At 65.2% G+C, this 56,366-nt stretch carries 50 protein-coding genes and 1 other RNA gene (2 of these 51 only partly in view); 21 read left to right on the top strand and 30 right to left on the bottom strand.

The genetic code is table 11. The features are described from left to right. The 3 genes in view from moaA to moeA are tightly spaced (at most 40 nt apart) and all read left to right on the top strand, a layout consistent with a single transcriptional unit that may run on beyond the window. A protein-coding gene (gene moaA, locus AB7F11_RS15470) for a GTP 3',8-cyclase MoaA (protein ID WP_428289533.1) crosses the window boundary here: on the top strand, positions 1–797 show its 3' portion. The gene continues 319 nt to the left of window position 1, outside the view; only the last 797 of its 1,116 coding nucleotides appear in the window; its start codon lies beyond the left edge, outside the window; it ends in the stop codon at positions 795–797. A 40-nt stretch (positions 798–837) separates the two neighbouring features. After that, complete coding sequence (gene mobA / locus AB7F11_RS15465) at positions 838–1,461, top strand: molybdenum cofactor guanylyltransferase MobA (RefSeq protein WP_428289534.1); 624 nt, start codon at positions 838–840, stop codon at positions 1,459–1,461. 22 nt (positions 1,462–1,483) lie between these two features. After that, positions 1,484–2,761, top strand: coding sequence for a molybdopterin molybdotransferase MoeA (gene moeA, locus AB7F11_RS15460; protein ID WP_428300099.1), 1,278 nt, complete (start codon positions 1,484–1,486; stop codon positions 2,759–2,761). 506 nt (positions 2,762–3,267) lie between these two features. On the opposite strand, the gene AB7F11_RS15455 is transcribed toward moeA, so the two are convergent. The 4 genes from AB7F11_RS15455 to AB7F11_RS15440 form a co-directional block, all read right to left on the bottom strand. After that, positions 3,268–6,351 carry an efflux RND transporter permease subunit gene (locus AB7F11_RS15455; RefSeq protein WP_428289536.1) on the bottom strand — a complete coding sequence of 1,028 codons (3,084 nt, stop codon included), beginning with the start codon at positions 6,349–6,351 and terminating at the stop codon, positions 3,268–3,270. A gap of 24 nt (positions 6,352–6,375) precedes the next feature. Beyond that, positions 6,376–7,536 (bottom strand): efflux RND transporter periplasmic adaptor subunit, encoded by a 1,161-nt coding sequence (locus tag AB7F11_RS15450; protein ID WP_428289537.1) that lies wholly within the window; start codon positions 7,534–7,536, stop codon positions 6,376–6,378. Positions 7,537–7,670: 134 nt separating this feature from the next. Further along, entirely contained in the window at positions 7,671–8,105 is a 435-nt protein-coding gene (gene rnhA, locus AB7F11_RS15445) for a ribonuclease HI (protein ID WP_428289538.1), read from the bottom strand. 61 nt (positions 8,106–8,166) lie between these two features. Next, positions 8,167–8,970: a class I SAM-dependent methyltransferase gene (locus AB7F11_RS15440; RefSeq protein WP_428289539.1), complete on the bottom strand. Its 804-nt coding sequence runs from the start codon at positions 8,968–8,970 to the stop codon at positions 8,167–8,169. A gap of 102 nt (positions 8,971–9,072) precedes the next feature. Here AB7F11_RS15440 and gloB point away from each other — a divergent pair, with 102 nt between their 5' ends. The 3 genes from gloB (at position 9,073) to AB7F11_RS15425 (ending at position 11,978) form a co-directional block, all read left to right on the top strand. Continuing rightward, entirely contained in the window at positions 9,073–9,843 is a 771-nt protein-coding gene (gloB, locus tag AB7F11_RS15435; RefSeq protein ID WP_428289540.1) for a hydroxyacylglutathione hydrolase, read from the top strand. Then, on the top strand, positions 9,843–11,441 hold the full coding sequence (locus AB7F11_RS15430) for a transglycosylase SLT domain-containing protein (protein ID WP_428289541.1): 1,599 nt from the start codon (positions 9,843–9,845) through the stop codon (positions 11,439–11,441). The genes gloB and AB7F11_RS15430 overlap by 1 nt, the downstream gene beginning before the upstream one ends. A 159-nt stretch (positions 11,442–11,600) precedes the next feature. Continuing rightward, complete coding sequence (locus AB7F11_RS15425) at positions 11,601–11,978, top strand: DUF4148 domain-containing protein (RefSeq protein WP_428300098.1); 378 nt, start codon at positions 11,601–11,603, stop codon at positions 11,976–11,978. A 2-nt stretch (positions 11,979–11,980) separates the two neighbouring features. Here the strand turns inward: AB7F11_RS15425 and AB7F11_RS15420 are convergent, their stop codons facing one another. From AB7F11_RS15420 to dnaX, 5 genes are all read right to left on the bottom strand, one after another. Next, complete coding sequence (locus AB7F11_RS15420) at positions 11,981–13,036, bottom strand: ABC transporter substrate-binding protein (RefSeq protein ID WP_428289543.1); 1,056 nt, start codon at positions 13,034–13,036, stop codon at positions 11,981–11,983. A gap of 155 nt (positions 13,037–13,191) precedes the next feature. Next, positions 13,192–13,596, bottom strand: a complete 405-nt coding sequence (locus AB7F11_RS15415) for an MAPEG family protein (protein ID WP_428289544.1) — start codon at positions 13,594–13,596, stop codon at positions 13,192–13,194. Between the two features lie 36 nt (positions 13,597–13,632). Next, positions 13,633–14,226 (bottom strand): recombination mediator RecR, encoded by a 594-nt coding sequence (gene recR, locus AB7F11_RS15410; protein WP_428289545.1) that lies wholly within the window; start codon positions 14,224–14,226, stop codon positions 13,633–13,635. A 32-nt stretch (positions 14,227–14,258) separates the two neighbouring features. Next, on the bottom strand, positions 14,259–14,591 hold the full coding sequence (locus AB7F11_RS15405) for a YbaB/EbfC family nucleoid-associated protein (RefSeq protein WP_428289546.1): 333 nt from the start codon (positions 14,589–14,591) through the stop codon (positions 14,259–14,261). Between the two features lie 38 nt (positions 14,592–14,629). Next, positions 14,630–16,501 (bottom strand): DNA polymerase III subunit gamma/tau, encoded by a 1,872-nt coding sequence (gene dnaX, locus AB7F11_RS15400; RefSeq protein ID WP_428289547.1) that lies wholly within the window; start codon positions 16,499–16,501, stop codon positions 14,630–14,632. Positions 16,502–16,563: 62 nt separating this feature from the next. Between dnaX and AB7F11_RS15395 the strand changes: the two genes are divergently transcribed. From AB7F11_RS15395 to AB7F11_RS15385, 3 genes are all read left to right on the top strand, one after another. Beyond that, positions 16,564–17,691 (top strand): AIR synthase-related protein, encoded by a 1,128-nt coding sequence (locus AB7F11_RS15395; protein ID WP_428289548.1) that lies wholly within the window; start codon positions 16,564–16,566, stop codon positions 17,689–17,691. 36 nt (positions 17,692–17,727) lie between these two features. Then, positions 17,728–17,824: signal recognition particle sRNA small type (ffs, locus tag AB7F11_RS15390), an RNA gene on the top strand. A gap of 277 nt (positions 17,825–18,101) precedes the next feature. Next, the gene (locus tag AB7F11_RS15385) at positions 18,102–18,455 is read left to right on the top strand and encodes a DOPA 4,5-dioxygenase family protein (RefSeq protein ID WP_428289549.1); all 354 of its coding nucleotides are present in this window, start codon (positions 18,102–18,104) and stop codon (positions 18,453–18,455) included. Here the strand turns inward: AB7F11_RS15385 and AB7F11_RS15380 are convergent. From AB7F11_RS15380 to AB7F11_RS15370, 3 genes are read right to left on the bottom strand one after another with little or no spacing between them, the layout of a single operon-like run. Then, positions 18,422–19,702 (bottom strand): TIGR03862 family flavoprotein, encoded by a 1,281-nt coding sequence (locus tag AB7F11_RS15380; RefSeq protein WP_428289550.1) that lies wholly within the window; start codon positions 19,700–19,702, stop codon positions 18,422–18,424. The genes AB7F11_RS15385 and AB7F11_RS15380 overlap by 34 nt on opposite strands. Positions 19,703–19,710: 8 nt before the next feature. Continuing rightward, positions 19,711–23,043 (bottom strand): UvrD-helicase domain-containing protein, encoded by a 3,333-nt coding sequence (locus tag AB7F11_RS15375; RefSeq protein ID WP_428289551.1) that lies wholly within the window; start codon positions 23,041–23,043, stop codon positions 19,711–19,713. Continuing rightward, positions 23,040–25,667: a PD-(D/E)XK nuclease family protein gene (locus AB7F11_RS15370; protein WP_428289552.1), complete on the bottom strand. Its 2,628-nt coding sequence runs from the start codon at positions 25,665–25,667 to the stop codon at positions 23,040–23,042. Before AB7F11_RS15370 ends, AB7F11_RS15375 begins: the two co-directional genes overlap by 4 nt. 122 nt (positions 25,668–25,789) lie before the next feature. Between AB7F11_RS15370 and trxA the strand changes: the two genes are divergently transcribed. From trxA to AB7F11_RS15350, 4 genes are all read left to right on the top strand, one after another. Then, positions 25,790–26,122 carry a thioredoxin TrxA gene (gene trxA, locus AB7F11_RS15365; RefSeq protein ID WP_086123884.1) on the top strand — a complete coding sequence of 111 codons (333 nt, stop codon included), beginning with the start codon at positions 25,790–25,792 and terminating at the stop codon, positions 26,120–26,122. 189 nt (positions 26,123–26,311) lie between these two features. Then, on the top strand, positions 26,312–27,574 hold the full coding sequence (rho, locus tag AB7F11_RS15360; RefSeq protein ID WP_428289553.1) for a transcription termination factor Rho: 1,263 nt from the start codon (positions 26,312–26,314) through the stop codon (positions 27,572–27,574). 190 nt (positions 27,575–27,764) lie between these two features. Further along, positions 27,765–28,025: a type B 50S ribosomal protein L31 gene (locus AB7F11_RS15355; RefSeq protein ID WP_428289554.1), complete on the top strand. Its 261-nt coding sequence runs from the start codon at positions 27,765–27,767 to the stop codon at positions 28,023–28,025. A gap of 97 nt (positions 28,026–28,122) precedes the next feature. Then, a complete protein-coding gene (locus AB7F11_RS15350) occupies positions 28,123–29,856 on the top strand; it encodes a hypothetical protein (protein ID WP_428289555.1) in 1,734 nt (577 codons plus the stop codon). Between the two features lie 9 nt (positions 29,857–29,865). Here AB7F11_RS15350 and phoR read toward each other — a convergent pair whose 3' ends face one another. From phoR to pstS, 7 genes are all read right to left on the bottom strand, one after another. Then, on the bottom strand, positions 29,866–31,185 hold the full coding sequence (gene phoR / locus AB7F11_RS15345; protein ID WP_428289556.1) for a phosphate regulon sensor histidine kinase PhoR: 1,320 nt from the start codon (positions 31,183–31,185) through the stop codon (positions 29,866–29,868). Then, positions 31,182–31,913 carry a phosphate regulon transcriptional regulator PhoB gene (gene phoB, locus AB7F11_RS15340; RefSeq protein WP_428289557.1) on the bottom strand — a complete coding sequence of 244 codons (732 nt, stop codon included), beginning with the start codon at positions 31,911–31,913 and terminating at the stop codon, positions 31,182–31,184. Before phoB ends, phoR begins: the two co-directional genes overlap by 4 nt. 106 nt (positions 31,914–32,019) lie before the next feature. Continuing rightward, the gene (gene phoU / locus AB7F11_RS15335; protein WP_428289558.1) at positions 32,020–32,721 is read right to left on the bottom strand and encodes a phosphate signaling complex protein PhoU; all 702 of its coding nucleotides are present in this window, start codon (positions 32,719–32,721) and stop codon (positions 32,020–32,022) included. Between the two features lie 26 nt (positions 32,722–32,747). Beyond that, positions 32,748–33,548 carry a phosphate ABC transporter ATP-binding protein PstB gene (pstB, locus tag AB7F11_RS15330; RefSeq protein WP_428289592.1) on the bottom strand — a complete coding sequence of 267 codons (801 nt, stop codon included), beginning with the start codon at positions 33,546–33,548 and terminating at the stop codon, positions 32,748–32,750. Between the two features lie 43 nt (positions 33,549–33,591). Further along, entirely contained in the window at positions 33,592–34,446 is an 855-nt protein-coding gene (pstA, locus tag AB7F11_RS15325; protein ID WP_428289559.1) for a phosphate ABC transporter permease PstA, read from the bottom strand. 11 nt (positions 34,447–34,457) lie between these two features. Then, positions 34,458–35,438 carry a phosphate ABC transporter permease subunit PstC gene (gene pstC / locus AB7F11_RS15320; RefSeq protein ID WP_428300786.1) on the bottom strand — a complete coding sequence of 327 codons (981 nt, stop codon included), beginning with the start codon at positions 35,436–35,438 and terminating at the stop codon, positions 34,458–34,460. Positions 35,439–35,535: 97 nt separating this feature from the next. Beyond that, positions 35,536–36,567: a phosphate ABC transporter substrate-binding protein PstS gene (pstS, locus tag AB7F11_RS15315; RefSeq protein ID WP_428289561.1), complete on the bottom strand. Its 1,032-nt coding sequence runs from the start codon at positions 36,565–36,567 to the stop codon at positions 35,536–35,538. Positions 36,568–36,771: 204 nt separating this feature from the next. On the opposite strand from pstS, the gene ppx reads away from it, so the two are divergent. Both ppx and AB7F11_RS15305 read left to right on the top strand, forming a co-directional pair. Next, complete coding sequence (gene ppx / locus AB7F11_RS15310) at positions 36,772–38,256, top strand: exopolyphosphatase (RefSeq protein ID WP_428289562.1); 1,485 nt, start codon at positions 36,772–36,774, stop codon at positions 38,254–38,256. Between the two features lie 100 nt (positions 38,257–38,356). Beyond that, the gene (locus AB7F11_RS15305; RefSeq protein WP_428289563.1) at positions 38,357–38,791 is read left to right on the top strand and encodes a hypothetical protein; all 435 of its coding nucleotides are present in this window, start codon (positions 38,357–38,359) and stop codon (positions 38,789–38,791) included. Between the two features lie 6 nt (positions 38,792–38,797). Here the strand turns inward: AB7F11_RS15305 and AB7F11_RS15300 are convergent, their stop codons facing one another. The 5 genes from AB7F11_RS15300 to AB7F11_RS15280 are packed head-to-tail and all read right to left on the bottom strand — an operon-like array spanning position 38,798 to position 44,241. Continuing rightward, complete coding sequence (locus AB7F11_RS15300; RefSeq protein ID WP_428289564.1) at positions 38,798–39,280, bottom strand: SixA phosphatase family protein; 483 nt, start codon at positions 39,278–39,280, stop codon at positions 38,798–38,800. A gap of 2 nt (positions 39,281–39,282) precedes the next feature. Then, on the bottom strand, positions 39,283–41,364 hold the full coding sequence (gene ppk1, locus AB7F11_RS15295) for a polyphosphate kinase 1 (protein ID WP_428289565.1): 2,082 nt from the start codon (positions 41,362–41,364) through the stop codon (positions 39,283–39,285). Continuing rightward, positions 41,361–42,440: a glycosyltransferase family 4 protein gene (locus AB7F11_RS15290; RefSeq protein ID WP_428289566.1), complete on the bottom strand. Its 1,080-nt coding sequence runs from the start codon at positions 42,438–42,440 to the stop codon at positions 41,361–41,363. The genes ppk1 and AB7F11_RS15290 overlap by 4 nt, the downstream gene beginning before the upstream one ends. 24 nt (positions 42,441–42,464) lie before the next feature. Next, entirely contained in the window at positions 42,465–43,400 is a 936-nt protein-coding gene (locus AB7F11_RS15285) for a UDP-2,3-diacylglucosamine diphosphatase (RefSeq protein ID WP_428289567.1), read from the bottom strand. 1 nt (position 43,401) lies between these two features. Next, positions 43,402–44,241 (bottom strand): GNAT family N-acetyltransferase, encoded by an 840-nt coding sequence (locus tag AB7F11_RS15280; RefSeq protein WP_428289568.1) that lies wholly within the window; start codon positions 44,239–44,241, stop codon positions 43,402–43,404. A 164-nt stretch (positions 44,242–44,405) separates the two neighbouring features. Between AB7F11_RS15280 and AB7F11_RS15275 the strand changes: the two genes are divergently transcribed. Both AB7F11_RS15275 and AB7F11_RS15270 read left to right on the top strand, forming a co-directional pair. After that, on the top strand, positions 44,406–44,954 hold the full coding sequence (locus tag AB7F11_RS15275; RefSeq protein ID WP_428289569.1) for a DOMON-like domain-containing protein: 549 nt from the start codon (positions 44,406–44,408) through the stop codon (positions 44,952–44,954). Positions 44,955–44,964: 10 nt separating this feature from the next. Beyond that, the gene (locus AB7F11_RS15270) at positions 44,965–46,167 is read left to right on the top strand and encodes an exo-beta-N-acetylmuramidase NamZ family protein (RefSeq protein WP_428289570.1); all 1,203 of its coding nucleotides are present in this window, start codon (positions 44,965–44,967) and stop codon (positions 46,165–46,167) included. A 4-nt stretch (positions 46,168–46,171) separates the two neighbouring features. Here the strand turns inward: AB7F11_RS15270 and AB7F11_RS15265 are convergent, their stop codons facing one another. From AB7F11_RS15265 to AB7F11_RS15245, 5 genes are all read right to left on the bottom strand, one after another. After that, on the bottom strand, positions 46,172–46,663 hold the full coding sequence (locus AB7F11_RS15265; RefSeq protein ID WP_428300097.1) for a GNAT family N-acetyltransferase: 492 nt from the start codon (positions 46,661–46,663) through the stop codon (positions 46,172–46,174). Next, positions 46,660–48,003: a phosphoglucosamine mutase gene (glmM, locus tag AB7F11_RS15260; protein WP_428289572.1), complete on the bottom strand. Its 1,344-nt coding sequence runs from the start codon at positions 48,001–48,003 to the stop codon at positions 46,660–46,662. Before glmM ends, AB7F11_RS15265 begins: the two co-directional genes overlap by 4 nt. 62 nt (positions 48,004–48,065) lie before the next feature. After that, a complete protein-coding gene (gene folP / locus AB7F11_RS15255; protein WP_428289573.1) occupies positions 48,066–48,896 on the bottom strand; it encodes a dihydropteroate synthase in 831 nt (276 codons plus the stop codon). Positions 48,897–48,969: 73 nt separating this feature from the next. Further along, positions 48,970–50,886, bottom strand: a complete 1,917-nt coding sequence (gene ftsH / locus AB7F11_RS15250) for an ATP-dependent zinc metalloprotease FtsH (protein WP_428289574.1) — start codon at positions 50,884–50,886, stop codon at positions 48,970–48,972. 162 nt (positions 50,887–51,048) lie between these two features. Continuing rightward, positions 51,049–51,720, bottom strand: a complete 672-nt coding sequence (locus AB7F11_RS15245; RefSeq protein ID WP_428289575.1) for an RlmE family RNA methyltransferase — start codon at positions 51,718–51,720, stop codon at positions 51,049–51,051. 44 nt (positions 51,721–51,764) lie between these two features. Here AB7F11_RS15245 and AB7F11_RS15240 point away from each other — a divergent pair, with 44 nt between their 5' ends. The 3 genes from AB7F11_RS15240 (at position 51,765) to AB7F11_RS15230 (ending at position 55,119) form a co-directional block, all read left to right on the top strand. Then, entirely contained in the window at positions 51,765–52,235 is a 471-nt protein-coding gene (locus tag AB7F11_RS15240) for a YhbY family RNA-binding protein (protein WP_428289576.1), read from the top strand. Positions 52,236–52,319: 84 nt separating this feature from the next. Then, positions 52,320–54,401, top strand: coding sequence for a M3 family metallopeptidase (locus AB7F11_RS15235; protein ID WP_428289577.1), 2,082 nt, complete (start codon positions 52,320–52,322; stop codon positions 54,399–54,401). Between the two features lie 31 nt (positions 54,402–54,432). Continuing rightward, a complete protein-coding gene (locus AB7F11_RS15230) occupies positions 54,433–55,119 on the top strand; it encodes a glutathione S-transferase N-terminal domain-containing protein (RefSeq protein WP_428289578.1) in 687 nt (228 codons plus the stop codon). A gap of 23 nt (positions 55,120–55,142) precedes the next feature. Here the strand turns inward: AB7F11_RS15230 and rpiA are convergent, their stop codons facing one another. Continuing rightward, the gene (gene rpiA / locus AB7F11_RS15225) at positions 55,143–55,814 is read right to left on the bottom strand and encodes a ribose-5-phosphate isomerase RpiA (RefSeq protein ID WP_428289579.1); all 672 of its coding nucleotides are present in this window, start codon (positions 55,812–55,814) and stop codon (positions 55,143–55,145) included. A gap of 37 nt (positions 55,815–55,851) precedes the next feature. Here rpiA and AB7F11_RS15220 point away from each other — a divergent pair, with 37 nt between their 5' ends. After that, a protein-coding gene (locus AB7F11_RS15220) for a quinone-dependent dihydroorotate dehydrogenase (protein ID WP_428289580.1) crosses the window boundary here: on the top strand, positions 55,852–56,366 show its 5' end (the start). It continues 571 nt past the right edge of the window; 515 of the gene's 1,086 nt are visible here — the first part of the coding sequence; the start codon lies at positions 55,852–55,854; its stop codon lies off the right edge, out of view.

Raw genomic sequence — 56,366 nt, 5'->3', positions numbered from 1 at the left:
AGAACCTCGAGATCCTGATCGGGCAGCTCGCTGCGCTGCGCACGGTGGAAGGCCAGCCGCTGGACATCACGCTCACCACCAACGGCTCGCTGCTCGCGCGCAAGGCCGCTGCGCTCAAGGCCGCCGGCCTGCAGCGCGTCACCGTGAGCCTGGACGGGCTGGACGACACCATCTTTCGGGCCATGAACGACGTGGACTTTCCCGTGGCCGACGTGCTGCAGGGCATCGAGGCTGCGCGGGCAGCCGGGCTGGGACCGATCAAAGTCAACATGGTGGTCAAGCGCGGCACCAATGACCACGAAATCCTGCCCATGGCGCGCCACTTCCAGGGCAGCGGCATCGTGCTGCGCTTCATCGAATACATGGACGTAGGCGCCACCAACGGCTGGCGCATGGATGAGGTGCTGCCCAGCCGCGAAGTGATCCAGCGCATTCACCGGGAGCTCCCCCTGGTGCAACTGGAGCCGTCGGCACCGGGCGAAACCGCCGAGCGCTGGGGCTATGCGGACGGCAGCGGCGAGATCGGCGTGATCAGCAGCGTCACCCAGGCCTTCTGCCGGGACTGCAACCGCGCCCGCCTCTCCACCGAAGGACAGCTCTACCTGTGCCTGTTTGCCAGCCAGGGACACGATCTGCGCCACCTGATTCGAGGCGGCGCCACCGACGAGCAACTCGCCAGCGCGATGGCCGCCATCTGGCAGGGGCGCAGCGACCGGTATTCCGAACTGCGAGCGAGCCTGCCTCAAGACAACGCCACCGGCAAACGCCGCGTCGAGATGAGCTACATCGGCGGATGACAATCACCCTCCCAGGCTCCAGCTCGCCTGGCTCCTCACCATGATTCATTCAAACGACATCACCGGCATCGTGCTCGCAGGCGGGCGCGGCTCGCGCATGGGCGGGGTCGACAAGGGCCTGCAGAACTTCAACGGCACCCCCCTGGCGCTGCACACCTTGCTGCGCCTGCAGATGCAGCAGGGCCGGCTGTTGAGCGAGCAGATGATCAACGCCAACCGCAACCTGGCCGCCTATGAGGCCTTTGGCGTGCCGGTCTGGCCCGACACGCTGACCGACTACGCCGGTCCGCTGGCTGGATTCATGACCGGCCTGGAGCGCTGCGAATCGCCCTACCTGCTCACCGTGCCCTGCGACACGCCTCTGTTCCCGCTGGACCTGGCCGAACGGCTCGCGCAAGCCTTTGTCGATGAGCACACCGAGATCGCCATGGCCGCTGCCCTTGAAGAAGACGGCCAGTTGCGTCCTCAGCCGGTGTTCTGTCTGATGCGCCGAGAGCTGCTCGAAAGCCTGGTGGCCTTTACCCAGGAGGGCGGCCGCAAGATCGACCAATGGACCGCCCGGCATCGCACCGTGGTGGTGGCCTTTGACCAACCTGGCGACGATCCGCGCGCGTTCTACAACACCAACACCCTGGCCGAGCTGCACGCGCTGGAAAAGGGCTGAGACTTTCCTCCCAGTTGTCCCCATGAAATCCATCGAGCAGATCGCCGCCGAATTGCAGGGCTACGACCCCAAGGCGCTGAGCGCGGCTGGCGTCAACACTTTTCTCTCCCGACTGGTCGAACCTGTCACGCAGACAGAAGACGTGGGCGTATTCGATGCCTTGGGCCGCGTACTGGCAGAAGACGTGATCTCGCCCGTCAGCGTGCCGCCGCACGACAACTCGGCCATGGACGGATATGCCCTGGACAGCCGGCTACTCCGGAACAGCGGGCCGCTTCGCCTGCACGTTGCCGGCACCGCCTTTGCTGGCAAAGCCTGGAACGCAGAGGTGGGAGACAGCGGCTGCGTGAAGATCATGACCGGCGCGATCATGCCGGCAGGACTCGACACGGTGGTGCCACTGGAGTTCGTGCGCATCGACGGCGAGCACATCGAATTGCCTCCCGGCGTGGTGAGTGCCGGCGACAACCGCCGCCTGCTCGGCGAAGACCTGATGGCTGGACAGCCTGCGTTGCGCCGGGGGCAAACGCTGGGGCCCGCCGCGCTTGGCCTGATCGCCAGCGTGGGCCTGGCCACGGTGCGTGTGTTTCGCCGTGTGCGCGTGGCCTACTTCTCCACCGGTGACGAGATTCTGAGCCTGGGCGAGGCGCCGCGCGAAGGCGCGGTTTACGACAGCAACCGTTACACCGTATTCGGCCTGCTGACCCGCATGGGCGTCGAGGTGATCGACATGGGCGTGGTGGGCGACCAGCCGGACCTGCTGGAAGCCGCATTCCGCAACGCCGCATCTCAAGCCGACGCCATCATCACCAGCGGCGGAGTCAGCATGGGCGAGGCCGACCACACCAAGGCCATGATGAAACAGCTGGGCGACGTGGCGTTCTGGCGCATCGCGATGCGACCCGGGAGGCCGATGGCGGTGGGACGCATCCAGGAAGGCAGCAGATCCTCGCTGCTCTTCGGACTGCCCGGAAATCCGGTGGCCGTCATGGTCACTTTCCTCGCGTTTGTGCGCCCTGCCCTCCACAAGCTCATGGGCGGCACGCCCGCCGAGCCTGTGCTGCTCCAGGCCCGCAGCGCAGAAGCCCTGCGCAAGAAGCCCGGCCGCACCGAGTACCAGCGAGGCATCGTTGCGCGCGAGGCCGATGGCCAATTGAGCGTTCGCATCACCGGCAACCAGGGTTCCGGCGTGTTGAGCTCCATGGTTCAGGCGAACGGCCTGATCGTGCTGCACCATGAGCAGGGCAACGTGGCTGTGGGTGACACGGTCGACGTGATGATGTTCGACGGCGTGGTTTAAAGGCCCCCACGCTCCGCCGCTGCGCGGGTCGCTGCCCCCCGAGGGGGCTGGGCCTGCCTTGGGAGCGGCCCGGCGGCTGGCCCCTGGCCCCCACGCTCCGCCGCTGCGCGGGTCGCTGCCCCCCCAAGGGGGCTGGGCCTGCCTTGGGGCGGCCCGGCGGCTGGCCCCGGCCCCCACGCTCCGCCGCTGCGCGGGTCGCTGCCCCCCGAGGGGGCTGGGCCTGCCTTGGGGCGGCCCGGCGGCTGGCCCCTGGCCCCCACGCTCCGCCGCTGCGCGGGTCGCGGCCCCCCCGAGAGGGCTGGGCCTGCCTTGGGGCGGCCCGGCGGCTGGCCCGCTCTCGTTGCCCCCACGCTCCGCCGCTGCGCGGGTCGCTGCCCCCCGAGGGGGCTGGGCCTGCCTTGGGGCGGCCCGGCGGCTGGCCCCGGCCCCCACGCTCCGCCGCTGCGCGGGTCGCTGCCCCCCCGAGGGGGCTGATCCGGCTTGGGGCGGCCCGGCGCCGGAACACTCTACTTGGCGGGGATGGCGCCAGCAGGCTCTTCCAGCACTGGTTTCTCCGAGGGCTTGCGTGTCTTGCGGCGCGACAGCAGCGTGTACATGGTCGGTACCACGAAGATGGTGAGCAACGTCCCCACCGACATGCCACCGACGATCACCCAGCCGATCTGCTGACGACTTTCAGCACCCGCGCCAGTGGCCAGAGCCAGCGGCAAGGCGCCGAGCACCATGGCGCCCGTGGTCATCATGATGGGGCGCAGACGCAAGCCTGCGGCCCGTTTGACAGCCTCGAACTTCTCCAGGCCCTGCTCTCGAAGCTGATTGGAAAACTCCACGATCAGGATGCCGTGTTTCGTGATCAGGCCGACCAGCGTGATCAGTCCGATCTGGCTGAACACGTTGAGCGTGCCTCCCGTCAGCTTGAGCGCGAGCAAGGCGCCCAGCATCGACAGTGGCACCGAGAGCATGATGATCAGCGGATCGACGAAGCTTTCGAACTGGGCAGAGAGCACCAGGTAAATGAACAGCAGCGAGAGCACGAACACCAGCGCCAGCGAGCCCGAGGAATTGCGGAACTCGCGGCTCTGGCCGTTGAGATCGGTCGCATAGCCGGCGGGCAGCACTTCAGCCGCTGTCTGCTCCATGAAGGTCAAAGCCTCGCCCAGCGAATAACTGGGTGCGATGTTGGCCGTGATGGACGCACTGCGGCGCTGGCCGAAGTGGTTCAGCTCTCGGGGCACCACCACCTCGCGCGTGGTCACGAGCGAGCCCAGTGGAATCATGGCGTCGCCCCGGCCGCGCACGAACAGGCGGTCGATGTCTTCCGGTGTACTGCGGTTGGCCGAGACGGTCTGCACCACCACGTCGTACTGCTCGCCATCTCGCTTGTAGCGGGTGACAATGCGCCCACCCAGCATGGTTTCCACCGTGCGTGCGATGTTCTCCACGCTCACACCCATGTCGGCCGCACGCTCGCGGTCCACGTCCATGCGGATCTCCGGCTTGTTCAGTCGCAGGTCGGTGTCCACCTGAATGAGCCCCGGGTTCTGCGCCATTCGGTCCTGAAACTTGCGCACCGCTGCAGACAGGTTCTCGTAACTGTCGCTGGTGACGATGATGAAGTTCACCGGGCGTTCTCGGAAGCCCTGGCCCAGAGAAGGTGGCGTGATCGGAAAGGCGCTGATGCCGGGCAGGCCCGCCATGCCCGGCGCCATTTTTGCTGCGATCTCCATGGTGGTGCGGTCGCGTTCCTCCCAGGCCTTGCCGCGCATCACCACGCTGCCCTGGGCCACCGACGGGCTGCCCACGATCGTGAAGATGCGGTCGAACTCGGGCTGCTGCATCGCCATCTTCTCGATCGCCTCCGCGTAGCGCCGTGTGTAGGCCAGCGTGGCGCCATCGGGGCCATTGATGCTGGCCAGCACCACGCCACGGTCTTCCATGGGAGCGAGCTCGGAACGCGTGGTCTGCAGCAACCACCAGCTGCCGGCGGCACTGCCGAGCATGACCGCCACCACCAGCCAGCGCACGGAGAGCGAGCGGCCAAGCGTGCGGTCGTAGCCGTTGTTCACGCGAGTCAGCACCCGTTCCATGAAGCCGTCGAAGCGGCTGGGCTTGTCCACATGGCGCAGCAGCTTGGAGCACATCATGGGCGAGAGCGTGAGTGCGACGAAGCCCGAGACCACCACGGCACCCGCCAGCGCCAGCGCGAATTCGGCAAAAAGCCGGCCGGTGCGGCCGGGCGTGAACGCCAGCGGCGCGTATACCGCTGCAAGCGTGAGTGTCATGGCGACAATGGCAAAACCGATCTCCCTGGCGCCCTTGATCGCGGCATCGAACGGCTTCATGCCTTCCTCGATGTGCCGGTAGATGTTCTCCAGCATGACGATGGCATCGTCCACCACGAGACCAATGGCCAACACCAGCGCCAGCAGGGTGAGGGTGTTGATCGAAAAGCCGAACAGGGCCATCAGGGCGAACGAGCCGATCAGGCTCACCGGAATGGTGATCAGCGGGATGACAGAGGCTCTGAGCGTGCGCAGGAACACAAAGATGACCAGCGCCACCAGCACCGCTGCTTCCGCAATCGTGGTGTAAACCGCCTTGATGGACCGGTCGATGAAGATCGAGTTGTCATTGGCCACCTCGATGCTCACGCCTTCGGGCAGTTCTTCGGAAATGCGAGGCAGCATTTCCTGCACGGCAGCAGACAGCTCCAGCGGGTTCGCAGTGGCCTGGCGGATCACGCCCAGGGAAATGGCGTCGCGTCCGTTGTAGCGAACGGAGGTGCGCTCATCCTGCGGCGCCTGCTCCACGCGCGCCACGTCGCTGATGCGGATGGTCTGCCCGTTGACGGTGCGAATACCGATGGCGCGGAACTGTTCGGGCGTCTGCACGTCAGTGGCGGCGGTCACGTTGAACTCGCGAAGCGAGCTCTCGATGCGGCCGGCCGGCACCTCCAGGTTGGAGCGGCGCAGCGCGTCTTCCACGTCCTGCACGGTGAGGCTGTAGGCGGCAAGACGATCGGGGTCAAGCCAGATCCGCATGGAGTAGCGGCGCTCGCCCCACACCCGCACGTCGGCCGCGCCGGGCGCGGTCTGCAAGCGGGGCTTGATCAACCGGTTGGCGAGGTCACTGAGCTCCAGAGGGGAAATGGTGTCGGAGTTGAGCGCAAGCCAGATCACCGGCGAGGCGTCGGCCTCCACTTTGGCGATGGTCGGCTCGTCCACGTCGTCGGGCAGGCGCTGGCGCACCCGGCTGACTTTGTCGCGCACGTCGGCGGCAGCGGAATCGGGGTCGCGCTCCAGCTTGAAGCGCACGGTGATCTGGCTCTGCTCCTGGCGACTGATGGAGGTGATGATGTCCACCCCCTCGATACCGGCCAGCGAATCTTCCAGCACCTTGGTGACCTGAGATTCAATGACCTCGCTGGAGGCTCCGCCGAATCGCGTGGTGACGGTCACCGTGGGCTCGTCGATGCGCGGATATTCGCGCACCGTGAGACCGTTGAAAGAAACGATGCCCACAAGCAGGATGAGCATGGACAGCACCGATGCGAACACCGGGCGCCGAATGGAGATTTCAGGCAGCTGCACAAGGACTCCTGAGCAGATTCACGTTCAGGGGGCGGGCTTGGCAGCGGCAGGAACCGCCTGTCCGACGCGAGCCATGTCCACCACCTTCACCACGGTGCCATCGCGTTGCAGGCGCTGCTGGCCAGCCACCACCACCGTGGCACCCACCGGTAGGCCCTTGACCACCTGCACGTTGGACCCGCGACGCACGCCGAGCTCCACCTCGACACGGCGTGACACCAGCTTCTTCGCATCGCCCTGCCCCTGTTCCTCGATGACATAGACAAACTGCTTGCCCGCCTGCGGCACCATGGCTTCTTCGGGCACAACGAGCGCGCCATCGTTCACAGAGAACACGATGAGCACTCGGGCGAACATGCCAGGGCGCAGGTCATCGTTCGACGTGCGCGGCATGGCGGCACGCACAGAAATGGAGCGGCCATTTGCATCGAGCAGCGGATCGACCGCCAGCACCTTGGCTTCGAAGTTCTTGCCTGGCAAGGCGTCCAGCTGCACCTGAACGCCCTGTCCCGGCGCAATGCGGCTCTGGTAGCGCTCGGGCAGGCGGAAATCCACCGTGAGCTGGGATGTGTCTTCCAGGTTGACCATCGCGTCGCCCACGCCCACGTACTGTCCGAGGTTGATGCTGCGAAGGCCCAGCGTGCCGTCGAAGGGCGCAGCAATGCGCATGCGCTGCAAGCGCGCTTCGGCCAGCGCCACCTGGGCCTCGGCCACTTGAAGGTTTGCCTGGCTTTCGTCCACCACACGCTGCGCCACAAAATTCTGGGCCACCAGTTCCTGGTTGCGCTTGAGGTTGGCACGCGCGATCGAAAGCTGCGCCTGCGCCTGGCTGAGCTCGGCGCGTTGCAAGGTGTCGTCCAACTGCACCAGCACCTGTCCTCGACGCACCCGGGCACCATCGGAGAAGGCGATGCGAGCCACGCGACCGGCGGTCTCAGGCTTGATGGTCACGCTCTGGCGCGACTTGAGCGAGCCCACCGCCTGGGCATCGTCCTGCAGAGGCATGGTCTTGACTTTCGCCACTTCCACGCTGGGTGCGCCTGCGGTGCCACGGCCAGAGGGCACCGGCGCAGGAGCACCCTGGGTGGCCCCGCTGGCGGCCCGGTTCTGAAACCACCAGCCCGCACCGGAAGCCAGGCCAATGCCGGCCACAGCCACCAACACATACAGCGCTCTGTTCGCCATGGATGAATTTGCCCGGGGGAATGGGTCAACAGCCGTGGAGCAGATGTTGACAAGTCAAAGACAAGAAATGTAGCAGTGCTGAGCAAAACGGGTGCCCAGAAGTTCCGCTTTCCGACCCGTTGGTCGGTCATATCTCACACCGGAACACCCCGGTTGGCCAAGGCGTCGGCGCGCTCGTTGCCCGGATCGCCGGCGTGTCCTTTGACCCAGTGCCACTCAATCTGGTGCACACCGCCATGCACGAGGGCGTCGAGCTTTTGCCAGAGTTCGGCGTTCTTCACCGGCTGCTTGGCGGCGGTGATCCAGCCCTTGCGTTTCCAGCCATGGATCCACTCGGTGATGCCTTTGCGGACGTACTCGCTGTCGAGGTACAGCGAGACCCGGCAGGGCCGTTTCAGGGCCCCGAGTGCCTCGATCACCGCGGTGAGTTCCATGCGGTTGTTGGTCGTGATGCGCTCGCCGCCCCAGAGCTCTTTTTCAAACCCGTCCGACTTGAGATAGACCCCCCAGCCGCCTGGGCCTGGATTGCCTTTGCAGGCACCATCGGTGTAGATCACCACGTGATTCAAAACAACTCCTCTTCGAAAAATGTAAAGACGGCGTAAAGCCGGAAAGTTCTGCCCCGTGACGTCAATGCCGGCTGGCCACCCGAACTGGCGCGGCCGCCGCTGCCCGCCGCGGTTTCCACGCCGGGCCCAGCAGTCTCATGCCTCGCACGCGCTTGACCGCCACCACGAAGTAAACCGCGCCAAAAATGGGCCACCACCGTGCGCCCGCCCGATCGAGCCAGGCCGTGCGCTGGAGCCACTTGTCGGTGCGTACGGCCGGACGGTAGCAGCCGTACCGATCCGACTCCAGGTCAAAGCTCAGCAGGCGCAGCCAGTCGCGCAAGCGCCAGGGGCCGATGAACTCGCCCGCGTCGGGCAGATAGAGGTCGGAGCCACCCGTCGACTGAAAACCCACGCGCTCCCAGAACCGGCTGCGGCCCTGCCGAAAGCCCCACAGGCTGGCCGGATTGAATCCCGAGATCACCACCCGCCCTTCAGGCACGAGCACGCGCTCCACCTCGCGCAGCACATGGTGCGGGTCGGCGCTGAATTCCAGCGTGTGGGGTAACACCACCAGGTCGAGGCAGGCGGCTGGAAACGGGAGCGCCGCCGCGTCCGTGATCAGCGCAGCGCGCGCAGCACCCTCGCCACCCGGTGTACCGTCTGCGGACACTGGCTGTGGCGGCAGCACTTCGGGCAGGGCGAGCCAGCGGTGCGGCATGCGGTTGTTGCGCAAGGCATCGAGCTCGGGCAAACCGAGTTGCAGCGCGTTGTACCCGAAGAGATCGGCCGCAGCCAGGTCGAACTGGGCCTGTTCCCAATCAAGCAAGTACTGGCCCGGTGCGGTCCCGAACCACTCGGTCAACCCTATAATTTTTTCGGTCATGGTGTGTAAAGCGGGGTGCAGTCTCGTGTGGAAGTCTGCGACACTGCGGGACGCCGCAACGGCCAGCCCGCACTCTACACGCCCTCACCCCGAATCCGCTCCATGCAGCTCACCCCGATCCCGGCTTTCAGCGACAACTACATCTGGGCACTGCACCACGAACAGCGCGCCCTGGTGGTGGATCCGGGCGAATCCGACGGGGTGGCGCAATGGCTGGCCAGCGAGGGCCTGCAGCTCGACACCATTCTCATCACCCACCACCACCCCGACCACACCGGCGGCGTGGCGGCTTTGCGCGAGGCGACCGGTGCGCGCGTGATCGGGCCGGCGCGAGAGCGCATGCCCGAGCCACTGCAGCGCGTGAGTGCAGGTGACGAGGTGCATGCCCTCGGCCTGCGTTTCGAGGTGCTGGAAGTTCCTGGCCACACCGCCGGGCACATCGCCTATCACGCCGCAGACTTCCCCGGGGCGCCACTTCTGTTTTGCGGCGACACGCTGTTCTCGGGGGGCTGCGGCCGCCTGTTCGAAGGCACGCCTGCACAGATGCTGGATTCCTTGACCCGCCTGGCCGCGCTGCCCGAGGACACCCAGGTGTGCTGCACGCACGAATACACCCTGTCGAACCTGCGTTTCGCCATGGCGGTGGAGCCACACAATGCGGACCTCGCTGCCTACCAACTGCACTGTCAGGCGCTGCGCGCGCAGAACTTTCCCACACTGCCCAGCTCCATTGGCCTGGAGAAACGCATCAACCCCTTCCTGCGCACCGACCAGGACGAGGTGGTGCGATCCGCCCGAGCGCGCTCGCCGGGCCAACCCACCGACGCCGTGACGGTCTTCGCCACGCTTCGGGAATGGAAGAACGTTTTCTGATGACCCCCTTCTCGCTGTCCAGGATCTCGCGCCGCTGGCTCAACACCGCCGGCGTCGCACTGTTCCTTGTGCTCTCCGGCTGTGCCACCACCGTGCCCCCCGCACCCGCCACGACGCCGAACCCGCCAGAAGTGGCCACTGCGCCTGTACCCAAGACCCTGCCCTCGTACCGCTTGCCCGCCGACATTCCCCTGAGCGCCATTGGCATCTCCGACACCTCGCTGCCAGGTGTGGCCAGCCTGGATGCGCCGGCCGATCTGTGGGACCGCATTCGCCGGGGCTTTGCCATGCCCGACCTCGAGGGAGACCTGGTGCGAGACCGCGAGCAGTGGTACGCCACCCGCCCGGACTACATCCAGCGCATGACGGAGCGCTCCAGCCGCTACCTGTTTCACATCGTCGAGGAGATCGAGCGCCGCAACATGCCCATGGAGCTCGCGCTGCTGCCCTTCATCGAGAGCGCGTTCAACCCTCAGGCGGTCTCCAGCGCGCGGGCCGCCGGCATGTGGCAGTTCATGCCGGCCACGGGCGAGTCGTTCGACCTGCGTCAGAACGTCTTCCGCGACGACCGTCGCGACGTGCTGGCCTCCACCCGCGCGGCGCTGGACTACCTGCAGCAGCTCCACACCCGATTTGGCGACTGGCACCTGGCGCTGGCCGCGTACAACTGGGGCCAGGGCAACGTGAATCGCGCCATCACCCGCAACCAGCGCCTCGGCCAGTCCACGGCCTACACCGACCTCACCATGCCCGCCGAGACGCGCCAGTACGTGCCCAAGCTGCAGGCGGTGAAAAACATCATTGCCCGGCCCGAGGCCTACAACACCACGCTGCCCTTGATCGGCAACCACCCGTTCTTCGACACCGTCACGCTCCAGCGCGACATGGACGTGGCCGTCATCTCGCGCCTGGCCGGCATCAGCGAGGCCGATTTCCGCGTGCTCAATCCTTCGTTGAAGCAGCCCATGGTGATGGCGGCAGGCACGCCCAATATCCTGCTGCCCTGGGACAACGCAGTGGTCTTCGAGGACAACCTCGCCAAACACACCGGTCCCCTCGCGACCTGGACCGCCTGGGTCGTGCCCAGCACCATGTCCGTGGCCCAGGCCGCCAAGCGCGTGGGCATGAGCGAGGCTGAGCTTCGAAGTGTCAACAACATTCCTCCTCGCATGCAGGTGCGTGCCGGCTCCAGCCTGCTCGTGCCGCGCACCGAGCAACGCAACGGCGATGTGCCCGGGCACGTCGCGGACAACGCCCGCCTGAGTTTGCAGCCTGACGTGGTGCTCACGCGGACCACGGTGCGTGCCAGAAAGGGCGAGAATGTCGCCCGCCTGGCTCGTCGCTATGGTGTGAGCGCTGTGAGCGTTGCAGACTGGAACAAGCTCGCCGTGAACGCGCCGCTGAAAGCAGGCCAGCGCATCACACTGCTGCTGCCCAAACGAGCTGCAACAGCCAGCGCGAGCAGCAGCAAAAAACCCGTGAAGCGTGCAGCCAGCACCAGCAAGCGCAAGACCGTTTCAGCCCAGCGCAAACCAGTCAAGGGCAAAGCGGTCAGCAGTTCCAGCAAGACACGCGTCGCCACCACCGTCAAGAAGTAGCTGAAAGCACTCCCCTGCTCGGGCCGAATGTCGCGGCTTCAAGCCGCGCATTGTTGCGATTGCTGCAATGCCGCATGCCCCGCCCAGTGATTTTTCTCCGGCACCTTGAAGTTCAAACTTCTCCCCATGCACTTTCGCATGAACCTTTGGAGAAATCACATGAACCGCAAGTCCACCATCGCCGCCCTGATCGCCATCGCCGCCACCACGGGCAGCGCATTTGCAGGCACTTCGCTCGCCGGCGACATCAGCATTGACGACACCCCTTTCACCTCCACCCGCACGCGTGCTGAAGTCCAGGCGGAACTGGCGGAGTTCAAGCAAGCCGGCGTGAACCCCTGGTCGACGTCCTACAACCCTGCACGCGACTTCCGCAGCGAGAAGACCCGCGAGCAAGTCCTTGCCGAATACCAGGCTTCGCGCGACAGCGTGGCTGCCATCACCAGTGAAGACAGCGGCTCGGCCTACGCAGCCGCGCGCAAGGGTGTTGAAGTGAGCCCGCGTTTTGCCGTGGGCGCCACCCCGACCGTTCGCTGATCTCAGGCCCGGAAGCGGGCTTTGGCCTTGCGTGCGAAATCGTTGGTGAAGGTTCGGGTGAGGTCCACGCGCTGGACCGAGCCCGCGTCTTCGAACAACGCCAGCATGCGCGCCGCCGTGGCAGGACCGGCGTCGGGCATGAGCCCATCGACCGTCCAGGCTTCGCGCACACGAGCGAACGCCGCCAGGTAGAGCGCGCGATCGCCCTGGAAATGCCGCTCGGGCACGGCCTTGATGAGGTCCGACGGCCCGGCCGTCTGCAACCACTTCAGGGCATGCACCATGGCGTTGGCCAGGCCCTGGCCAGCACGGGGATACTGGGTCAGAAAGTCCACCGGGGCACACAGACAGCCCGAAGGCATGGGTCCACCAAACACGTCGGCAGTGCCTCGCGTGCTGCGCGTATCCACCACCACACGCAACTCGCCCCCCTGTTCCAGTTCGGTCACCGTGGGGTCGTTGTAGCTGATGGCGTCCAGTTGCCCGCGCCGAAACGCCTGCAGGGCCAGCGCCGGCGAAGGGTGCGCCACGTAAAGCACCTCACCGGGCCGAAGGCCAGCCTTGCCCAGCACCATGCTGGCCACGCGGTGTGACGCCGATCCGTCGGAGACCACACCCACCCGACGCCCTCGCAAGTCGCTGAGCTGACGGTAGTGCCCCATGGTTTTGAGCGATACACCCAGCACGATCTGTGGTGCGCGGCCCTGCAATACAAAGGACTGATAGTTCTGGCCCCTGGCCTGCAGGCTGATGGTGCTGCTGTAGGGTGCCGAAAGCACTTGCGCACCGCCTGCCTGCACGGCCTGCGCAGCCAGCGCGGCATCGGCGAACTCGCGCACCTCAACCTCCAGGCCTTCTTGCGCGAAGTAGCCCAGGCGTTCTGCAATGGTGAGAGGCAGATAGCAGAAGGACGACCGCTCGTAGGCCGCAATCACCAGACGAGGCGCACTGGCGCGGGCCGGGCTGGTGGCGGGCGCGGTCTGGGCACGCACGGGCGGCAGTGCCGCCGCAACCATACCCAGCGCACAGACACGGCCCCACTGACGGCGACTCCACATGACCCGGTTTTCCTCTCTTGGCTCACACTTCTGAATGAACCTTGAGACTAGGCGCGATGGGTGGCAGCCGCATCGGGACCTATCCCGAGCGGGTTTGTACCGAGCGCAATTGAAAGCTGATGTAACGAGCGCAGACTCCAGGCTCGACGCAAGGCTCAGGTGAACAGGATGGCGATGTTCACAGCGATGGCCAGCGTCCAGAGCAGGCTGCGCGCAGTGGCCATGTCGGCGACGTACATGGCGATGTAGAGCAGCCGAAGCACCACGAACACGAAGGCGAGAACGTCGATGCGGACCTGCGTTCCACCAAGCTGGTGCGCAATGATCACCGCGCCGATGAAGAAGGGCAACGCCTCGAAGCTGTTGGCCTGCGCCGCATTGGCGCGCGCACGCCAACCGCTCTGGCGAGCCAGCCAGGCGCGCGGATTGTGGTTGTCGTAACCGCCCTCGCGCCGGGATTTGCCGAAGCTGCCCGACTTGGCGAGCCAGCCACACGCCATCGGCAGCATGGCCGCCACCAGCACAGACCAATAGGCCACCGTCAATCCCGCGAGCTTCATGATGAGCTTCTTTCCATCAAGAAAAGGCGGCGCCGATCAGCGCCGGTCCACCAGCGCATGGGCAATGGTGCCCAGGTCCACGTATTCGAGCTCACTGCCCACCGGCACGCCCCGCGCCAGTCGCGTCACCTGAACTCCACGACCCTTGAGCGCCTGTGCGATCACGTGCGCCGTGGTCTCGCCCTCGGCCGTGAAGTTGGTGGCCAGAATCACCTCGCGCAGGCCGGCTTCGCTGGAGATGCGGTCAAACAGTTTCTGCAGGCCGATATCGCGCGGCCCCACGCCATCGAGCGGATTGAGCTTGCCCATGAGCACGAAATACAGGCCCTTGTAGGCGCCGGTGCGCTCCATGGCAGCCTGGTCGGCCGGCGTCTCCACCACGCAGAGCTGGCTGTGGTCTCGCCGCGGGTCGCGGCAGGTGGGGCACAGATCGTCTTCGGTGAAGGTGTGGCAGAGCGAGCAGTGCTTCACCGAGGCTGCGGCGTGCTCCAGTGCGCGCGCCAGCTGCACCGCGCCCTCGCGGTCGTGCTGCAGCAGGTGGAACGCCATGCGCTGTGCCGATTTCACGCCCACCCCAGGCAGTCGCCGCAGCGACTGGATCAGGAGCTCCAGCGAATGGTTGTCGGCCATGAGGCTCGCGAAGGCGTGTTCGGTCCGGACGGTCAGAAAGGAAACTTCATGCCAGGCGGCAGGCCCGGCATGCCGGCCGTGATCTTGCCCATCTTCTCGGCAGAGGTTTCCTCGGCCTTGCGCACCGCCGCGTTGAAGGCGGCGGCCACCAGGTCTTCCAGCATGTCCTTGTCATCGGCAAGCAGGCTGGGGTCGATGGTCACACGCTTGACGTCGTGCTTGCAGGTCATGAGCACCTTCACCAGGCCCGCACCGGACTCGCCCGTGACTTCGATGTTCGCAAGTTCGTCCTGGGCCTTCTTGAGGTTGTCCTGCATCGCCTGCGCCTGCTTCATGAGGCCGGCGAGTTGTCCTTTGTTGAACATGGTTTTCCTTGTGTCTGAAAAAAAGAATCTGAAGCCGCTCAGGCGCGGGTGGCCTTGATCGAGCCTGGCACGATTTTGCCGCCAAAGTCGCGCATCATGGATTGCACGAAAGGGTCGCCCAGAATCACCGCTTCGGCCTGTTGCTGGCGTTGCTGGGCGGCAAAGGCCAGTCGCCGCGCGGGCGAATCGGTGATGGCGCCGATCTCCACCACCAGGCGCACTTCGTGGCCCAGCGTCTGCAATGCCGCAGCGAGCCGGTCGCGCGCATTGCCCTGGTTGAGCGAGCCGCGGTCCACCCGCAGCATCCATTGACCCGCATCGCGCGCCACCAGTTGAGACTGCAGGCCAAGTTCACGCACCAGCGCCGTGATGGCTTCGGCACGCACGAGCTCCATCACGGTGTCAAACCAGAAATCGCCCTCTTCGCTGCCGGCGGGTGCCTCCAGCGGCGCCGGGGAGCGAGGCTGCGGCTGGTCCAGCCGACTGGGCTCGCCAGCGTCGCGAACGGGTATGGCCAGCACACGGCTGGGTGCCGGCTCAGCCTCTGGCCCGGCATCTTCCCAGGGCGGGCCGTCGTCCTCGGGCCAGGGAGGTTCGTCGGCAACATCGGCTGCGGGCTGAGATCGGGCCGTTTCCGGCGCCGGCGAAAGCACGGCCACGGCAGCTTGCGCGGGCACTGACGGCGGTACAGGCCGCGTGGGCGCGGGCGGCGGCACGTTGACCGGCGCCACAACCACAGGCTGCGTGGCGGCCGCGCGCGGTAGAGGTTCAGCCGTTTTCAGTGTTTTTTTTTCCGCTGCGCCGGCGGGCTTGAACGCCAGCAGACGCAGCAGCACCATGGTGAGCGCCGCGTATTCGTCAGGTGCCAGCCCGAGTTCGGCGCGCCCATGCAGGCAAAGGCTGTAGAGCAGTTGCGTTTCGTCGGCCGGCAGGCTGTGCGCCAGTCGTGCGATCTGCGCTTCGTCGGGATCGTCCTGCCCCTCGGTCCGCGCATGATCAGGCACCGCCTGCAACACCGCCATGCGTTGCAGCACACCGGTCATTTCTTCCAGCGTGGAGGCCGCGCTCAAGCCATTGAGGCGCAGCGCATCGACCGTCTCGACCACCTGAGCGCCGTCGCTGCGGGACAGCGCGTCGATCAGCCGCAACACATAGGAGCGGTCGACCGCACCCAGCATCTGGCGCACCGTGGCTTCCTGCAACTGGCCGCCACCGAAGGCGATGGCCTGGTCGGTGAGCGAGAGCGCGTCGCGCATGGAGCCGCGTGCAGCACGAGAGATGAGGCGCAGCGACTGCTGGTCGGCGTTCACCTGCTCGGCCTGCAGCACCTGCTGCAAGTGCTCCAGCACGGTCTCTGGCGCCATCGGGCGCAGGTTGAACTGCAGGCAGCGCGAGAGCACGGTCACCGGCACCTTCTGCGGGTCGGTGGTGGCCAGCACGAACTTGAGGTATTCGGGCGGTTCCTCCAGCGTCTTCAACATGGCGTTGAACGCCGTGTTGGTCAGCATGTGGACCTCGTCGATCATGAAGACCTTGAAGCGACCCTGCACCGGCTTGTAGACCGCCTGCTCCAGCAGCGCCTGCACCTCGTCCACGCCCCGGTTGGAAGCGGCATCGAGTTCGGTGTAGTCGACAAAACGGCCGCTGTCGATGTCGGTGCAGGCCTGGCACACGCCACAGGGTTCGGCGGTGATGCCGCCCTGCCCGTCTGGCCCCAGGCAGTTGAGCGACTTGGCCAGGATGCGCGAGACCGTCGTCTTGCCCACGCCGCGCGTACCGGTGAACAGGTAGGCATGGTGCAGACGCTGGGTGGTGAGCGCGTTTGACAGTGCCTGCACCACGTGCGCCTGGCCCACCATTTCGGCAAAGGACTTGGGGCGGTACTTGCGGGCGAGCACGAGGTAAGACATGCCCCGCATTCTACGGGCGCCCCCTCGGCAGCCCGCCCCGCCGATCCCGGATAATCCACGCCATGTCTTCCCCCACCTCCCCCGCCGCCTCCGACACGCTGAGCTACGAACAAGCCGGCGTCAACTACGACCTCATCGACCCACTGAAAGTGGCCGCGCAGCGCGCCGCCGCTGCCACCGGCGCCCACCTGGGCGCGCACGGATTCAGCGAAATCGCCGCCTCGCGCGGTGAATCGGCCTATGTGGTCGACGTCGGCCCGTTCTACCTGGCCAGCATCGTCGAATGCCTGGGCAGCAAGGCCCTGGTGGCCGACGAGATGGCGCGCCTGACCGGCAGGAGCTACTACGAAGGCATCGCGCAGGACACCATCGCCATGGCCATCAACGACCTCATCACCGTAGGCGCCACGCCGCTGGTGGTGCAGGCCTACTGGGCGGCAGGCGGCAGCGACTGGTTTGGCGATGCCACACGCGCCCAGGCTCTGGTGGCCGGCTGGAAAAAGGCTTGCGACATCTGCGGCGTGGCCTGGGGCGGCGGCGAGACTCCGGCGCTGGCAGGCATCGTGGAAGCCGGCCGCATCGACCTCGCGGCATCCTGCACCGGTCTCATCAACCCCAAGGAGCGCCTCTCGGTGGGCGACCGCCTCGGTGCAGGCGACGCGATCGTGCTACTGGCCTCCAGCGGCATCCACGCCAACGGCCTGAGCCTGGCACGCAAGCTGGCCGAACGCTTGCCGCAGGGCTACCTGACCGAAGTCACGCCAGGCCTGAGTTTTGGCGAAGCCCTGCTCGCACCCACCGTGCTCTATTCCCCGGTCACCGAAGCGCTGTACCGAGCCGGCATCACGCCACACTACTGCGCCAACATCACCGGCCACGGCTGGCGCAAACTCCTGCGCCACCCCGCCGAACTCACCTACCGCATCACGAAAGTGCCAGCAGTGACCCCGGTCCTCAAGTTCATCCAGCAACACGCAAAGCAGGACGACCGCGAGGCCTACAGCACGCTCAACATGGGCGCAGGGTTCGCCCTCTTCGTGCCCTCCGAACAAGCCCAGCGCACGGTGGAAATCGCCCAGGCACAAGGCGTAGAGGCGCTGGTGGCGGGTCAGGTGGAAAAAGGTCCGAAGCAACTGGTCATCGAACCACTGACCATCACCTTTGGCAACGAAGACTTGCAACTGCGCTGAGCACAGCGAACCGGCCCGTCGCCTACAATAGCCCCCGACGGGCCTTCCCGCATGGTGAAGCGGCCAACCGGGTCAGGTGGGGAACCAAGCAGCCCTAACTGTGAATCCAGTGCCGGGGTCAAGGCTCGTCACCTTCTTCTCAACACGCCAAGCAGCCGTGACGCAGTATGAAGGTGCAGACCTTCAGTCACCACGCATTCAAGCCAGGCCTTCAGTCTCTCGACATCCAAGGCCTGATTCATGCCTCGTTGCTTTCTTTCCCACGCCCTTGTGGCCGCCTTCATCCTCAGCGGGTGTGCCGCCTCCGTCAGCAAACCTGCCGCCAGCACAGACGCGCAAGTCAGCGGCCCGACCATGGCCGCGCCATCGGTGCCCACGACGCGCGTGGCTGCCTGTTAGCATGGCGCACCATGTCTGCACGCGATCCCTCCTCCATCACCGGCTGGCATGCCCACGTGTACTTTGGCGCCGACACGCGCGACGCGGCGTGGACCTTGCGCGAGGTCATTGCGACCGAGCTGGGCGCGCGGGTGCAGATTGGGCGCTTCCATGAGAAGCCGGTCGGGCCGCATCCGGCCTGGACTTTTCAGGTGGCTTTCGACGCATCCGAGTTCGCCCTGGTGGCCAGCTGGCTCGCCCTCAACCACGGCACCCTGGATGTGCTGCTCCACCCCAACACGGGCGATGCGCTGAGCGATCACCGCGATGGTGCGCTCTGGATCGGCAAGTCCTATTCGTTGATTCTGGAGGCGCTGGTCGACTGAGCTTGCGAGCTCAGATAGGCCTCCACGCCCTGCCCGGCCCGCACGCCGCTGGCCAGGCATGCGGTGAGCAGGTAACCACCGGTGGGGGCTTCCCAGTCCAGCATCTCACCTGCGCAGAACAGCCCGGGCCGTGCGCGCACCATGAGCGAATCATCAAGCGTTGCCCATGCCACGCCTCCGGCGCTGCTGATGGCTTCGTCAATCGGACGAGGCCGCGCCAGGGTGATGGGCAGGGCTTTGAGCAGCGTGGCCAGCCGAGCAGGATCGTGCAGCGTGTCTTTGTCCACCCGTTCGTTGACGATGGCCATCTTGATTCCCTCCAGGCCCAGGCGGCTCTTGAGGTGGCTGGAGACGCTGCGCGAGCCGCGTGGATGGGCCACCTCGGTCAGTACCTGGTCGGCGCTGCGGTCAGGCAGCAGATCGAGCTCGAAGGTGGCGTGGCCGGTGCGCTCGATCTGGTCGCGCAGCAGGCCGGACGCGGCGTAGATCAGGCTGCCTTCGACGCCGGTGGCGGTGGCCACGAACTCGCCCTTGCGCTGGAAGTTGTGCCCCTGACCATCGGTGGCGCGAATGGCCACCGACTTGAAGGGTTGCCCCGCGAATCGTTCAGCGAAAAATGGCGACCAGCCGTTGGCGACGTCGAAACCGCAGTTGCTGGGACGCAGCGCTGCCACTTCAATTCCGGCCGCCTGCAACCAGGGAACCCATGCACCGTCGGAACCCAGTCGCGCCCAGCTCGCACCACCAAGCGCCAGCACGGTCGCACCAGCCCGCACGCGCCAGCGGCCGGATGGTGTGTCGAAGTCCAGACCCTGGTCTTCACCCCAGCCGCGCCAGCGGTGGCGCATGTGAAAGCTCACGGGCACGCCGTTGCCCTGCGGGTGGCGCAGGCGATGCAGCCAGGCGCGCAGCAGGGGCGCGGCTTTCATGTCGGTGGGGAACACGCGCCGCGAGCTGCCCACGAAGGTGTCGATGCCCAGGCCGCCCGCCCACTCGCGCACCGCCTGAGGGCCAAAGGCGTCGAGCAGGGGGCTCAGGCGCTCGCTGTGCGCACCGTAGCGACCCACGAAGGCGGGCAGTGGCTCGGCGTGCGTGAGGTTCATGCCGCCCTTGCCGGCCAGCAGGAACTTGCGTCCCACCGAGGGCATGGCATCGAACACATGCACGGCGATGCCAGCACGGCCCATGACTTCAGCGGCCATGAGGCCAGCGGGACCTCCGCCAATGACGGCGACGTCGATGTTCATCGGGTGGCTCACCGGGATTCCTGTTCGCCAGGGAGCTCGATCAGCCGGCCCTGGGGGTTGATGAAAGCCAGGCGCACCGGTTCGCCCGGGCGGGCTTGGGCCATGGCCGTTCGGTAGCGCTGCATTTGGGCCAGCTTGTCGGCATCGCGCTCAGGGTTCAGGGCACTCTTGTAGTCGAGCACCCACCAGTCACCGGTGTCGCGGCGGCGGACCAGGCGATCGAGTCGGAACAGTTCGCCCTGGTGAAACAACTCGACCTCGTTGCCCCAGTGGACCAGCTGGGCCGCATCCCAGGCCCATGAAGCCTCGCCGGCGACGATGCGCTGCGCCATGGACAGCGCATCTCGCGCCTGGGACGCGTCCAGCTCGAATTCGCGTGCCACCGCCCGGGTGTGGTCGGCGCTCCAGTCAAAGCCCTGGGCGGAGGTGGGCCGCCATTGCAACAGGCGGTGCAGCGCCAGCCCGGTGCGCGTGGCGATGTCGTCGGTGACAGGCCTTGCGGACACAGGGGTAACCGGTGAAGGCGCGCTCGCGATGACGGCGGGCAAAACGGCCAGGCTCGGCGTCCCGGTTTCTTGCAGCCGGTGCAGTTGCCCCTGGTCCATCGGTGGCGCGTCCGCCGCCATCGCCAAGGGTTGCAGCCGCTGGTACCAGGTGGTGGCCTGGCCTCGCTGGTGGGGCTCGAAGCTGGAAACCATCAGGCGCGACTCGGCGCGGGTGATGGCCACATAGAGCGCGTTGAGTTCTTCCAGCGAGCGCGCCTGCTGTTCAATGGCCAGTGCCTGGACGGCGCAAGCCGGCGGGTTCTTTTCGCTGGCGAGGAAGACGAAACGGCGCGGCACGGTTTCTTCGCCAGGCCAGTCCACCAGCACACCCATGCTCTCGGGCCGCGAGCCACCGGTGTCGGTGTCAAGCAGCAGCACGGTGTGCGCCTCCAGGCCTTTGGCGCCGTGGATGGTGAGCAGCCGCACGGCGCCGGGCGTGTGTACCGGCGTGGCCCGGATGCCGCCGACCTTGAGCGCCCGCACCAGCCGGTAGGGCGTGAGGAAACGCCCGCCTTCATGCGCCAGCGATTGCGCCAGCAGGTCGCGCAACTGCGCCAGCACGACCGGGCGCTGCTGCGCCGGAACGGCCTGGGCGAAGCGCGCGAGCACGTCGCCGTGGTCGTAGAGGGCGGAGAGTGCATCGTGTGGCGGCAGTTCATTCACCCATTGGCGGTAGAGCGCCAGTCGCTGCGCGGCCTCCCGCAGCCGTGCGGCCTGACCGTCGTCCTGCGAGAGGCTGCGCTGTTCCTCGGGTGTCATGCCGCCAAAGCGCTGCAGCACCCCCCACCAGGAAAGACGGGACGGTGTCCATTGCAGCCGCAGGCGTGCGAGTTGGGCCAGATCGTCGTCGCTGCACAGAAACACGGGCGACTTCAGCGCGCGGGCCAGGCTCAGGTCGTGACCGTTCGAGACCAGGGCGTCGAGCAGCGCCACCACATCCTGCACTGCGGGTGCATCGCCGAGTTCGAGCTTCTCGGGCTGTTCGCTTGCAATGCCTCGCTCGCGCAAGGCTTCGAACATCCAGGCCAGGCGCTCGCGGCGGCGCGACAACACCATGATGTCGTCGGGCGCGACGCGCCCGGAGGCGATCTCGGCAGCGACCCAGTCGGCGGCCTGGCGGGCTTCCAGCGCGGACATGGTGTCTTCCGGGAGCACTCGCGGCGTGACCAGGCTGTCGCGCCAAACGTCGAGTTCGCTCCCGTCGTCGCGCTCGCGCAGGCTGCGCGGCAACTGCGGCAGGCAGAGCACGGCGCCTTCGCCCGTGCTTTCGGTGGTGTGGGCACGAAAGTCGCTGCCGTATTCACCCGCCTGCACAGCGGCACTCATGGCCTGGTTGAGCGCATCCACCACCGCCGGGGCGCACCGGCGCGTGTGATCGCAACTGAGCAGCACTCCCGCCAGGCCCTGCACCACGAAAGCCTGCGCGGCCTTGAACACCTGGGGCTCGGCACGGCGGAAACGGTAAATGGATTGCTTGGGGTCACCCACCAGGAAGACGCAGGGCGCCTCGCCCGAGCCAGCCCCCGCGTAGGCGGAGAGCCAGCCGTAGAGGGTCTGCCATTGCAGCGGGTTGGTGTCCTGGAATTCGTCGATGAGCACGTGGCGCACGCGCGCGTCCAGCCGCTGTTGCAGCCAGCCGGAGAGTTCGGCATCGCCGAGCAGGCGTCGGGCGGCGCCCTCCACGTCGTTCATGTCGACCCAGCCGCGCTCGCGCTTGAGCTCGGCAAAGCTGCCCAGCAGCACGCGCGTGAGCCGGGCCATTCGCTGGTGGTGCTGCCAGGCGCCATGCTGCCGGCTCGCCTGGCACAGCTCCACCAGTTCAGCTTCCGCCGCCAGAGCGGCGTCGAATTTGACCAGGTTCTTGTTCAGCCGGTCTTCGTCGGCCACCAGAAATGCCTTGCGCAACAACGCCAGGCGCCGGGGCATCTGTCCGGGTTCGTCAGGCAATTCAAACGCCTGCACCACCTGCACCGCGCTGGCCTGTGGCGTCTTGTTGGTCTCACCACCGAGCGCCTTGGCCCATCCCAGCCAGCGATCGCGCGCGCGATCCTTCATCAGCGCCAATTCGGGGCGGTCCAGCCCCGCCAGGGCAGGATGGAGCGTGGCGAAGGTATCGACCGAGGTTTCCAACACACCCGCGCCATCGGCCAATGCGAACTCCACGCGTTTTTGCAAGGCCTTCTTCAAGGCGTTGGCGGTCTGGGAGCGGCCGTGTTGCGCCACACTGTCCATGAAGTCCTGTCGGTCCCCCGGGTGGGCGGCGAGCGCCGCGTAGAAACGGGGCCACACCTGGGCCATCGCCTTTTCGTCGTCCTCCAGCAATTCGTACTGCACGGGCAACTGCAGCTCTTGCAGCACCGTCAGCGGTGCGCCGCGCAGCAAGGCCGCAAACCAGCTGTGGAACGTGCGCACCTGCACAGGGCGGCCTTGGACGGTCACACGGGCATGCAGACCGCGGGCCTCGTTCATGCGCCGCCGCGATTCGCTCTCGCTCAGGCCGCGTGCGCGCAGTTCGGCGGCAAGCTGTTCGTCTGGCAGCCGAGCCCAGCGGCGCAGCTCGGCGTCCAGGCGGTCGCGCATTTCGCCTGCGGCCTTGCGCGTGAAGGTGATGGCCAGGATGTCCTGTGCCGCGCAGCCGTCCATCAGCGCACGCAAGATGCGCGAGACCAGCATCCAGGTCTTGCCCGCGCCCGCACACGCCTCCACCGCCACGCTGCGCGCAGGATCGCAAGCGAGCGCGTAAAAGTCTTCACGGCTGGCGTGTGCGCCATTGACTCGGTAGGCGGCGGCTTTCATGCGGCCTCCCAGAGGTCCTTGCGGCACAGGCCTCGGGCGGCGCAGTGTTCGCACACCTGGCCCTCGCCCAGCGCCGGCATGGGCGCACCGGCCACCACCCGCGCCAAGTCGTGCGCCAGGCCCTCGCGAAGGCGCTCTCGGGCTACCAGCACCTCGGGCTGTTCAATCAGCCGAGTCGGCGGGTCCCGGGCGCTGTCGCCTCGCCTGTCGGTGATGCTCAGGTAGGCAGCGCGCAGGTTCTCATCGGGCAGCAGCGCTGCGTAGAAGGCGAGTTGCGTGTCTTCCAGCGGCTGCTTCACGCGGGCCTGCGTCTTTTCGCGGGATTCGGTTTTGTAGTCGATCACGAAGGGTATCGGGCCTTCCGGGCTGTCCTGGTGATCGACGCGGTCGAGCTTGCCGAACAAGGCCCATGGGCCCGCGCTGGCACGGCGTTCGGCCTCGGCTTCGACGAATCGCGGACCGGCTCTGCCGTCGGTGGCTTCGAAACCGGCGAGCCAATCCAGGTAGCCCTCACGCAGGGCTGGCCACACCGCCTGGTAGGGCAGGAACCCGGCGCCACCCTCGTCTGTCTGCAGGCCCATGGCCACAGCCGTTTCTTCTGCCAGGTGGTCCAGCGTCGCACGGTCGGAATCACGCCCTGGGCGCGCATCGCCGCGCTGTTCGTGAAAGGCGCGCAAGACCGCATGCAGCCAATTGCCCATGTCGCGCTGATCGGGTTCAGCCTCCAGTTCAGCGGCTTCTGCCAGGCGCAACTGGCGCAAAGCAAAGAATCGGTAGGGACAGTCACGCAGGTCCTGGTAGGCACTGGCCGAGAGCGACTCGGGCAGCACGTCGCTCGCCGATGGGGCTGGACGAGGCGGCACACGCTCGACCAAAGGGCGCCGCTCCCGGGGATCGGCCGCTGGCGGTACCGCCAGCGCCTGCACCCAGGCACTGGGCAGCACCAGCTCGCCCCGCTCCTGTGTGCGCCACAACAGATCGAGTTCGGGCAGCGCCAGCGCAGCCTGCCAGGCAGCAACTGCCGCCTGCGCCAGTGCTTCCCGCGACGGCAATCCCAGCAGCGCTCGCTGTGCGGCGGTCCAGTCGCCAGGAGGCTCGGGACTGGGGCTGAGATGGACCTCATCGCACCCCGGCACCACGGTGGCCGCAAACACACGGCCCAGCAACTGCGGCATGGGCAGCACCACCACGGCTGCATCGCCCACGCTGGGAGGCGTGAAGCTCGCGCCTTCGAGAACTTCTCGCACCCACGCCGTGAACGCCGGTAGCGACAGCCGCACGCCTCCCCGGCTGCGCGTGCCTGGCGCGTCAAAGGCCTCGGCCAGCCCCGCCAGCTCATGAGCGGCGCCCTCTTCCAGCCGCAGCACGCGCAGCATCTGCTGGCCAGCCGGGTCGGACATCAAGGCATCCCATTGGCCCACCGCGCGCAGAACGCCGGCAAGGTCGCCGAGCCAGTTCGAGAGCGGGCGACCGGCCTGCAGGCCTTCCAACAAGGGCGCCAGTCCTTCGGGCAAGGCCGGCGCCAGGAGCCGGTTGCCCAAAGCGGCCTTCCAGCGCGAGATGCCCAGCTCGCGGCTGAGTTGCTCCAGCGATTGCACGGTGGCATCGGGCCAATGCCGGGTCTGCTTCAGAAAGTCCAGCACGTCGTCCATTGAGGTCCGCCGGTCGGCAGCGCGCAGAACGCTCATGAGGACCGCGGCGGCGTGGGTGGTGGAGAGCCTCCAGCCGGTCTCGTCGCGCACTGTCACGCCAGCACCTAGGAGCATGGCGCTCACTCGGCGCGTGAGCAGGCGGTCGTTGGCCACCAGCGCCACTGGCGTGCGGCCGGCATTCACCCGCGCAATCACGCAGGCGGCTGCGCGCTGCGCTTCGTCCTCGGCGTCGCCGCAGGCGTGTACGCGCACCGCCGCACAGACGTTGCTGGCTTCGTGCAAGGGCAGCACCAGCGCCCGCTGCCCCCAATGCGAAGCCAACGCATCGGAGAAGGGCTCTTCCTGAAAACCCCGCACCACCACCAGCAGATCGGCGTCGGATCCCGGCGCGGCGGCTTCTCCCCACAGGACGTCGGTGGGATAGGACGAGGTGCTGGCCCAGGTGAGCGCCAATGAGGCCAGGAGGCCTTCGAACTGCAACGCCTGAAGGCCTGTGGCCAGCGCCTGACGCCGCGACTCGGCCCAGGCCAGGCGTTGTGCCGGCGGTATGGCCGCAGCCAGTGGCGCAAGTTGCCGGGCGGACTCCACCAGTCGCGAGACCATCGCGGCACGCAGGGCGGCGTCACTTCGGGCAGGCGCCACGCGGTCGATGAGGGCCGTGGCCACGAGGCTGTCACGTGCCATGTCGGTGCCCAGATCGCCGGGACCGGGAGCAAAAGGCTGCAGGGTGGAGGCCCAGTTTCGGCTCGATTCGAACCGGGGGGAAAAGCCATTGGGGTGGGAGGTGGCCCAGGCTCGCCGGCCCACGTCCATGAGTTGTGCATAGGGCACCATCACCACTGTTCGCCGGGCATCAACACCGCGTTCATGCAGCGCCGCTGCCACGCGCCGCACGATCTCGGACCACGCTCGCACGGCCGGGTGTGCCGCCCCTGGCGGCGGGTCGTCCCGGGATGGGCTTGCTGGCGTCATGAAATAGGGGTTTCTGTCACAATGATGCGGATCGTGCGCTCGGGGGGTTGTCCGTCACCCGTCCCCTCTCTGGCATGTGCTCAAACTGTAACCTCCCCGTTCAACGCTTTTTAGGACGAATCATGGCCAGCGACCTGATCAAACACGTTTCCGATGCGAGCTTCCAGGCCGATGTGCTGGAAGCCAAGGCGCCGGTGCTGGTGGACTTCTGGGCCGAGTGGTGCGGCCCCTGCAAGATGATCGCGCCCATCCTCGATGAAGTGGCCGGCTCCTACGACGGCAAGCTCAAGATCGCCAAGCTCAATGTGGACGACAACCGCGACGTGCCGGCCAAGTTCGGCATCCGCGGCATTCCCACACTGATGCTCTTCAAGGACGGCCAGTTGGCCGCGACCAAGGTGGGCGCACTCAGCAAGGCGCAGCTGACCGCCTTCCTCGACCAGCAGCTGGCCTGAAGGACGGCCCTGTGCGGCCCGGGTGCAACGCCCGGGCCCCGTTTCACTTCCTCCCCCCGTATTTCCTGTCATAATTTGCGCCAGCGGGCCTGACAGACGCCCGCTCTCCATCTCGCGCACCGTCCGCCACCCGGACGCCAGCGCCCCCTCCCCCGGCTACTGACTCAACTCCCTCCCGGAGTGAATTCCATGCACCTCAACGAACTCAAGGCACTTCACGTGTCTGAAGTCCTCAAGCAGGCTGAAGCGCTCGAAATCGAGAACACCGGCCGCATGCGCAAACAGGAACTGATGTTTGCCATCATCAAGAAGCGCGCCAAGGGCGGCGAACTGGTGTACGCAGACGGCGTGCTCGAAGTGCTGCCCGACGGCTTTGGTTTCCTGCGAGCGCCAGACACCAGCTACACAGCCAGCACCGACGACATCTACATCTCGCCCAGCCAGATCCGCCGCTTCAACCTGCACACCGGCGACATGATTGAGGGCGAGGTTCGGATTCCGAAGGACGGCGAACGCTACTTCGCGCTCAACAAGCTCGACAAGATCAACGGCCTGCCGCCCGAGGACAACAAGCACAAGATCATGTTCGAGAACCTGACGCCGCTGTTCCCCAAGGAGCAGATGCGCCTGGAACGCGACATCAAGAGCGAAGAGAACATCACAGGCCGGGTGATCGACATCATTGCGCCGATCGGCCGCGGCCAGCGCGCCCTCATCGTGGCGCCCCCCAAGAGCGGCAAGACGGTCATGATGCAGCACATCTGCCACGCCATCACCGCCAACCACCCCGAGGTGGTGCTGATGGTGCTGCTGGTGGACGAGCGCCCGGAGGAAGTGACGGAAATGCAGCGCACCGTGCGCGGCGAGGTGATTGCCTCCACCTTCGACGAACCCGCCGCACGCCACGTGCATGTGGCCGAGATGGTGATCGAGCGTGCCAAGCGCCTGGTCGAGCTCAAGAAGGACGTGGTGATCCTGCTCGACTCCATCACCCGTCTGGCCCGCGCCTACAACAACGTTCTGCCCTCCAGTGGCAAGGTGCTGACCGGTGGCGTGGACGCCAACGCCCTGCAGCGGCCGAAGCGCTTCTTCGGCGCCGCACGCAAGATCGAGGAAGGCGGCTCGCTGACCATCATTGCCACCGCCCTCGTCGACACGGGTTCGCGGATGGACGAAGTGATCTTTGAAGAATTCAAGGGCACGGGCAATTGCGAAATTCACCTGGACCGACGCCTGTACGAGAAACGCGTATTCCCGTCCATCCAGCTCAACCGCAGTGGTACTCGCCGCGAAGAGCTGTTGCTGCAACCCGAGATTCTGCAAAAGACCCGCATCCTTCGCCAGTTCATGTACAACATGGACGAAATCGAGGCGATGGAAATGGTGCTGAAAAGCATGAAGTCGACCAAGAACAACTCCGAGTTCTTCGACATGATGAGGCGGGGTGGGTGACCCCCCACGGCGCGCGCGCCCCACGCCAGAGAAGCCGTGGCACCGGCTTTGCGGGGCCACAGGCATCGCCCACTGGGGGCTGACGCCGAAGGCGGCGCCGGGAAAGGTATAATCCGAGGCTTTGCAAATCGCGACAAGTACAGGGAAATGGTTTTCCTGCGGCTACCGCACCTGACCTGAAGGAACCGCCATGAAAGACGGCATTCACCCCAACTACCGCGAAGTCTGCTTCCAGGACCTCTCCAACGGCTTCAAATTCGTGACCCGCTCCTGCGCGAACACGAAAGAGATGATCAAGATGGAAGATGGCCGCGAGCTGCCGCTGTACAAGCTGGACACGTCCAGCGAATCGCACCCCTTCTATACCGGCACGCAGAAGAGCGTGGACAACATGGGTGGCCGCGTGGAGCGCTTCCGCAACCGCTACGGCAAGGGCACTGCCGCCAAGTAACTGGCGCGTGCATGGACCCCGCCGGCCACTGCTGGTGGTTTCCCCTGGAGAAAGCAGCCCGCCCGGCTGCTTTTTTTTGCCTTGTATATTCCTTGAAGTGAACCAACCCACCCCCGCCATCGTCAGCCAGTCGGCCGTTCGGCGCCTGCCCCGTCTGGCGCTGTTCCTTTTCTGTGCCGCCTATGTGTTGCCCGGCTTCCTGAGCCGAGAGCCATGGAAGAACGACGATGTCTCCGCGTTCGGCGTCATGCTGGAAATGGCGGCGGGTCACAGCGGCTGGTGGACACCTCAGGTCCTCGGTCAGGCGGTCGAAGAAGTCGGTCCGCTGCCCTATTGGCTGGGTGCCGCATTTATCCGCCTGCTCCCCTTCTTTTCGCCCGAATTCGCTGCACGGATCCCCTTTGCGCTGCTGCTGGCTCTGACACTGGCCTGCACCTGGTACACGGTCTACCACCTCGCACGCCAACCAGCGGCCCAGCCCGTGGCCTTCGCCTTCGGTGGCGAGGCCAATCCCACCGACTACGCCCGGGCGCTGGCCGATGCGGGCCTGCTGGCGCTCGTGGCTTGCCTCGGCCTGGCCCAGCTGTCCCACGAAACCACCCCGGACCTGGCGCGGCTCGCGCAGGTTTCGCTGCTGCTGTTCTCTGCCGCCCGCCTGGCCCATGCGGGTACCCGTCAACCCTGGCGATCGGTATTCACCTGGAGTCTGGCCAGTCTGTCGCTGGTGTTCAGCGGCGCTCCCTGGATAGCGGCCTTGCTGGGTGGCGGCCTGCTGCTCGTGCTGTGGCTGGCACGCCAGTCCACCGCCTCCGTCCCACCTGAAACCGACTGGCTGCTGGAAGCGCCCAAAAGTGTTCGCGATCCGCTTTTGTGGTGCGCCGTGGCCTTGGTACTGGTTCTGCTCACCGCCCAGCTGACGGGCCAGTTGCCCAAGCCAGCGCTGCAAACGCCGCTGGAACAGGTGCAGTGGCGCAACTGGGGCAAGCTGCTGATCTGGTTCACCTGGCCTGCGTGGCCGCTGGCCCTGTGGACCTTGTGGCGCTGGCGCCATCAGTTGCTGCGTCCCCACGTGGCCCTGCCGCTCTGGGCGGTGCTGGTGAGTGCGGGACACAGCGCGATTGCCGACGAACGCGACCGCGCCTTGCTGCTTTCTCTGCCCGCGCTGGCGGCGCTGGCGGCGTTCGCCCTGCCCACGTTGCGGCGCAGCGTCTCCGCATTGGTCGACTGGTTCACCCTGCTGTTCTTCTCAGGCTGTGCGCTGGTGATCTGGGTGATCTGGTTTGCCATGCAGACCGGCGTGCCCGCCAAACCCGCTGCCAACGTGGCCAAGCTCGCACCCGGGTTCGTGCCCGAGTTTTCCTTTCTGCTGTTTGCCTTGGGCGCGCTGGCCACGGCGGCGTGGGTCTGGCTGGTGGTGTGGCGGGTGGGCAAACACCGCCAGGCGATCTGGAAAAGCCTGATCCTGCCGGCGGCGGGCAGCACACTGTGCTGGCTGCTCCTCATGAGCCTGTGGTTGCCGCTGCTGGACTTCGGGCGCAGCTACGGTCCGATCTCGCGTGGGATCGCGGGCCTTGTGGACCGCCAGCGATGCGTGCTGGCCGATGGCCTGACGCAGGCGCAGATCGCCGCACTGCAGTACCACGGTGGCCTCCGGCTGGTGCGCACCGGCGCGGGTTCCGGCGACGATTGCCGCAGTCTGGTGGTTTCGCCGGACAGCCAGCCCACGCTGGACAGCCGCGTGGATCTGACGCAATGGGCTTTCAAGGCGACGGTGCGACGCCTGACAGACAGCAAGGAAAGCCTGCTGGTGTACCAGCGCATCAGCCGCTAGGCTGCGGCCTCAGCCCGTCACGCGCTCGCGGACTCTGGAGCCCGGCAGCGCGATCACGAAAGTGGAGCCTTCGCCCAGCGCGCTGTGCACCTCGATGCGCCCGCCATGCCTTTGCGCCACATGCTTGACGATGGCCAGACCAAGCCCCGTGCCGCCAGTTTCGCGCGAACGGCTGCGGTCCACCCGATAGAAGCGCTCGGTCAACCGAGGCAGGTGTTCGGCGGCGATGCCCGGCCCGGTGTCCGTCACGAAGAACTCTACCCAGCCGTCTTCCCGCATGCGCCAGCCGGCGCGGATCTGGCCACCCCCAGGGGTGTAGCGCACCGCGTTGCTCAACAGATTGGACATGGCGCTGAGCAGCTCGGTCTTGGCGCCCGAGATCCAGAGATCGGGGCCGGGCACGGACTGCACATCGTGCGGCGTTGGCGCAATGGCTTGCGTGAGGCCGCGCGCTTCCTGGATAGCATGCGTGAGCAGTTCTTCACTGTCGATCCATTCCCCCGGTCCGGGCGCAGGACTGCCTTCGAGGCGCGACAGGGTCAGCAGATCGCTCACCAAGGTCTGCATGCGCTGGGCCTGCTGGCTCATGAGCACCAGGTAGCGCGCGCGATCAGTCTCTTCCAGGGGAATGCTCTGCATGGTTTCCACAAAGCCGCTGAGCACGGTCAGCGGCGTGCGGATTTCATGCGAGACGTTGGCCACGAAGTCGCGCCGCATGGTCTCGGCGAGTTGCACCGCGGTCACGTCACGCGTGATCATGAGCTTGCGCTTCTTGCCGTAAGGGTGGACCTGCAGGGAAATCTTGGTGGGTTGCGATGGCCTGGGGCCCGGGCCGTCGATCTGGATTTCATGACCGAAGTCACCGCCACCCAGGTAGGCAGTGAACGCCGGGTTGCGCACCAGGTTGCGCACGTATTGCCCGAGATCGCGCTGAGGGTCGAATCCCAGGTGATTGGCGGCGGTCAGGTTGGACCATTCGATGCGTCCGGATGCGTCCAGCAACACCACGCCATTGGGCGAAGCCTGGATGGCGGCCAGGAAATCTTCCAGCCGCGCATCGCTGCTTTGCGCCTTTTTCTCAAGCTTCTTGATGAGCTTGCGGCAGCGATCGACCATTTCACCCCAGGTTCCGCCCATGCTGGGCGCGCGCGCGCCATCGGCCTTGGTGAGCCAGCGCAGCACGCGCCTCGCGCGCAAACCATCGAGAAACGACCAAGCCAGAGCGCCGCCGAGTGCGCCGCCAAACGTCCAGCCGGCGGAATCCTGCATCCAGCCCAGTACCGCTCCCAGCGCCACCAGGAGCAGCAGTTCGATCGCACGGCGGGTCATGCCGCAGGGATCGTGGCGCCTTGAGCCGGTTTCCCGGTGTTGTTCATCGCCGTGAGGCGATAGCCTGCACCGCGCACGGTCTCGACCATGCCGGACGCTTCACCCAGTGATTCCCTCAATCGCTTGACATGCACGTCCACGGTTCGCTCCTCGATGAAAACATGGTCACCCCAGACCTTGTCGAGCAGCGTACCACGGCTGTGTACACGTTCCGCATGCTTCATGAGGTAGTGCAACAGTTTGAATTCGGTCGGCCCCACCTTGAGTTCGGAACCCCGGAAAGTGACCCGGTAGGTGGCCGCGTCGAGCGAGAGTTCACCGACCTGCACGGAGTCGTTCACGACTTCGGGCGCTCGCCGACGAAGCACGGCTCGGATGCGGGCGAGCAGTTCCTGCGTGGAAAACGGCTTGGTGATGTAGTCATCGGCGCCAGCGTCCAGTCCCTGCACTTTGTCCGACTCGTCGCTGCGCGCGGTGAGCATGAGAATGGGAATGGTCTTGGTGCGTTCGTTCTTGCGCCATTGCCGCGCCAGGGATGCGCCGCTCTCACCAGGCAGCATCCAGTCGAGCAGGATCACGTCCGGCAGCACGGCATCCACTTCACGCTGCGCAGCGATTCCGTCGAACACGACCGTCGGCGCAAACCCATTGTGCCGAAGGTTGACGGCGATCAGTTCGGCGATGGACGGTTCGTCCTCGACGACAAGGACGCGGGGTAGTTTTCTCACGCCGATGCCCCCATAGAGGCCAGCGCAGACACGGCTTTGCCGGGCTGCAGCTGGCGTCCCCCTCCCAGGGGGGTGACGCGAAGCGGCGCGGGGGGTAGCAGGTTTCTCATCCGACCACTGACTCCACTTGCGCCACCGAGGTATGCCGCACATCCTCGCCCTTGACGATGAAGATGATCTGCTCGGCGATGTTCTTGGCGTGGTCCCCCACGCGCTCGATGGACTTGGCGAGGAACAACAGGTCCAGGCTGGGGGAAATGGTGCGAGGGTCTTCCATCATGTAGGTGATGAGTTTGCGCAGGAACCCGTTGTACTCAGTATCAATTTCGTTGTCACCTTTGATGATGGCCACCGCCATCGCCGTATCCAGCCGGGCAAAGGAGTCCAGCGTCTTGCGCAGGAGTGCGGCGGCCAGGTCGGCAGCCATGCGAAGCTCAGAACTGGGCAGGTTGCGCGGTGAGCCATTTTCGATGATGGATTTGACCATGCGCGCAATGCGCGCCACTTCATCACCAGCGCGCTCAAGGTTCTGCGTGGTGCGCGAGATCGCCATCAGGAAACGCAGGTCGCGCGCGGTGGGCTGGCGGCGACCGATGGTGGAGATGATCTCGTGGTCAATCTGCAGTTCCATCTGGTTGATGCGGTTTTCGTTCTCGATCACCTGCTCGGCCGATTCCAGGCTCATGTGAACCAGGGCGTAGACCGCCTGGTGAAGCTGCGATTCGACCAGGCCACCCATTTCAAGCACCTGCGTGGAAATGGAATTGAGCTCGGCGTCGAACTGACTGGAGATGTGTTTGTCGCTCATGGAAGTGCCTCTCTGTGTGACCCGGATCAGCCAAAGCGTCCGGTGATGTAGTCTTCCGTTTCGGTCTTGCTGGGCTTGAAGAAGATCTGCTCGGTGGTGCCGAACTCGATCAGTTCTCCCAGGTACATGTAGGCGGTGTAATCGCTGCAACGCGCGGCCTGCTGCATGTTGTGGGTGACGATGGCGATGGTGTAGTCCTGCTTGAGCTCGTGTACCAGCTCTTCGACCTTGCCGGTAGAGATGGGGTCCAGCGCGGAGGTGGGCTCGTCCAGGAGCAGCACGGAGGGCTTGACGGCGACGCTGCGCGCGATGCAAAGCCGTTGCTGCTGACCACCTGAGAGCGAAAGACCGCTCTGATGCAGCTTGTCCTTGACTTCTTTCCACAGTGCCGCCTTGGACAGCGCCCATTCCACGCGCTCTTCCATGTCGTTCTTGTCCAGGTTCTCGTAGAGCTTCACGCCAAAAGCAATATTGTCGTAAATCGACATGGGAAATGGCGTGGGCTTCTGGAACACCATACCGATGCGTGCGCGCAGCAGGTTGATGTCCTGCCTGGCATCGAGGATGTCCTGGCCATAGAACAGGATCTGACCTTCCGCGCGCTGGCCCGGGTACAGGCTGTACATGCGGTTGAGCGTGCGCAGGAGCGTGGACTTGCCACAGCCCGAGGGGCCGATGAACGCGGTGACCTTGCGCTCCTCGACGTTCATGTTGACGTTTTTCAACCCTTGAAACTTGCCGTAGAAAAAGCTCAGGTTGCGAAGTTCGAGCGCGTTTCTCGTGGCGGGCTTTTCAGCGGGCTTGGTGGCGAGTTCGGGCATGGTCATGTCCATGGCAATGGTGTTTCTTGGTTCGTTGGTGTGAGGGTGATCAGCTCGGTGACTTTTCCCGCAGGAACACACGCGCCACGATGTTGAGCACCAGCACGGACAGGGTGATGAGCAGTGCACCGCCCCAGGCCAGACGGATCCAGTTGTCGTAGGGGCTCAGCGCAAACTGGAAGATCACCACCGGCAGGTTGGCCATGGGCGCGCCCATGTCGGTGCTGAAGAACTGGTTGTTCAGCGCTGTGAACAGCAGCGGCGCGGTTTCGCCACTGATGCGGGCCACCGCCAGCAGCAGGCCTGTCATGACGCCACTGCGGGCCGCGCGCAGCGTGACCATGGTGGCCACTTTCCAGCGCGGAGCCCCCAGGGCAAATGCCGCTTCTCGCAGACTACCGGGCACCAGGCGCAACATGTTCTCGGTGGTGCGCACCACCACGGGCACTGCAATCAGCGACAAGGCCAGACTGCCGGCCCATCCGGAGAAATTGCCCACCGTGGCCACCGCAATGGCGTAGACGAAAAGGCCCAGCACGATGGAGGGCGCCGACAGCATGATGTCGGTGACGAAGCGGGTGAGTTCGGCCGTCTTGCTTCGGTCGCCGTATTCGGCAAGGTAGACACCTGCGAGCACGCCGATCGGTGTCGAGACGAGCACGGAAAAGCCGACCATCAACAGGCTGCCCACGATGGCATTGGCCAGTCCACCCCCTTCGCTGCCCGGTGCCGGCGTGGACTGGGTGAACATGTTCCAGTCCAGCGCCTTGAAGCCATTGGTGAACAACACGCTGAGGATCCACAGCAGCACCACCAGGCCAAGCACCATGGCCCCCATGGACAGCGTGAGGCCGATCGCGTTGGAGCGCTGGCGCTTCTTGTAGAGAGATTGGTTGAATTCCATGGCGTTTTGCCTCACAGGCCCTTGGCCTTCTCGGCGCGCAGGATCATGATCTTGGCTGCCGACAGCACCACGAAGGTGATGACGAACAGCAGGAAACCCAGCGCGAACAGGGTCGAGAGGTGGAAGTCGGCTGCCTCGCCAAATTCGTTGGCCAGCGTGGAAGCAATGGATGTGCCGGGTGAGAACAGCGAGGTGGGCATGCGGTTGGCGTTGCCGATCACAAAGGTCACGGCCATCGTTTCTCCCAGCGCTCGACCCAGTCCCAGCATGACGCCGCCGATCACGCCTTTCTGCGTGTAGGGCAGCACGACGCGTCGCACCACCTCCCAGGTGGTGCATCCCAGGCCATAGGCGGACTCGCGCAGGATGGGGGGCACGATCTCAAACACATCCCGCATCACCGCAGCGATGAACGGAAGCACCATGAAGGCCAGCACGATGCCGGCGGCCAGAATGCCGAAGCCGTTGGTGCTGCCCCCAAACAGAAACCCCACCAGCGGCATGCCGCCCAGCATCTGCTGCACGGGCACCTGGAAGTGGTCGGCAAACAGAGGCGCAAACACAAACAGACCGAACATGCCGTAAATGATGGAGGGCACAGCTGCCAGCAGTTCGACCGCGGTGCCCAGCGGCCGTCGCAGCCAGACCGGGCAGGTCTCGGTGAGAAACAATGCAATGCCAAATGCGAGAGGCACCGCGATCAGCAACGCGATGCCGGCGCTGGCCAGCGTGCCGACGATGGCAATCGCTGCGCCGAATTCTTCATTGATGATGTCCCATTCGACACGCCAGACAAACTCAAGGCCGAATTTCTGAAAGGTGGGCCAGGCGTTGACGAAGAGCGAGACGATGATGCCGAGCAAAGCGACCAGCACCAGCAATGAAAACGCCTGCGTGAGGCGATGGAACACCACGTCCTCGATGCGCTGGCGTCTCGCAATCGACGCCATGTTCGGGTTGTCCAGTTCGATGGACAAGGGCTGCTGGCTCATGGTGGTTCCCACGGTCATATTGACTCCCAGGTCGGTTCTCCCAACCCCCAAACACCCATTCGCAAGCTGCGCGCGGGTGTTTCGGGGGTAGCCTGCCTTACTTGGCGATTTGCGTCCAGACCTTCGAACGGATCTGCGCGGTCAGGGAATCGGGCAGCGGCACGTAGTCCAGCTCGGCGGCCAGGCCCTTGCCATTCTTGAACGCCCAGTCGAAGAACTTCAGCACTTCGGCCGATTGCGCCTTGTCGGCGGGATCCTTGTACATCAGGATGAACGAAGCGGTGCTCACGGGCCAGCTGTCGGCGCCCTTGGCATTGACCATGGAAATGCCCATGCCCGGCGCGCTGAACCAGTCGGCACCGGCGGCGGCGGCGGCAAAGGCCTTGTCATCCGGGCTGACGTACTTGCCATCGGCGTTCTGGAGCTGCAGGAAGTTCATGTTGTTCTTCTTCACGTAGGCGTACTCCACATAGCCCAGCGCGCCCTTCACGCGATTGACGTTGGCGGCCACGCCTTCGTTGCCCTTGCCACCCACGGAGGATGCGGCGGGCCACTTCACAGCAGCGCCCTTGCCCACGGTGTCGGCCCATTCCTTGCTGACGGCGGTGAGGTAGTCGGTCCAGTTGAAGGTGGTGCCCGAACCATCGGCGCGGTGTACCACGGTGATGTTGGCGTCAGGCAACGTCTTGCCCGGGTTCAGGGCCGCCAGCTTGGGGTCGTTCCACTTGGCGATCTTGCCGAGGAACATTTCGGCGAGCACGGGGCCGGTCACGCGCAGTTCACCGGGCTTGAAGCCTTCCAGGTTGATCACAGGCACGGTGCCGCCAATGATGGCGGGGAACTGCACCATGCCATCCTTGTCGAGGTCTGCGCCGGGAACGGGAGCGTCGGTGGCACCGAAGGCCACGGTCTTGGCGCGGATCTGGCGAATACCGCCAGAAGAGCCGATCGACTGGTAGTTCAGACCGGTACCGGTTTCCTTCTTGTAGGCTTCAGCCCATTTCGCGTAGATGGGGAACGGAAAGGTGGCACCGGCGCCGGTGATGTCGGCGGCCAGGGCTGCACCCATGCCAGCGGTGGCCAGGGTGGCGGCGGCCACGGTCTTGAGGAAAGTGCGTTTGCTGAACATTCGAGACTCCTTGCGGTTGGAAAGGGAACAAGGGGGACTCTAGGGAGGCAATGTGACAAGCCCATGACAATCGCGCACTGTCACGAAACCACATCGCTGTAGGGCGTCGCAGGAACGAAGGCGGCCATGCGTCACAATTCGAGCCTCACGCAGACCCACTCCGCCCTCCCCTGGGCCCGTCCGGGCCCAACCATCCCGCTTCGCATGCAAAACGGAACCCTTCTCGCCGCCATCGACCTTGGCTCCAACAGCTTCCGCCTGGAGATCGGTCGCTACCATTCGGGGCACATCGAGCGCATCGAATACCTCAAGGAAACCGTGCGCCAGGGCAACGGACTGGACGAAGACAAGGTGCTGAGTCAGGCGGCCATGGAGCGGGGCTGGGAATGCCTGGCGCGGTTTGCCGAGCGGCTGCACGGGTTCAAGAAACAGCAAGTTCGGGCGGTGGCCACCCAGACCCTGCGCGAAGCCAGGAACCGAGATGAATTCCTGCGCAACGCCCAGGCCATTCTCGGGTTCTCCATTGACGTGGTTTCCGGCTACGAAGAAGCCCGGCTGATCTACCAGGGCGTGTCCCGCCTGTTGCCCCATTCGGACGAAAAACGCCTGGTGGTGGACATCGGCGGGCGATCCACCGAAATGATCCTGGGCGAGGGCTATCGTGCGCGCACCATGGAGTCGTACCGCCTTGGCAGCGTAGCCTGGTCAAACCGATATTTCCCGCGTGGTCAATTCAGCGCCGCCGCCTTCAAAACCGCCGAAGTGGCCGCCAAGGCCGTGATTGATGACGCCCTGGACAAGTTTCCGCCCTCGGAGTGGAGCGTGGCCTACGGGTCATCGGGCACGGTGGGCGCCGTGGCGGACATGTTGGGCGCCAACGGCTGGGCCACGGGCCTGATCACCCGCTCGGGGCTGGACTGGCTGGTGGACCGCATGATCAAGTCCGGCAGCTCGGATCAGATGCGCCTGGAGGGCCTCAAGGACGATCGCCGCCCCGTCATTGGCGGCGGCGTGAGCGTGTTGCGTGCCATCTTCGACCTGTTCGATATCCAGCAGATGGTGCCAGCCCAGGGCGCACTGCGCCACGGCGCCCTGTACGACCTGATCGACCGCGACACCGATGGCGGCGACGTGCGCGAGCGCACCGTGCTCTGGCTGGCCAACCGCTTCTCCGCCGACGAAGCGCAAGGCAGGCGCGTGAGCGACGTGAGCACCGCCCTCTTCTCCCAGATCGCCGCGCTGGATGCCCAGAACGAACGCTACTCACAGAAGCTGGCGTGGGCTGCGCGTCTGCATGAGATCGGCACGCACATCTCGCACGAACGCTCGCACCACCATGGCGCCTACATCCTCGACAACGTGGACGCTCGGGGATTTTCACTGCCGGAGCTGCACCGCATGAGCCAGCTCGTGCTGGGGCAGCGCGGCAAGCTGCGCAAGCTGGAAGACTCTTTGCAGGATGAGCTGTTCGCCAAGCAGCTCATGGCCTTGCGGCTGGCGGTGCTGTTGTGCCATGCGCGCCAGAAACCTGAGTACGAATCGGTCAAGCTGAGCTACAAGTCCCGAGCCTTCAAGCTCGCCACCAATCCCGGTTGGGCACGGCGCTATCCGCAGTCGGCATGGCTTCTGGGTGAAGAAGTGCTGGCATGGCAGAAGACGGCATGGAAATTCACGGCCGACATTCGCTAAGGCCGCTCCGTCACCACACTGACACGCCATTGTCATATTCGTATAAACCGTATATACGGTTTATAATTGCGGACTTCACAACCACCGTCGGAGTCCGTTCATGGCCAGTCAAAGCAGCAAAAGCAGCCCCAGGAAGCCCAAGCTTGTGCGCGACAGTTTCACCATCCCGAAGACCGAGTTCCTCGCCATCGACGCGCTCAAGACCCGTGCCATCGCGCTGGGCACCAGCGTCAAGAAAAGCGAATTGCTGCGTGCCGGCCTCATGGTGTTGCAAGGTCTCGGCGATGTCGCTTACAAGGCCGCTCTGACGGCAGTTCCCACGCTCAAGACCGGACGCCCCACGGGCCTTGTCGAAAAGAAGCCTGCCGCGGCACCAGCCAAAGCCGCCGCCAAGCCGGTGGCGACCTCTACCCCGAGCAAGGCGCCTGCCAGGACCACCGCGCGCAAGACTGCGGCCAAGGCGCCCGCCAGGAAGGTGGCGGCGAAGAAAGCGGCAGCACCTCGCAAGAGCGCGCCCGCCCGCAAGGCAGTCTGATACCGATCAGATCAGTTCGGGGGTCTGCACGGTGACCACGATCGTCTGGCCCACCGTTCCCCGCTCGCGGTGGCGCAGCCACCAAACGGCGCCCTTTTTCACCGAGCAGTCGTCCTCCCGCAGGTTCAGCAACCGGGCCACCACGCGGCCCAGCGTCGGCTGGTGACCGACCACCACCACGGGTGATTTGCCGCTGGGCCATTGCACCAGGTCCAGCAGCGCCTGGGGGTCACCCTGTGGAGCAATGGCTTCGCTCAGTTTGAACTTGCGACCGAGCGCCAGCGCAGTCTGTTCGCAACGCTGCGCTGGGCTGCACCATATGCGCGCGCCGTCTGGCAGCTGCCGGTCGAGCCAGGTGGCCATGCGCGCGGCCTGCTTCTCGCCCCGCGAGGTCAGACGACGCGCGAGGTCATCTGCATCGCCAGGCCGCCCCCGGATCAGATCGGGATGATCCTGGGCCTCGGCGTGCCGCCACAGAATCAGATCCACGTTCAGCCCTTGCTGCCGTAGCGCGCCATCAGGCTGGCCTGTGCCGAATGCAGCTGCGGCACTCGCTGCCGGCCGGCGCCCTGCTGACCCGCTGGCACATATCGCCCGTCGGGCTGCAACAGCCAGGCATCCTTGGTGTCGTGCAGGTACGCCGACAGGCATTCGTCCATGATCCGGTGACGCAGAATCACATCGGTCACTGGCCAGGCCAGTTCGATGCGCCGCAGCATGTTGCGGTTCATCCAGTCGGCGCTGGACAACCAGAGCTCTTCGTCCTCGCCGGTGCGGAAATAGAACACACGCGAATGTTCGAGCAAGCGTCCGATCACCGAACGTATGCGCACGTTGTCGGTGACGCCAGGCAATTGCGCGGGAAGGATGCAGGCACCGCGCACGATCAGGTCGATCTTCACGCCCTGCTGCGAAGCGAGCGCGAGCACGCGCGCCATGGGCTCGTCGGTGAGCGCATTCATCTTCAGGATGATGCGGGCGTCCTTGCCTGCCCTGGCGGCCGCAGCGGCGGCCTCCACCTTGTCAAGCATGGCCTTGTGCAGGTGGAACGGCGCGATGAGGGCTTTGTTGAGTCTGGGCAGGCGGTTCTGGCTAGCCAGGTGCAAGAAGATCTGCTCGAGGTCAGCGGTGAGCGCATCGTCGGCCGTCAGGTAGCTCAGATCGGTGTAGAGGCGCGCGGTGCCCGGGTTGTAGTTGCCCGTGGAGAGGTGCGCATAGCGGCGCAGGCCGCCCGCCTCGCGCCGTGTGATGAGCAGCATCTTGGCATGGGTCTTGAGACCCACCACGCCGTAAACCACCTGCGCGCCCACCGATTCAAGGCGCTCGGCGTAGTTGATGTTGGCCTCTTCGTCGAAGCGCGCCTTGAGTTCCACCACCGCCGTCACTTCCTTGCCACGGCGAACCGCCTCGCGCAGCAGGTTCATGAGTTCGGACTTGGCTCCGGTGCGGTAGATGGTCTGCTTGATGGCCAGCACGTCCGGGTCTTCCACTGCTTCGCGCAGGAAGCCCAGCACCGCGTCGAAGCTTTCGTACGGCTGGTGGATCAACACATCGCCCTGGCGCAGCCGCTCAAAATACGACTGCCCCGGCGTGAGTTGCAGCGGCCAGCCCGCGTTGTAGGTGTCAAACCGCAAGGCTGGCGCTTCCACCTTGTCGATGAGCTGGTTCAAGCGCACCAGGTTCACCGGGCCGGGCACCCGGTAGAGCGCCAGTTCGGGCAACCCGAACTGCTCCAGCAGGAAACTGGAGAGGTAGGGTGAGCAACCGGCGGAGACCTCCAGGCGCAGCGCCTGGCCGTAGTGTCTCTGCTGCAGACCCTTGCGCAACGCGGTGCGCAGGTTCTTCACCTCTTCCTCGTCCACGGCGAGGTCGGAATGCCGAGTGACGCGGAACTGCGAGAACTCGGTGACCTGGCGTCCGGGAAACAGGTCTCCCAGATGGGAGCGAATGAGACTGGAGATGGAAACAAAGTGGGTCTGCCTGGAACCCTTGACCGGCGGCATGCGGAAGAATCGCGGCAGGATGCGAGGCACCTTGACGATGGCGATCTCGTTTTCGCGGCCAAAGGCATCCTTGCCCGTGAGGCGCACGATGAAATTGAGCGACTTGTTGGCCACCTGCGGGAATGGGTGCGCCGGGTCCAGGCCCACGGGCATCAGCAGGGGCTGCACTTCCTTGATGAAGAACTCCTTCACCCAGCGACGCTGGCGCGCATTGCGCTCGCCATGCGAGATCAGCTTGATGCCCTTTTTCTCAAGAAGTGGCAGGAGCTCATCGTTGTAGATGGCGTACTGCTGCGCCACCAGCGCATGCACCTTGGTGGAAAGTTGCTCGAAGGTCTGGGCGGTGTAGAGGCCGCGTTGCTCGTTGGCTTTGGCTGCGGTCAGGTGAGGCGCCACGCGCACCTCGAAAAACTCGTCGAGGTTGCTCGACACGATGCTCAGGTAGCGCAACCTTTCGAGCAAAGGCACGTCGGGGCGGCGCGCCCAGTCCATGACGCGCTCGTTGAAAGCCAGGATGCTGTGGTCGCGGTCGAGAAGAGGTAGCTTCTGGTGGGGGGTGGTGCCGCTCATATGTGACGATTATTGAACGATCCCATGACGTTTGCATGACAGACAGGCCGTGAGCCACTGGGCCTGGGCAGCATGCTGAGATGGGACACGAACAACTCCGCCGCCTTGCCCCAGCCGAACTGGAGCGCGCGTTGCCGGGCGTCGATGCGTTTGACCTTGAGCGCCTCGCGCCAGGCTTCACGCAGATCATCGCGCATGGCCCCGGCGCTGCCGTCGCCGAGCACCTGCAATGGTCCGTCCACCGGGTAGGCGGCGACTGGCACGCCGCAGGCCATGGCTTCCAGCATGACCAGCCCGAAGGTTTCGCTGCGGCTGGGAAACACAAACACGTCCGCAGTGGCGTACACCTGTGCCAGTTCGTGGCGGGGCAGAACACCGAGCCAATGCACGTTCGGGTAACGCTGGCGCAGGCCCGCATCCAGCGGCCCCACGCCGCAGACCACCTTGCTGCCGGGTACATCGAGCCGCAAGAATGCATCCATGTTCTTTTCGTAGGAGATGCGCCCCACGTAAAGACTGACAGGACGGGCCAGCGGGCCCAGCGGCGCGTAGGGCACTGGAGGGTCCGCCAGGGCAAACAGGCGCGTATCCACGCCGTGGGTCCACGCTTTCAGCCGCTGGAATCCTCGGGTTTGCAGCATCTCCAGCACGCCCTGCGTAGGCACCATCACCCCACGGCTCGGTCGGTGGAAACGGCGGAACAGCGCGTAGCCCCAGGACAGCGGGATGCCAAGCGCGGCATGCAGGATTTCCGGGAACTTGGTATGAAAGGCGGTGGTGAAGGCCAGCTTGCGCCGCAAGCAATGCCGCCGCGCCGCCCAGCCCAGGGGGCCTTCGGTGGCGATGTGGATGGCGTCCGGCGCGGCAGCGTCCATGAGCGCGCCCAGGCGCCGGCCTGGAAACAGGGCGATGTCAATGCCTGCATAGCCTGGACAGGGCCTGGTGCGAAATTGTCCTGGCTGAACGACCACCACCTCATGGCCGATCGCCTGCAGCTGGCGCACCAATTCCACCAGCGTGGTCACCACGCCATTGACCTGGGGTTGCCAGGCATCGGTCACGATCAGGATCTTCATGTGCGTCTCCCCTTTTTCGCCGGTTCAGGTCGACCGGCTTTCTGTTTCTGTTTCTGTTTCTGATTCTGGCTCCTGCGACTCAGGCGCGGTCGCGGGGCGCCAATGCACCAGTTCAAGCCGGCCGTCAAAATGCTCCACCAGAGCGGAGAGACTCTCCACCCAGTCGCCGTCGTTGCAATAGAGCGTGCCGTCGATGACGCGCATCTCGGGTCGGTGAATATGGCCGCAGACCACGCCGTGGTAACCGCGTTGGCGCGCCTCGGCCGCCACGGCGCGCTCGAAATCAGTGACGTAGTTCAACGCGCTCTTGACCTTGTGCTTGAGGTACTGCGACAGGGACCAATACGGCAGGCCCATGCGCGCGCGCAGGGAATTGAGGTGGCGGTTGAGCCGCAGGGTGAACTCGTAGGCGTTGTCGCCCAGGTAGGCCAGCCACTTGGCGCACTGGATCACGCCATCGAAATGATCGCCGTGAACGACCCAGAGTCGGCGACCGTCTGCCGTGGTGTGCACCGCCTCGTCAGCCACCTCGATGCCGCCGAACTGGTGGCCACTGAACTGGCGCGCAAATTCGTCGTGGTTGCCGGGCACAAACACCACCCGGCAGCCTTTGCGTGAACGGCGCAACAGCTTCTGCACCACGTCGTTGTGCGCCTGCGGCCAGAACCAGCGCCGGCGCAGCTGCCAGCCGTCGATGATGTCCCCCACCAGATACAGCGTCTGGCTCGGATGGTGCTTCAGGAACTCCAGCAGCGCCCTGGCCTGACAGCCGGCAGTGCCCAGATGCAGGTCGGAGATGAAGACCGCACGGTAGCGGGCTCGTTCGCCGCCATCGCCGTGGGGCTCGTCATCGCGCAGCGGCGCGGCGCCCACATCGGCCAGGGCACCGCGAAACTGGCTTTGCCAGGCCGCCAGTGCCGTCCCCTGGGGGGTCGTGCGAAGCGCGGCGGGGGGTGCCATGTCAAGCCCCCAGGAAGTGCTTGCGGTAGCGGGCCGGCAGATCGGAAATGCGCATGAGCATGGGCAGATCCGCCGCATTGAAGTCAGGATCCCAGGCTGGTGGGCCCAGCACCTTGGCGCCCAGTCGCAGGTAACCCTTGATCAGCGCGGGCGGTTCCACGTCGAGCGTGTCGTCGAGCTGTTCGATCGGCAGCGGCAGGCGAGGACGCACGTGATAGTCAATCGGTGCCAGGTGGGTCTGCCTGACCTGGCGCCAGATGCTGGCGGCAGCGTGCCCTCCACCCACGACGCCATGCGGGCCTTGGTGTTGCATGGGAATGCTTGCGCAGCCAATCATCGTGTCGAGCTGGTTGCGCACCATGAATTCGGCCAGCGCCCCCCACAAGGCCATGATGACGCCGCCGTGGCGGTGGTCCTGGTGCACGCAGCTGCGGCCCAGCTCCACCATGCGCTCGCGCACGGTCCGCAGGCGGGTGAGATCGAATTCGGTGTCGCTGTAGGTGCTGCCCACGCGCCGGGCCTGCGCCGGCGTGAGCACACGGTAGGTGCCGATCACTTCGCGGCTGCCAGACTCCCGCACCAGCAGGTGTTCGCAGAAATCGTCGAACAGGTCGACGTCGTGGCCCGGCACGGCTTCAGACAGAATGGCGCCCATCTCGCCCGCGAACACGGCATGCCTCAGGCGTTGCGCCTCACGAACTTCGTCCAGATGGCGTGCCCAGGAAACCTCGATGCCACCGGCAATCCTGGCGGCGGCTGGCGCGGGCGCCGGGCGATGAAGCGACCCCCGTGGCAAGGCGAGCGGCGAAAGGCTCAGCGTGGGGGTGGGCAGTTCTTTCATGGCGGACTCCGTTGATACGCCCACGGTGGGCGCTGTATTGATGTGGTGCGTTGTCGTCATGAACCCGCATTCTTGGTTGGTCGCGTGTCCTTCCCGTGGCAGTGGCATGAAGCTTTCATGACAGCCCTCAGCGCAAGGCGGAGCTGCTGCCAAAATAGGGCCTTGTGACCCAAGCCCCTGACCACATCCACGAACTGACCTGCCACCCCGCGACCCCGGCGGGCGTGGCGCTATCGCTGACGGCACAGGTGCATCTCAGCGACCAGGAGTGGACCCTGCGCTACCGCCTGCGCGGCGCCACCGCTTCACTGCGCATCCCACCTGCCGGGCCCAGCGGCCCGGCCGATGGCCTCTGGCAACACACCTGTTTCGAAGCCTTCGTGGCCGCTGAGGGCGCACCCGGCTACCGCGAGTTCAATTTTTCGCCGGGTGGGTCGTGGGCGGCGTACCGGTTCCTGGCGGAGCGCGTGCGCGACCCCGTGACGGACACCACTCAACCCATCCTGCAGGTCTCGACGACCGCAGACCACCTTCAACTCACGGCACGTTTGCCCTTGACCAGCCTGCCCCTCGGCCACGCGTGGACGCTGGGTCTTTGCGCGGTGATCGAAGAAGCCGATGGCCGCCTGAGCTACTGGGCCCTGGAACATCCGAAAGAACGCCCCGATTTCCACCACCGAGACAGCCAGGCCTTGCGCCTGGCGCCACCCTGAACGGACCCTCATGCAACTCGGCATCGAACGCTTCCTGAAAGACACGACCCTTCGCGCCCCGCTGGCGGGTCGACGCGTGGCGCTGCTCGCCCATCCAGCCTCGGTCACCCGGGACCTCACCCACGCGCTCGATGCGCTGGCTGCCCTCCCCGACATCAAGCTGAGTGCGGCATTCGGCCCGCAACACGGTCTGCGCGGCGACAAGCAGGACAACATGGTCGAATCGCCCGACTTCAACGACCCTCGCCTGGGCATTCCGGTGTTCAGCCTGTACGGTCAGGTGCGACGCCCGACCGACGCCATGATGGACAGCTTTGATGTGTTGCTCGTCGATCTGCAGGACCTCGGTTGCCGCATCTACACCTTCATCACCACGCTGCGCTACGTGCTGGAGGCTGCGGCGAAACATGGCAAGGCTGTCTGGGTGCTGGACCGTCCCAATCCCGCGGGGCGCCCGGTCGAGGGTCTGACGCTGCGAGAGGGGTGGGAGAGCTTTGTGGGTGCAGGCCCCATGCCCATGCGCCATGGCATGACCATAGGTGAACTGGGTCACTGGTTCATGGCCAGCTTGCGCCTGCAACTGGAGTACCGCGTCATTTCAATGGACGGGTGGCAACCTGAATCAGCGCCCGGATTTGGCTGGCCAACCGAGCGCACCTGGGTCAACCCCAGCCCCAACGCGGCCAACCTGAGCATGGCGCGCGCTTACGCCGGTACCGTGATGCTCGAAGGCACAACCCTCAGCGAAGGACGCGGCACCACACGTCCACTGGAGCTGTTCGGCGCACCAGACATGGATGCGCGTCGCCTGGTGGCCGACATGCGCCAGCTGGCACCGCAGTGGCTGCAAGGCTGCGTGCTGCGCGAGTGCTTCTTTGAACCCACCTTCCACAAGCACGCAGGCAAGCTGTGCCACGGGGTTCAGATCCATGTGGAAGACCTCACGCACTACGACCACGCCGCTTTTCGGCCCTGGCGGCTTCAGGCGCTGGCGTTTCGCGCCATGCGGCTGCAATCACCCGACTACCCACTCTGGCGCGATTTTCCCTACGAGTACGAACACGACCGCCTGGCCATCGACCTCATCAACGGCGGTCCGCTGCTGCGCGAATGGGTGGACGACATGAAGGCGGCGCCCGAAGAACTGGACGCGGCAGCGCTGGCCGACGAAGACACCTGGGCCCGGGAGCGGCTGCCCTATCTGCTGTACTGATGGGTCATAGCCATTTCTGAAGAAACACCGCCGTCCCCATGGCTGGATCCAGTTGATAGCCCGCGAACCCGATGCGTTCGTACAAACGCATCGCACCCTGGTTGCCCGAGAGCACTTCCAGCGTCAGTTTCACCGCACCGCGTTCGCGGGCAATCACCTCGGCTTCAGACAACATGCGTTCGGCAATGCCTCGCCCTCGGTGGCTGGCCAGCACAGCCACATCGTGTACGTTCACCAAGGGCTTGCAGGCAAAGGTGGAGAAGCCTTCGATGCAGTTGACCAGACCCACCGGCTGGTCGCCATCAAAAGCCAGCACGCTGTAGGCCTGCGGCCTGGCGGCCAGCGAGGCGACGAGCTGGGCCTTGGCGAAATCTGACAGACCCTGGCCACCACCGGCAGGGTCGCGGGCGTATGCGTCGAGCAGCAACACCAGCGCGGCGGCGTGCAGCGGGTTCGCGTATTCAGCGCGCACCGTGGCGATGGTGCTTGCCCTCATGCCGGAACTTGCGAGCGCACCGCAGCGGCCAGCCGATCGGCACAAGCCTGTGCCTGTCTGGCATCTCGCGCCTCCACCATCACACGCAGAAGCGGCTCGGTGCCGCTGGGCCGAATCAGAACCCGGCCCGCTTCGCCCAGTTCGGCTTCCACCGCGCGCGTCTCCTCCACCAGGAAGGTGTTGGTTTTCCAGTCCTGTCCCGCCTGCAGACGCACGTTGACCAAGGTCTGTGGGAACAGCGTGACGTCGGCCAGCAACTGCGCCATGGTTTTGCCGCTGTCGACGCACGCATGCAGCACCTGGAGCGCGGAAACGAGGCCGTCGCCTGTGGTGTGGCGATCAAGCACCAGCAGATGGCCCGAGCCCTCGCCGCCCAGTAGCCAGCCGTGCTTTTCCAGTTCTTCGAGTACGTAGCGGTCGCCCACCTTGGCGCGCACAAACCGCACGCCCCGAGCCTTGAACGCCACCTCGACCGCCATGTTGGTCATGAGCGTGCCCACCACGCCGGGCACGTCCTCGTCCCGCGCCATGCGATCGGCAGCGATCAGGTACAGCAACTCGTCACCGTTGAAGAGACGTCCGTGGGAATCCACCATCTGGAGCCGATCGGCGTCTCCGTCGAGCGCCACGCCGTAGTCGGCGCCATGCGCCTTCACGGCATCCAGCAAAGCCTGCGGATGGGTGGCTCCTACGTCCTGGTTGATGTTCAAGCCGTCGGGCGAGCATCCGATACGCACCACCTCGGCACCCATTTCATGGAAGACCGCTGGCGCGATCTGGTACGCAGCACCGTGCGCGCCGTCCACCACGATCTTCAGGCCCTTGAGGGTGAAGTTGTGGGCGCACGTACTCTTGCAGAACTCGATGTAGCGGCCGGCAGCGTCGTCGAGCCGGCGCGACTTGCCCAGTTGGGCCGACTCCACCCAAACCGGCGCCTCGTCCAGCGCGGCTTCCACGGCAAGCTCCCAGTCATCGGGCAGCTTGGCCCCCTGGGCGCTGAAGAACTTGATGCCGTTGTCGGCAAACGGGTTATGGCTGGCGGAGATCACCACCCCGAGGCTGGCCCGCTGAGCCCGGGTGAGGTAGGCCACAGCCGGCGTGGGAACCGGTCCCAGCAGAACCACATCCACGCCCGCCGAGTTGAAGCCGGATTCGAGCGCGGATTCGAGCATGTAGCCGGAGATGCGGGTGTCCTTCCCGATCAGCACCTTGGGGTGCGCTTCGGTGCGGCGCAGCACACGACCCACTGCATGCGCCAGGCGCAGCACGAAATCAGGCGTGATGGGGGGTTGGCCGACGGTGCCTCGGATGCCATCGGTGCCAAAGTATTTGCGGGGCATGGAGTCCTCTCTCGCTTGTTGTGGGTTGGCCGCTCGCGCATTATCGCGGGGGAGGTGGAGACTCAGGCTGCCTGCATGGCTTGCCAGACGCGAAGAGCGTCGACTGTTTCACGCACGTCGTGCACCCTCACCACGCGCGCACCACGATCCACCGCCAGCACAGCAGCGGCCACGCTGGCCGCCATTCGCTCTGCAGGTATCTCCCGACCCGTGGCGTGCCCTAGCGACGACTTGCGCGACCAACCTGCCAGCCACGAAAATCCATCCGCCAGCAATTCACCTTGCCGAGCCAGCAGACTGAAGTTCTGCGCCACCGTCTTGCCGAATCCGATACCGGGATCGAGCACGATGCGCTCTCGGGCCACACCGAGCGCCATCAGCGATCCGGCTTGCACCCGAAGAAATTCCAGGACCTGCGGCAGAACGTCGCCTTCCATGGGAGCCACCTGCATGGTCTGCGGATCACGGTGCATGTGCATCAGGCAGACGCCGCATCGCGGATGTGCGGCCACCACCGATTGCGATCCTTCGCGACGAAGCGCCCAGATGTCGTTGACGATGTCCGCGCCAACATCAAGCACCGCGCGCATCACTTGCGGCTTGTAGGTGTCCACGGACACTGGCACCCCCAATCGAACCGCCTCACGGACCACGGGCAGAACGCGAGCCAGTTCCTCTTCCAGCGGAACGGCCGGACTGCCCGGGCGCGTGGATTCGCCGCCGATGTCCAGTATGTGAGCGCCGTCGGCCAGCAACTGTTCGCCATGGCGCAACGCTGCGGCGGTGCTGGCATGTTGGCCACCGTCCGAAAACGAATCGGGCGTGACGTTGACGATCCCCATGACCTTGGGGAGGGAAAGGTCGATGTCGAAGCGGGAGGTTTGCCAGTGCATGGACGTGAAAAGGGGAACTCAAGAAACAGGAACGGGGCCCATGGCCCCGTGTGTGCGATCTGCTCGGACCTGCTCAGGCGGCCGAAGGCGTCGGATCGGTGGTCACAGCAGGTGTTCCTCCACTGCCACCACCGCCCACCGACGGGTTGCGCGGGGTCCAGTCTTTCGGTGGACGGGGCGGCTTGCCCCCCATGATGTCGTCGATCTGATCGGCGTCGATGGTTTCCCATTCGAGCAGTGCCTTGGCCATGGCGTGCATCTTGTCGCTGTTCTGCTCGATCAACTCGCGCGCCAGCTTGTACTGCTGGTCGATGATGCGGCGAACCTCGGCATCAACCTTCTGCATGGTCTGCTCGCTCATGTTGGTGGTCTTGGTCACCGATCGGCCCAGGAACACCTCGCCTTCGTTCTCGGCATACACCATGGGGCCGAGCGCATCGGTCATGCCGTAGCGCATCACCATGTCGCGGGCAATGGTGGTAGCGCGCTCGAAGTCGTTGGAAGCACCGGTGGTCATCTGGTTCATGAACACCTCTTCCGCGATACGGCCGCCAAACAGCATGCTGATCTGGTTCAGCATGTAATCCTTGTCGTAGCTGTAACGATCCTGTGCGGGCAGGCTCATGGTGACACCCAGCGCGCGGCCGCGCGGGATGATGGTGACCTTGTGCACAGGATCGCACTTGGGCAGCAGCTTGCCGATGAGCGCGTGGCCCGACTCGTGGTAGGCCGTGTTGCGGCGCTCTTCCTCGGGCATCACCATGCTCTTGCGCTCAGGGCCCATGAAGATTTTGTCCTTGGCCTTCTCGAAGTCCTGCATCTCGACCACGCGGGCGTTGCGGCGTGCGGCCATCAGGGCAGCTTCGTTGCACAGGTTGGCCAGGTCGGCGCCACTCATGCCGGGTGTGCCACGGGCAATCACGCTCGGGTTCACGTCGGTGCCCAGTGGCACCTTGCGCATGTGAACATTGAGAATCTGTTCGCGGCCCCGGATATCGGGCAGCGTCACGTAGACCTGTCGGTCGAAGCGACCCGGGCGCAGCAAGGCGGCATCCAGAATGTCGGGGCGGTTGGTGGCCGCCACCACGATCACACCCAGGTTGGTCTCGAAGCCGTCCATCTCCACCAGCATCTGGTTCAGGGTCTGCTCACGCTCGTCGTTGCCGCCACCCAGTCCAGCGCCCCGCTGGCGACCAACCGCGTCGATTTCATCAATGAAGATGATGCAAGGCGCATTCTTCTTGGCGTTTTCGAACATGTCGCGCACGCGGGCCGCACCCACACCGACAAACATTTCCACGAAATCGGAACCCGAGATGCTGAAGAAAGGCACTTTGGCCTCGCCAGCGATGCCCTTGGCCAACAAGGTCTTGCCGGTGCCAGGAGGCCCGACCAGCAACAGGCCGCGCGGAATGCGTCCGCCCAGTTTCTGGAACTTGGCAGGGTCTTTCAGGAAGTCCACCACCTCCTTCACTTCTTCCTTGGCCTCGTCGCAGCCTGCCACGTCGGCGAATGTGACGGTGTTGTTGTTTTCATCCAGCATGCGGGCCTTGCTCTTGCCAAAGCTGAACGCCCCGCCCTTGCCGCCACCCTGCATCTGTCGCATGAAGTAGATCCACACGCCGATGAGCAGCAGCATCGGTCCCCAGCTCACCAGCAAGGTCATGAGCAGCGAGCCCTCTTCGCGAGGACGCACGTCGAATTTCACGTTGTTGTTGATCAGGTCACCCACCAGACCGCGATCGAGGTAGGTGGCCGTGGTGCGCACGCGACGGTCGTCCTGCGTGATGGCCACGATCTCGGTACCGCCCTGGCCCTCCTGGATGGTGGCGCTCTTGATCCGCTGAGCCTTCACCTCATCCAGAAACTCCGAATAGCCCATGTAGCCCGAGCCTGCGGCGGAACGGCTGTCGAACTGCTTGAAAACGGTGAAAAGCACCATGGCGATGACCATCCACACGGCGATTTTCGAGAACCACTGGTTGTTCAAGTGCAGCTCCTGGAGACAAAAATGTCAGACATAACCATATACCCCTGATTCTAGGACTTTCAAGTACCCCTGCCGCCGGATGGTGACGAGGCTGTGTCAGAGAGGGCCCTGCCACAAGCCCGCTGGTTCACGATCGGGCCTGCCTGGCGACGAACGGCGACCTCAGGCGATTTTTTTCAGACCCAGCCCCACCAGGAAGGTTTCCGACGATTTGTCACGTGATGCTTTCGGCTTGATGGCCTTGACCGTGCGAAAGGTTTTCCGGAACAGCGCCACCATGGGATCGTAGGCACCGCCGTGGAACAGTTTGACCACCAGCGCACCATCAGGCTTGAGGTGACGAACGGCAAAGTCCACGGCCAGCTCTACCAGATCCGAAATCCGGGCAGCGTCGGTCATGCCGATGCCCGACAGGTTGGGGGCCATGTCCGATACCACCACATCAACCTGCTGCACACTGCGCTCCACCAGGGCCTTTTCCAGTTCCGCGAGCACCTCCGGCTCGCGGAAATCGCCCTGGATGAAGTGCACGCCTTCCACGGCGTCCATGGGCAACATGTCCAGCGCGACGATGGTTCCATGCAGCTCGCCCACGGCCGCACCCTGGGGACTGAGACGCCGCCTCAGGTACTGACTCCAGGCGCCCGGGGTGGAACCCAGATCCACCACACACTGCCCGGGCTGGATCAGGCCCAGTGCTTCATCGAGTTCCTTGAGCTTGTAGGCAGCGCGGGCACGGAAGCCGTCCTTCTGCGCCAGGCGCACGTAGGGGTCGTTGACGTGCTGGTTGAGCCAGGCCTTGTTGACCTTTTTGCTCTGGGTCTTGACTTTCATGCCCATGGGGGTCGCCTGCGGTGCTTGTAAACGATAATTGTCCCATGCCCCAGATCACACTCACTCCCGCCCAGCGCAAAGTTCACCGCGCCGAGGCGCACCACCTCGATCCCGTCGTGCACATCGGGGGCGATGGACTCAGCGCCGCCGTCAAGAAGGAAGCCGACCTGGCTCTCAAGGCGCACGGATTGATCAAGATCCGCGTTTTCAGCGATGACCGAGCCGCACGCGAGGCCATGATGCAGACGCTGGCCGATGAACTGGGCGCCGCGCCTATCCAGCACATCGGCAAGCTCATCGTGCTTTGGCGGCCCATGCCTGCGAAGGAAAAGCCGGTGGACGAAGAGCGCATGCCCGGTCCACGCGACGTCAAGGTGCTCAAGTTCAGCAAGCGCGGCGGCCAGCGCCCCGAGGTCAAGGTGGTTCGGGTGCTGGGCAACCAGCGGCTCACGCCCGGGGGGCAGGTCAAGCGGGCCAAGGTCATGAAGAAAAGCCTCAAAAAAAGCGCGCAGTAGGAGCGCTCACCGCCGTGCAGGCGCGCCCACGTCACTCGCTGTTCCTCGCTTGAATTCCATCCGCAGCGCCACATCTGAGAACGCATGAACGACCGCACCGCTCCTTTCGCGCAGAACCCCCTGCTGGATTTCTCGGATCTACCTCTGTTTGACGCGATCACGCCTGCCGGGGTGGCGCCGGCCATCGACGAGTTGCTGCGGCAAGCCAACGCCGCGCTGGAGACGGTGACCGCACAGGACTTCCCTGCCGACTGGCGCCGCATTTCCCTCGCGCTGGACGTGCCCACCGAGCGCCTCTCGCGGGCCTGGGGTGCGGTCAGTCACCTCAACAGCGTGGCCGACACGCCCGAATTGCGCGCCGCCTACAACGAGGCCCTGCCCCGCGTCACGGAGTTCTGGACCCGGCTGGGTGCCGACGAGCGGCTCTACGCAAAGTACAAGGCCATGAACCCCGCCCAGCTCAGCTCCGAGCAGGCGCGGGCACATCACAACGCCATGCTGGGCTTCGTGCTAGGCGGTGCCGAGTTGCAAGGCGAAGCCCGGGCCCGGTTTGCGTGGCTGCAGGAACGGCAGGCCGAACTGGCCCAGAAATTCAGCGAAAACGCACTCGATGCCACCGATGCCTTTGCGCTCTATGCCACCGCCGAAGAACTCGCTGGCGTACCGGAAGACGTGCTGAACGCCACGGAGGCAGCAGCCCGCGCCGATGGCAAGGACGGGCACAAGCTGACCTTGAAGATGCCGTGCTACCTCCCGGTGATGCAGTTCGCCCGCAGCAGCCCGCTGCGTGAGAAGCTTTATCGGGCCTATGCCACCCGCGCCAGCGACCAGGCTGAGGGTGAAGCCGTGAAGTTCGACAACGCCGGCATCATGGCTGAACTGCTGGCCTTGCGCCACGAAGAAGCTCGGCTGCTGGGATACCGCCACTACGCCGATGTGTCGCTCGTGCCGAAGATGGCCGAGTCGCCCGAACAGGTGATTGCCTTTCTGCGGGACCTGGGTCAAAAGGCCCGGCCGCACGCCGAAAAAGACGTGGCCGATCTGCGCGCATTCGCCGCCAGCGAACTGAACCTGCGCGACCCCCAGGCCTGGGACTGGCCGTACGTCGGCGAGAAGCTCAAGGAAGCGCGCTACGCCTTCAGTGAACAGGAGGTCAAACCTTACTTCACCGCGCCCAAGGTGCTGGCTGGACTGTTCCAGATCGTCGAGACGCTGTTCGAAGTGGCGATTCGCCGCGACCAGGCCCCTGTCTGGAACCCGGGCGTGGCGTTCTACCGCATCGAACGGCCCGGCCCGCGGGGCACGGAACTGGTGGGCCAGTTCTACCTGGACCCTGCCGCACGCACCGGGAAACGTGGCGGTGCCTGGATGGACGACGTGCGCGCCCGCTGGCTGCGGCCGGACACCGCATCGCTACAGACCCCGGTGGCACACCTGGTGTGCAATTTCGCCGAGGGTGTCAATGGCAAGCCCGCGCTGCTCACGCACGACGACGTCATCACTCTCTTCCACGAGTTCGGCCACGGCCTGCACCACATGCTCACGCAAGTGAACGAGCGCGACGTCTCCGGCATCAGTGGCGTGGAGTGGGACGCCGTGGAGCTGCCCAGCCAGTTCATGGAAAACTTCTGCTGGGAGTGGGATGTGCTCAAGCACATGACCGCCCACGTGGACACCGGAGAACCTCTGCCGCGTGCCCTGTTTGACAAGATGCTGGCAGCCAAGAATTACCAGAGTGGTCTGCAGACGCTGCGTCAGGTGGAGTTCTCGCTGTTCGACATGTTGCTGCACAGCCAGACCGAGCCGCTCAGCAGCGGTGATGCCATTCTGGCGTTGCAACAGCAGGTTCGCGACGAGGTGGCGGTACTCCAGCCGCCGGCCTACAGCCGCACCCCACACACGTTCAGCCATATCTTTGCGGGTGGTTACTCGGCTGGTTACTACAGCTACAAGTGGGCGGAGGTGCTTTCGGCCGACGCATATGCGGCATTTGAGGAAGCCGCGCAGCAGAATGGCAACAGCACTCTGGACGTGAGCACCGGCCGCCGCTACCGTCAGGCCATCCTGGAAGCCGGCGGCAGCCGGCCCGCCATGGAGTCTTTCAAGGCCTTCCGTGGTCGCGAGCCGAACATCGAAGCGCTCTTGCGTCACCAGGGCATGGCTTGATTTTTCACGCAGTCTGTCGATAGGAGCCGTCATGAATGCGATCCGCGCTGAATCCAACCCGCAGAGGTCACTGTTTCGGCTCCTGGGTGCCTGTCTGCTGACTGGACTGGTCGTTGCCCCGGCCTTGGCGCAGGGCGTCTACCGCATTGTCGGCCCCGACGGCAAGGTGTCCTTTTCCGATCAGCCCCCGCCTGCGGCCAATGCGGGCAGCCGTTCTGGCGGCGTGAACACCCCGGTGGGGGCCGGTGCGGCCTCCCCTCTGCCTTTCGAACTTCGACAGGTCGCCAACCGCTTTCCGGTCACCCTGTATTCGAGTCGCGACTGTGCGCCCTGCAACAGCGGGCGCAACCTGCTCAACGCGCGTGGCATCCCGTACACCGAAAGAACCATCGACACGGCGCAAGACAGCGATGCCCTCAGACGCTTGAGCGGCGAACTGTCACTGCCCTTCCTGACCATCGGCGGTCAGCAGATCAAGGGCTATTCGGATACCGAATGGACCAAATTCCTGGACGCCGCCGGCTACCCCAGGCAGTCCGCACTGCCCTCGAACTATCGGCGCCCGACGCCCAGCCCGTTGGTGGAGGTGCGCGCCGAAGAAACCGTCACGCCGTCGGCTGCCCCCTCGCCCTCCACAGCACAGGGACGCCCGGCCCCAGCACCCACCGAAGCCCCTGTGGCGCCGCCGGCGCAGAATCCCGCCGGCATCCGCTTCTGAGATCAGGCAGTCCCGTGCCCTGATCAGAACGTCAGCGTCTTGACCCCATCGGGGGTGCCGAGCAGGCACACGCTGGCTTTCTGGTGAGCGAACACGCCCACCGTCACCACCCCTGGCCACTGATTCACCTCGCTCTCGAAAGTCAGCGGGTCAGCGATCTGCAGACCAGTGACGTCCAGGATGTGCTGTCCGTTGTCCGTCACCAGCGGTGAGCCATCTTTCATCCGCACCTGGGCCAGGCCGCCGAGGCCGGCGAATTGGCGCACCAGCCGCGCTGTGGCCATGGGAATCACTTCTACGGGCAGGGGGAAAGCGCCCAGCACCCTGACCAGCTTGGATTCGTCGGCGATGCAGACAAATCGGCGCGATTGGGCCGCCACGATCTTTTCGCGTGTGAGCGCTGCCCCACCGCCCTTGACCATGTGCCCGCGCGCGTCGATCTCGTCGGCGCCGTCGATGTACACCGAGAGCTCGCCCACCGCATTCGCCTCGAACACTGGAATGCCCAGCGCCTTCAGGCGCGCTGTGGACGCCTCGGAACTGGACACGGCGCCGGGAATCTGCTCTTTGATAGCGGCCAGCGCCTCGATGAATTTGTTGACCGTGGAGCCGGTGCCCACGCCGACGATGTCGCCCGGTGTCACGTATTGAAGGGCCGCCTGGCCCACCAGGGCTTTGAGTTCATCTTGGGTCATTTGAGACAATTGGTAAAACAACACGCCGGATTATCCAATGTCGCTCCTGCCGTACGCTGTCGCACGCCCGTTCCTCTTCAGCCTGGACCCCGAAGCCGCCCACGAACTCACCCTGCATTCCATCGCACGGCTCCAGCATTCGCCGCTGACCTGCCTGTATGGTGAACCACGGGTACACGACCCTTGCACCGTGGCCGGCCTGCAGTTTCCCAATCGCGTGGGGCTCGCCGCCGGCCTGGACAAAAACGCCCGCTGCATCGACGGACTGGCCGCCATGGGTTTCGGGTTCGTGGAAGTGGGTACGGTCACTCCGAAGGCTCAGAGCGGCAATCCGAAGCCTCGCATGTTCCGCCTGCCCAAGGCGAACGCCCTGATCAATCGCCTGGGTTTCAACAACGATGGATTGGACGCCTTCCTGACCAATGTGCAGAAGGCGCGCTTTCGGCAGCAGGGCGACGCAAGCCCGATGCGGCTGGGTCTGAACATCGGCAAAAACGCGAGCACGCCAATCGAACGCGCCACGGACGACTACCTCGCCTGCCTCGATGGTGT

It is taken from the genome of Hydrogenophaga sp., from assembly GCF_050250835.1.
In the GTDB taxonomy this organism is placed as follows: Bacteria; Pseudomonadota; Gammaproteobacteria; order Burkholderiales; family Burkholderiaceae_C; genus Hydrogenophaga.
This window is presented reverse-complemented; position numbering and strand designations above follow the sequence as displayed.

Excerpts from the sequence above, each read along its gene's own strand:
- mobA (WP_428289534.1), top strand. The coding sequence starts at position 838 with ATGATTCATTCAAACGACATCACCGGCATCGTGCTCGCAGGCGGGCGC.
- moeA (WP_428300099.1), top strand. The coding sequence starts at position 1,484 with ATGAAATCCATCGAGCAGATCGCCGCCGAATTGCAGGGCTACGACCCC.
- AB7F11_RS15450 (WP_428289537.1), bottom strand. The coding sequence starts at position 7,536 with ATGGCGAACAGAGCGCTGTATGTGTTGGTGGCTGTGGCCGGCATTGGC.
- AB7F11_RS15440 (WP_428289539.1), bottom strand. The coding sequence starts at position 8,970 with ATGACCGAAAAAATTATAGGGTTGACCGAGTGGTTCGGGACCGCACCG.
- gloB (WP_428289540.1), top strand. The coding sequence starts at position 9,073 with ATGCAGCTCACCCCGATCCCGGCTTTCAGCGACAACTACATCTGGGCA.
- AB7F11_RS15430 (WP_428289541.1), top strand. The coding sequence starts at position 9,843 with ATGACCCCCTTCTCGCTGTCCAGGATCTCGCGCCGCTGGCTCAACACC.
- AB7F11_RS15425 (WP_428300098.1), top strand. The coding sequence starts at position 11,601 with ATGAACCGCAAGTCCACCATCGCCGCCCTGATCGCCATCGCCGCCACC.
- AB7F11_RS15420 (WP_428289543.1), bottom strand. The coding sequence starts at position 13,036 with ATGTGGAGTCGCCGTCAGTGGGGCCGTGTCTGTGCGCTGGGTATGGTT.
- AB7F11_RS15415 (WP_428289544.1), bottom strand. The coding sequence starts at position 13,596 with ATGAAGCTCGCGGGATTGACGGTGGCCTATTGGTCTGTGCTGGTGGCG.
- recR (WP_428289545.1), bottom strand. The coding sequence starts at position 14,226 with ATGGCCGACAACCATTCGCTGGAGCTCCTGATCCAGTCGCTGCGGCGA.
- AB7F11_RS15405 (WP_428289546.1), bottom strand. The coding sequence starts at position 14,591 with ATGTTCAACAAAGGACAACTCGCCGGCCTCATGAAGCAGGCGCAGGCG.
- dnaX (WP_428289547.1), bottom strand. The coding sequence starts at position 16,501 with ATGTCTTACCTCGTGCTCGCCCGCAAGTACCGCCCCAAGTCCTTTGCC.
- AB7F11_RS15395 (WP_428289548.1), top strand. The coding sequence starts at position 16,564 with ATGTCTTCCCCCACCTCCCCCGCCGCCTCCGACACGCTGAGCTACGAA.
- AB7F11_RS15385 (WP_428289549.1), top strand. The coding sequence starts at position 18,102 with ATGTCTGCACGCGATCCCTCCTCCATCACCGGCTGGCATGCCCACGTG.
- AB7F11_RS15380 (WP_428289550.1), bottom strand. The coding sequence starts at position 19,702 with ATGAACATCGACGTCGCCGTCATTGGCGGAGGTCCCGCTGGCCTCATG.
- AB7F11_RS15375 (WP_428289551.1), bottom strand. The coding sequence starts at position 23,043 with ATGAAAGCCGCCGCCTACCGAGTCAATGGCGCACACGCCAGCCGTGAA.
- AB7F11_RS15370 (WP_428289552.1), bottom strand. The coding sequence starts at position 25,667 with ATGACGCCAGCAAGCCCATCCCGGGACGACCCGCCGCCAGGGGCGGCA.
- trxA (WP_086123884.1), top strand. The coding sequence starts at position 25,790 with ATGGCCAGCGACCTGATCAAACACGTTTCCGATGCGAGCTTCCAGGCC.
- rho (WP_428289553.1), top strand. The coding sequence starts at position 26,312 with ATGCACCTCAACGAACTCAAGGCACTTCACGTGTCTGAAGTCCTCAAG.
- AB7F11_RS15355 (WP_428289554.1), top strand. The coding sequence starts at position 27,765 with ATGAAAGACGGCATTCACCCCAACTACCGCGAAGTCTGCTTCCAGGAC.
- phoR (WP_428289556.1), bottom strand. The coding sequence starts at position 31,185 with ATGACCCGCCGTGCGATCGAACTGCTGCTCCTGGTGGCGCTGGGAGCG.
- phoU (WP_428289558.1), bottom strand. The coding sequence starts at position 32,721 with ATGAGCGACAAACACATCTCCAGTCAGTTCGACGCCGAGCTCAATTCC.
- pstB (WP_428289592.1), bottom strand. The coding sequence starts at position 33,548 with ATGACCATGCCCGAACTCGCCACCAAGCCCGCTGAAAAGCCCGCCACG.
- pstA (WP_428289559.1), bottom strand. The coding sequence starts at position 34,446 with ATGGAATTCAACCAATCTCTCTACAAGAAGCGCCAGCGCTCCAACGCG.
- pstC (WP_428300786.1), bottom strand. The coding sequence starts at position 35,438 with ATGAGCCAGCAGCCCTTGTCCATCGAACTGGACAACCCGAACATGGCG.
- pstS (WP_428289561.1), bottom strand. The coding sequence starts at position 36,567 with ATGTTCAGCAAACGCACTTTCCTCAAGACCGTGGCCGCCGCCACCCTG.
- ppx (WP_428289562.1), top strand. The coding sequence starts at position 36,772 with ATGCAAAACGGAACCCTTCTCGCCGCCATCGACCTTGGCTCCAACAGC.
- AB7F11_RS15305 (WP_428289563.1), top strand. The coding sequence starts at position 38,357 with ATGGCCAGTCAAAGCAGCAAAAGCAGCCCCAGGAAGCCCAAGCTTGTG.
- ppk1 (WP_428289565.1), bottom strand. The coding sequence starts at position 41,364 with ATGAGCGGCACCACCCCCCACCAGAAGCTACCTCTTCTCGACCGCGAC.
- AB7F11_RS15290 (WP_428289566.1), bottom strand. The coding sequence starts at position 42,440 with ATGAAGATCCTGATCGTGACCGATGCCTGGCAACCCCAGGTCAATGGC.
- AB7F11_RS15285 (WP_428289567.1), bottom strand. The coding sequence starts at position 43,400 with ATGGCACCCCCCGCCGCGCTTCGCACGACCCCCCAGGGGACGGCACTG.
- AB7F11_RS15280 (WP_428289568.1), bottom strand. The coding sequence starts at position 44,241 with ATGAAAGAACTGCCCACCCCCACGCTGAGCCTTTCGCCGCTCGCCTTG.
- AB7F11_RS15270 (WP_428289570.1), top strand. The coding sequence starts at position 44,965 with ATGCAACTCGGCATCGAACGCTTCCTGAAAGACACGACCCTTCGCGCC.
- AB7F11_RS15265 (WP_428300097.1), bottom strand. The coding sequence starts at position 46,663 with ATGAGGGCAAGCACCATCGCCACGGTGCGCGCTGAATACGCGAACCCG.
- glmM (WP_428289572.1), bottom strand. The coding sequence starts at position 48,003 with ATGCCCCGCAAATACTTTGGCACCGATGGCATCCGAGGCACCGTCGGC.
- folP (WP_428289573.1), bottom strand. The coding sequence starts at position 48,896 with ATGCACTGGCAAACCTCCCGCTTCGACATCGACCTTTCCCTCCCCAAG.
- AB7F11_RS15245 (WP_428289575.1), bottom strand. The coding sequence starts at position 51,720 with ATGAAAGTCAAGACCCAGAGCAAAAAGGTCAACAAGGCCTGGCTCAAC.
- AB7F11_RS15240 (WP_428289576.1), top strand. The coding sequence starts at position 51,765 with ATGCCCCAGATCACACTCACTCCCGCCCAGCGCAAAGTTCACCGCGCC.
- AB7F11_RS15235 (WP_428289577.1), top strand. The coding sequence starts at position 52,320 with ATGAACGACCGCACCGCTCCTTTCGCGCAGAACCCCCTGCTGGATTTC.
- AB7F11_RS15230 (WP_428289578.1), top strand. The coding sequence starts at position 54,433 with ATGAATGCGATCCGCGCTGAATCCAACCCGCAGAGGTCACTGTTTCGG.
- rpiA (WP_428289579.1), bottom strand. The coding sequence starts at position 55,814 with ATGACCCAAGATGAACTCAAAGCCCTGGTGGGCCAGGCGGCCCTTCAA.